Source organism: Arcobacter sp. ISO1 (assembly GCF_058105185.1).
Genome location: NZ_CM176573.1, coordinates 346,029 through 403,571, shown reverse-complemented (window position 1 = coordinate 403,571; position 57,543 = coordinate 346,029). Strand labels below are relative to the sequence as shown.

The following is a 57,543-nucleotide window of genomic DNA, read 5'->3' as shown; positions in this document are numbered from 1 at the left end:
TTTGAAAAAAATGTTGTAAATATTTATGAAAAAAAATTTGATGAATGGAAACAACACGATAGTTCAAATGAAAAGAAAACAAAACCATGTAAAGAGCTTGTTGGATTAATTTATAAAGAAGAGTATAATGTAACTATGGAACTTCTTGATGAAAGTGTTAAATCACAAATTCAAAGAGGAAAGTTTACTTTAAAGGATAAATGATGAGATATCTATTCTTGGTCTTACTCTTAATTAGTTTTAGTTTTTCTAACGATTTTAGAAGAGATGGCACAAGAAAAGTTGTAGTTGACACAACTGCAAAATTAATGTGGATGGATAACTTTTCAAATGTAAAAAATAGACTAAATCACAATGATGCAACTGATTATTGTGAACAACTACAATATGCTGGGTATGACAATTGGAGACTACCTACAATAGAAGAGTTTGAACTTATTGTAGATAAGACAAATGAAAGAAGTTATATAAATAGGGCATTTAAATTTAATATGCCTGTAGGGTATTGGGCAAGTAAAGCCCATTGGCGTACATTTTGGTTCTATGCTGATTATATGTTTTTTGTAAGTGGAACGCCATATTATGACAGTCGTCATAAAAAGAAATTTGTAAGATGTATAAGGGATATTAATTAATGAAAGAAAAAAGAGTTTTAATACTTCATGGTTTAGGTGGGAGTGATTATCCCCATTGGCAAGCAAATCTAGCAAGAGATTTAATTGAACAAAACACACCAGTGTCATTTCCTACTTTGCCAAATAGAGATAATCCAAATTTAGAAGAGTGGAAAGAGTTTTTAAAAAAAGAGATTAAACATTTTAAACCAACTATTGTTGTTTGTCACTCTTTGGCAAACCTTTTATGGTTTCACACTTGTGAAGAATTGGATATAAAATTAGATAAGTTAATGTTAGTTGCCCCAGTTAGAAATGAGTTTTTAGAAGATGCTCCAACATTTTTCCCTTATCCTCTAACTAAAGATTTAAAGTCAGAAGAAATTATTATGGCAACTTCAACAAATGATCCATATATTACAGTTGAAGAGGCTATTAGATTAAGTAGTAAAATAAAAGTTGGAATGAAAATACTTGAAGACGCAGGACATATAAATGCTGATTCTGGATATGGAAAACTTGATTGTGCGTTAGAGTGGATAAATAGAGTTGAAGAGTGCGAGGAAAGTAAGTAGATGATTTTATCTATTGAAAGTTCATGTGATGATAGTTCAATAGCAATCACTGAAATTGAATCAAAAAAATTAATTTACCATAAGAAAATATCTCAAGAATTACAACATAGTGTTTATGGTGGAGTTGTACCTGAACTTGCTGCAAGGCTTCATGTTGAAGCACTTCCAAAAATACTTGAAGAGTGTAAAGAGTATTTCCCTAAACTAAAAGCAATAGCTGTAACAAATGCTCCAGGACTTTCAGTAACACTTATGGAAGGTGTAACTATGGCAAAGGCTTTAAGTCTTAGCTTAGATATTCCATTAATTGCTGTAAATCACCTAAAAGGGCATATCTATTCACTATTTATTGAAAAAGAAGAAGTTTTCCCAACAACTATTCTTTTAGTTTCAGGTGGACATACTCAAATAATTGAAGCAAATGGATTAAATGATATGAAATTAGTAGCTTCAACACTTGATGATAGTTTTGGAGAAAGTTTCGATAAAGTAGCAAAAATGATGAAACTAGGTTATCCTGGTGGTCCAATTGTCCAAGAAAAAGGGCTAAAAGGTGATGAAAATAGATTTGATTTTCCAGTTCCTTTAAGACAAAGTCCAAATATTGAATTTAGTTATAGTGGACTTAAAAATGCAGTTAGGATGCAAATAGAAAAACTTGAAAAAGAAGGGAATCTATCAGAACAAGATATCTGTGATATTTGTGCTTCTTTTGAAAAAACTGCTGTTGCTCATATAATGCAAAAAATCAAAAAGTATTTTAAAACTAAGAGACCAATAAACCTAGCAATTGTTGGTGGGGCTAGTGCAAATATTCGTCTACGAACTGCAATTGAGGAGTTGTGTTCAAAAAACAATACAAAACTTTTTTTAAGTCAGTTGAAATACTGTTCTGATAATGCAGCAATGATTGGACGTGTGGCAATTGAACAATATAAAATTAATGAGTTTATTACTATTGAAGATATTGATGTTCAAACAAGATTGAAAGGATTTTAAAGATGGGTTTAGCAGATCTATTAGCTCAAAATATGGGTGCTTCTTTAGATGGAGATAAACATGAAACAAAAAAAGAGGATAAGAAAAATCCAAAAAAATCTTCAAATGAGCTATTACCTAAAAATCAACACCAATTAGTTTTTACCTTTGAAAAAAGAAAAGGGAAACCAGTTACTTTAGTTGGAAGATTTAATATTCCTGAAAATGAGAAAAAAGAAGTTTTAAAGCTTTTAAAGAAAAAACTAGCTTGTGGAGGTAGTATCAATGGTGAGTGGATTGAACTTCAAGGGAATTTAAAAGAAAAAATAAAACTTACTTTAGAAAAAGAAAATTGGAAGTTTAGGAAGTAATATAATAAATACTTATATCTAATATAATCTATTCTTAATAAATAAGTAAATATAATCTTACTATTAATAATTGATATGCAAAATTAATCATTATTTAAGGAGCAAAATCTGCTCTATTTTAAGGATTAAAAATGAGACTAGTATTCCCTACTAATGAAAACATGGGTTATTTAAGTAAAAGAGGTGCACACTTCGGTAAAGCAAAATTTTATACAGTTATTACATTAGATAATGAAAAAATTAGTGATGTTGAGGTTGTAGAAAATGCAGGTCATGACGGTGCTTGTTCAGGTGCAGTAACAAATATTATGGCATTAAATCCAGATGCTCTTGTAGTAAGTGGAATTGGAGCAAATCCTGCCAGAGGTTTCCATGAAGCTGGACTTGATGTATACTTTGATAAAGAGAGCAAAAAAGTTCAAGACTCAATTCAAATGTTTATTGATGGGAAGTTAATAAAACTTCAAGATCAAGGTACGTGCACAGCACATTAATCTTTTTATGAAAGATAAAAAAAGTATAAAAGAAGCATTTTATAAAGCCATTAAAGGTTTTACTTCAATGCTTCCTATCCTTTTTGCTATTATTTTACTACTTGGTATTTTTGATACCTATATCACTAATGAAATTCTTATTTCACTATTTACATCAAACAAATTTTATGACACTATTATTGGTACAAGTATGGGAGCAGTTTTAACTGGGAATCCAATGATTAGCTATATTTTAGGTGGCGAATTAACTAGTGCAGGGGTGTCTTTATTTGCTGTAACTGCATTTATTTTATCTTGGGTTTCTTTGGGAATTGTTCAACTACCTGCTGAGGTGGAAATTTTTGGTTTAAGATTTACTTTTTTAAGAACCTTACTGACATTTATATTTATTGTTCTTATCTCTTTTGCAACTGTTTTAACTTTGAACTGGATTGTCTAATGAAGATAAAGGGGATAGAGTTTAAAGGGATTAAATTTCTTTTTTTTGTTATAATCATTCATATATTTATATTTTTGTATGATAAAACTAGTAGTAGTTTAGCTCTTACAAAAAGCTATGAAGTATTATTAAAGCTATTACCTATTTTTGTTGTAATTATATTAATGACAACTTTAATAAATTATTTTCTAAAACCAAAATTGATTATGAAACATTTTGGTAAAGATAGTGGAATAAAAGGGTGGATATATGCAACATTAGGGGGAGTTATAAGTCACGGTCCTATGTATGCTTGGTATCCAATGATAAGTGAATTAAGACAAAATGGATTAAAAGATGGGCTTTTAGCAACTTTTATGTTTACAAGAGCCATTAAAATCCCATTTATTCCAATAATAATAGATTATTTTGGTGTTATATTTTGTGTTATTTTTTTGACAAATATTTTAATTGCAGGGATATTACAAGGGCTACTTTTTGAAGCTTTAAACAAAAAAAGAAATTAGGATTTTCTATGCAAAAGATTTTTTATGAGGTAAACTCTTTAGACAAAAGATGTTATGAAAAGTTTGCCCTTACTGAAGATATACTAATGGAACATGCAAGTTCTTCAATGGCTGATTATATTGAAAACAATTTTGATAATAATAAAACAGTTTTAATTGTATGTGGAGTTGGAAATAATGGTGCAGATGGAATTGCATTAGCTAGGTTACTTTATTCAAGGTTCAATGTAAAACTAAATCTCCCTTATGGCGTTAAATCCCAAATGGCACAATTACAACTAAAAAGAGCAAATTTGATTGGTATTGATATTGTTGAAGATATTTGCCAATGTGATATTGTTGTCGATTGTTTATTTGGAAGTGGTCTAAATAAAGATCTAGACAAAAGTTCTCAAGAGTTAATTGAAAATTTAAATCTACTTGATGCTTTTAAAATAGCTTGTGATATCCCAAGTGGAATAAGTTCAATAGGAGAGACTACAACAGTAGCTTTTAATGCAGATTTAACAATCACTATGGGAGCATTAAAGGTTTCATTGTTTTCTGATATGGCAAAAGATTATGTGGGCAAAATTGAGGTTTCAAACCTTGGTGTTCAAAGGGAAGTTTATGAAGATGATTCAAATCTTTTCTTACTTGACAAAGAGGATATGAATCTACCTTTTAGAGATAAAAAAGATGCTCACAAAGGAACATATGGACATCTAAATGTAGTTGCTGGAGCTAAAAAAGGCGCAGGAGTTATTGCAGCAAAAGCTGCTTTTGGCTTTGGAGCAGGTCTTGTTAGTGTTATTTGTCATGAGTGTATAGATTTACCATACCATATTATGCAAACTCATAAATTAAGTGAAAATTGTACAGCTGTTGCAATTGGTATGGGACTTGGTAATTATGAAGAAAAAGAGATTGAAATAATTTTAGAATCAAATATACCAACAATTATAGATGCTGATTTATTTTATGAAGAGGTGATTTTAAAATCTTTAGATAAAAATGTTGTTTTAACTCCCCATCCTAAAGAGTTTTGTTCTTTATTAAAATTGACTGGATTAGCTAACATTGATGTACCAACTTTACAAAAAAATAGATTTAAGTATGTAAGTGAATTTTGTGCTAAATATCCAAAAGTAGTATTACTTTTAAAAGGTGCAAATGTTCTAATAGGACAAAATAAAAACATGTATGTAAATACCTTTGGAAGTGCTGTTTTAAGTAAAGGTGGAAGTGGAGATGTTTTAAGTGGTCTTGTTGCTGGATTATTAACACAAGGTTATAGTTGTTTAGATGCAGCTATAAGTGCAAGCTTAGCCCATACTGTTGCTTCAAACAACTATAAAAAGAACAACTATTCTTTAATCCCATCAGATTTAGTTGAAGAGGTAAAAAAATTATGAAACCAATAATTGTTCAAACAACTTGTACTGACAAAAATGAAGCAAAAAAAATTGCAAAAGTTTTAATTGAAGAATCTCTCGCAGCTTGTATCCAAATGAGCAAAATAGAGTCTTTTTATAAGTGGCAAAGTGAATTTTGTAACGATGATGAGGTGCTTTTAAGCATAAAAACAAAAAAAGAAAACTTCAAAAAAATCAAAAGCAAAATTAAAGAATTACATAGCTATGATGTCCCGGAAATTATCTATATAAAAATAGAAAATTTGAGTAAAGATTACAAGAAATTTATATGTGAAAACTGTTAAAGCAGTTTAAATGGAGGAAAAATAAAAATGAGTGATATCCTAAAAATAGGTGAATACGAATTTAATAGTAGGTTAATTGTTGGTTCTGGGAAGTATAAAGATTTTCAAACAACTAAAGATGCAACTTTAGCTTCAGGAAGTGAGTTAATTACTGTTGCTATTAGAAGAGTAAATATTACAAATCCAAATGAAGAAAACCTATTAGACTATTTTAAAGATACAAATGTAAAACTGCTTCCAAATAGTGCAGGTTGTTTTACTGCCCAAGAAGCAATTACAACTTTTAGACTTATGAGAGAAGCAACTGGAATTGATATCATTAAGCTTGAAGTTATTGGTGATGCGCAAAAAACATTATATCCAGATGTTATTGAGACAATTAAAGCTTGTGAAGTGTTAAAAAAAGATGGCTTTACAATTATGGCATACACTTCAGATGATCCAATTATTGCAAAACAATTAGAAAGTGCAGGGGCTGATGCAATTATGCCTTTAGCAGCACCTATTGGTTCTGGATTAGGTATTCAAAATCCATATAACATTGCATTTATTAGAGATGCTGTTTCTGTTCCAGTTTTAGTTGATGCTGGACTTGGTTGTGCATCTGATGCATCTTATGCAATGGAATTAGGAGCAGATGGTATTTTAGCAAATACTGCGATTGCACAAGCACAAGATCCAATGGCAATGGCTCAAGCTTTTAAACATGCAACTATTGCTGGAAGATTAAGTTATAAGGCAGGAAGAATTCCTAAAAAACCTTATGCTACAGCAAGTTCACCTGTGGATGGATTAATCCAATTTTAGGAGAAAAGTAGGAATTTTAAAAAAAATTCCTACTTTTCATAAAAAACCCTTGACAATGTAAAAAAAACATAGTATAATTCCGTCCACTTTTTGAAGAAAGAGTGACTGTTCGGGGCGTAGCGCAGTCTGGTTAGCGCACCTGGTTTGGGACCAGGGGGCCGGAGGTTCGAATCCTCTCGCCCCGACCATTTTTTTAAGTGGTAGGTATAGCTCAGTTGGTTAGAGCATCGGGTTGTGGTTCCGAGGGCCGTGGGTTCGAATCCCATTACTTACCCCATTAATTGTTCTTTTAGAATGATTATTATAACATTTTATTACATGCGTCTGTAGCTCAGCTGGATAGAGCAATGCCCTTCTAAGGCATCGGTCACACGTTCGAATCGTGTCAGGCGTACCACTTTTATTCAAGATTTAAGTTGATAATCAACTGAATCTTTTTTTTTGTCTTTTTAAAGGCACTTTTTAATGTTGCGGATGTGGTGAAATTGGTAGACACGCCAGACTTAGGATCTGGTGCCTCACGGTGTGGAGGTTCGAGTCCTCTCATCCGCACCACTTTATAAAAACTTGCATTTAATTATCTTGAACTGGGGTATGGCCAAGTGGTAAGGCAACGGTTTTTGGTATCGTCATTCACAGGTTCGAATCCTGTTACCCCAGCCATTTTGGATAAAAGCTTTCAAATCGCGGAATAGAGCAGCTAGGTAGCTCGTCGGGCTCATAACCCGAAGGTCAGTGGTTCAAATCCACTTTCCGCAACCAATCAAAAAAATCAAAATACAAATCAATCAATTCTTTTAATTAATGCATTTATCAATTACCCAATAAAATGTTTTACTTATTAATTTTCAATCATTCTTAAAGTAGTAAACATAATTTTTTCACTATTTTTTTTCTCTATTATAAAAACATACTTATCATCTTTTTGTAAAACTATAAATTTTTTTATATCTTCTAGTAAAATATCAATGAAGCTATTATTATAAAAGTCTATTCCAGACTTCTCTTTTTGAAACTTATCTTTACTTTCAATTCTAAGAAGTTTATTTGAAGAAGATATTACATAAGTAATATTTGAATAAAAAGGATTAAAATAACTATTATTTGATTTAAATATAACTATTGCATTTTTGTCTCTATCTTCACTTAATGAAATAATTCCATATGATTCTGCAATATCCTCTGCAAAGATTTTATATAAATCATTTTTATTTTCACTTTTATATACATACTCTTCAAACTTTTTATTTGATACTTTTGTATCATCAAGTACTTTATACATAAAAATCATAATAATCATAAAAATTGTAATTGAAATTACAACTTCAAGTAGTGTAAATGCCTTTTTCAAAGTTCTAATTTAAACCTATAAATATCTTTTGAGATACCCTTTTCAAAACTATAATTAGTCTTAAATGTAGATACCTTTAAAGCAAAGGCATCTACATTTTTTGTATAAGTATCAAGCAATTCATCTTTTACTTTTATTTTAACTTTTTTAAACTCTCTTCTTAAATCATCATCTTTTATATTAAAATGTTTGTCTAAATAAATATTCACATTTCTTTTTGAGTATTCTTTTGAATCTATAGCTAAGTTTAGATAATCATTTTGTTCCTTTGAATCTTTTGATTTTTCTAGGATAAAAATATTATTAGCTTTTACTTCATATAAAGATAGCATCACAACAGATAAAAGTAATGTCGCAATAATTACTTCTATCAAAGAAAAAGCTTTTTTACCTCTAAATAGGATTCCACTATGTTTTATCATTATTTTATACCTATTCTAATAGCTTCATCTATAGATGTTTCACCATTTATTAGCATTAACTTTAATTGTTCATGCAGAGGTATCATATTATTTTTTAGTGAAAGCTTCATAAGTGTATTATCATCTACTTCAGCCTTTAAATACTCTTTTATCTCTTCATTTATTACAAAAAGTTCTCCAATAGCGACTCTTCCTATATATCCTGTGAAGTTACAAGCTTTGCAACCTTGGGCTTTATAAATTTTATCATTTTTATTTAAAGAAAAAAGTTCATGTGAAGCATCTGACTCATCTTCACACTTACACTCATTACAAAGTTTCCTAACAAGTCTTTGTGCTAAAACTGCAAGAAGTGATGAAGAGATTAAAAATCTTTCAACTCCCATATCAATAAGTCTCGTAATTGCTGCAGGGGCTCTATTTGTATGAAGTGTTGAAAAAAGTAAGTGACCTGTAAGTGCTGCTTGTATAGCAATAGAAGCAGTTTCACTATCTCTAATTTCTCCCAACATTACAATATCTGGATCTTGTCTTAAAATTGATCTAAGACCTGATGCAAAAGTAAGACCTACTTTATTGTTTACTTGAATTTGTGAAAAGTCATTTGACTTATATTCAACTGGATCTTCAACTGTTATAATATTTTTCTCTTCACTTACAACTTGATGTAAAAGTGAATGCAGTGTTGTAGATTTTCCACTTCCTGTAGGACCAGTTACAAGTACCATACCATATGAGTTTTCAACTACTTTTTCAAGTTCATTTGTAATATAACTTGGAAAACCTAACTCATTTAAATTTAGTAAATCTTCACTTTGCATTAGAATTCTCATTACCACTCTTTCTCCATAAAAAGTAGGTAGTATTGAAACCCTTACATCTAATGTCTTTCCAGATATTTTTATTTGTGTTCTTCCATCTTGGGGAATTCTTTTCTCACTTATATCAAGATTTGATATTACTTTAATTCTAGATATTACTAAAGACATAATATTTTTATCAAGTTCTATATGCTTATTTAAAACACCATCAACTCTATATCTGACTTCAGATTTATATTCATGCATCTCGATATGAATATCTGAAGCTTTTTTCTTTATTGCTTGATAAAAAAGAGAGTTTACAAACTTAATAATAGGAGCTGATTCTTCAGAAGTTAAAATATCACTTCCTACTTTTAGAAATTCACTAATTGAAAATTCTTCATTTTCTAATGTGGCTTCTTTGTGCTCCTGTTGAATTGCACTCATTTCTCTATCAGTTTTTATTTCTAAAAATTTATTATAAAGTTTCTCAAAAGAAATCTCATCTAAAAATACTATTTCATAATCATAATTATATTTTGAAAGATAATCAAAGGAAATACTAATATGCTCATTAGATAGAGCTATTATTACTTTTTCATCTAATTTTGTGAACAGCACATAGTTTTTTAAAGCAATATCATATTTTTCTATTTCGTCGAAGGGAACTAGGTTTGTATCATGTATCTCTTTAATATTCATATTATATTCCAAAATATTCTTTTAGTCTTTGTCTATGTTTCTCTTCATTTGTTAATTTTTTACTAGTATTGATTGATGGATCACCTTTTATATTATTTAATTCTTCATTTAATTCTTTTAGTTTTTCATTATATTTAATTGTATCTTTCTCTTTTTGTATCTGTTTTTGTTTAAGTCTAATAATAGAATTTTTCAAAAATTTTTCTTCTAAAACTTTTAATTCTGCCAATTGATCTCTTACAAAAGTCAAGTCTTTTGATCTTGGAACAATATAAGGAGTTACTACTACAACTAAACTCTTTTTACTCGTATCTACTTTATTATGTTTAAATAGTTCTCCTAAAAGTGGCATATCACCTAATATTGGAACTTTACTTATTGTTGATTCTTCTTTATCTTGAATAAGTCCTCCAAGAATTACACTTTCCCCATTGTTTACTATTGCTGTAGTTTCTATCTCTTTTTTAGACGTATCTGCATTCCCACTATTTGTCTCAGTTGTTTTTACATCTTCTAAGATTGTATTGATTTCTAAGGTTACTTTATTATCATTTGAGATTCTAGGTTTTACCTTTAGTGTAAGTCCTACATCTTCCCTTTGATAGTTTTCATTAGTTGTACCGCCATCACTTACGCTTTTAGATGTCTTAACAGAAATTGTCTCACCTACATATATTGAACTCTCTTTGTTATTAATTGCTAATATTGAAGGCTCAGAAATTATATCTAATGCTCCATCCTGTTCAAGAAGTGAGATAGAAGCACCTAAAGCTAAACCTTGATTTATTGTTGGGATACTTAATCCTATACTAGTTATATCAAAGGCTATGGCATCTCCTCCATTTAAAGATGATGCAAAAGTTCCAAGTCCATTATTAGCAACTTTTCCACCATAAACTCCATATTTTATCCCAATTTCATCTACTAAAGTGTCATTTAATTCAATAATTCTCGCTTGAACATACACTTGAGCTTTTTCTTTATCAAGTTGTCCCAATAAAACTTTGATATATTCAATTTCCGAACTAGGACCCATAAGAATTATAGAGTTTGTTTCTTCATCTACAGATGAAAGTGGTTTAAGATCAGGATCAAGGTACTTTTTCTTACCAATTATTCCATCAATTATTTTTATTACATTTTTAGCTTCTACATTTTTTAAAGAATATACTTCGACGACTCTTTTTATCAAAGAATCGTTTGAATCAAGTTTTTGAATATATTTCTTTAGATATCTAGTATTAGTTCTATTTCCTATAAATACAATAGAATTATTCTCTTTATTTGCAATAATATCAACCTTTTCAGTCTCAACTTTTGGATTAAATGCTGATTTTGCAATGGCATCTAAATTCTTCTTTGCATCTGATGCTTGAATATTTTTAAGTTCAACTATTTCCATGCTCTTCTTCGCACCTATAGTCATAATAGATACTACTTCTTTAACGGTTCCTATATTATCCATAAAGTCAGTTAATACAATTGTATTGGCATCTTTATTAGTAACTAATTTTGCATTTTTAGAGATTAAATGTCTTATTTTAGAAGCTATATAGTCTACATTTGCATTGTAAACTTTAAATACTTCTGTAACCATTTGATTATAGTTTTGTTGCTTTTGTGAAGTTACTACAGGTAGATTACTTTTCGCACCCTCATTTAGTTTTACAATTCTTAGCATATCTTCATTATTAACAAGTGTAAATCCTTTAGTTTCAAGGGTGTAGATTAATATTTTAATTAATTCTTCTTCATTAACAGGTTTATTTGATATAAAGTCAACTTGACCTTTTATATTTTGTGTTACTAGAATGTTTTTATCAATAATTTTAGAAGTAATCCTAACTAAATCCATTATCTTCAAATTTTTAAAATTTATATTTATTTTCTCTTCACTTGCAAAACAGAGACTTCCTAAGAAAGCCACTAGTAAAAATATCTTAATCAATCTCATAATTTAACTCCATTAATTCATTGTTTCTTAAAACTTCTATGATTAGAAACTCTAATTTATTTAATTCGTTGTATATTTTAAATGCATCTGCATATGATTGTATTATCTGACCATTTACTGATTTTATAATATCACCTGTTTTAAGTCCTAATTTTGAAAAAACCGAATTTCTTTTTACTCTATTAATTTTAAAACCTTGAATCTTTCCATTTTTTCTTATATCTTTAATTGCAATATCATTCCAAACTTTATCTAAATTGTTTACATAAGAATTAAGATAAGACCTATTAACACTTACACTATCTTCTTTAATTACTATATTCTTTTTAATACTTGAGTTTGTTTGAATTTCATAATTAGCATCTTTTTGTTTTGGAAGTTCTAACTTATACTCTTTTAAATCTCTTTCAAATACCACATAGTTTTTATAAAGTTTTGTTAAAGTGTAAGAAGTAAACTTCTCAGATTGTTCTAAAATAGTGCTTTTTTTAGATTTTTTATCTTCTATTATTGCCCATCCACCATTTGTTGATGTTGAATAAACTGCTTTTAGTGTATATTTTTGAAGTGTTTCTATTTTTGCACTTGTATTTTGTGTTTTCTTTGTTCCCTTTTTTATACTTGAAACTTTTGAGTAAAAACCTTCATATTTTTCATATGTGATCCCATTTTTTAAGTCTTTTTTTAAATCTATTCCTGATTTTGGAAGAGATATAAACATAAATGTGGATATAACATATGCCACTAAAATAGTTGTTATATAAGGCATTAGCTTTTGAAAAGTAGTATTAAAATTTGTATTCATATTTATACTCCCCTTCAACTAATCTAAACTGTCTTAAAATATTTTTATATTTTGATTTCATAATATTTGAAGGCTTTAAGTCTCCAATAATTTTTTTATCAAATATTAAAATTTCCCCAATAAACTTTCCAAAGTCTCCCTTTGCAATAACTTTTACTTTATTGAAATTTAAAAGTGAATGATTAAGTTTTAGATACTCTATTTTTGTAGGTACTATATTTTTAAAGTTATTTGAAACCCTTAAGTCTTTTGCTTCAATATTTGTAAAAAAAAGTAAACTTGTAAAATCAATATTTTTAATAAATGCAATATTAAGTCCATCAAAGTAAATCTCAGCACCTTGAATTCTAAGACCTAAAAATGACTCTTTTACTATTTCATTTGAAATTAGTATGTTCTTTTTTTGAGATTCTTTCTCAGCTAAATAATATAAATTCTTTTTTGGTGAAAAATAAACTAAAGAGATAGAAAATATGATTATAATAAGTAGTGATTTAAATATAAACTTCATTATTTAAATCCTATTTCAAAAGATATTGATCTTTTTTGAATATCAATCTTTTTTAATGCAAATCTTTCATTTAAAACTCTATTTAAAAACCTATTTAAAACTATTGGGTCGTTTGATTGAATTTTGACTTTTATTGTATTTTTATTTTGAGTTTTTAATATTTTCTCATTTTTAAAACTTGAGTTTCTAAGTATTAAATCAAGCTTTTTAGAAACTTTTTGTTGATTAAACCATGTGTTTTTATACACTTTAAAATCTTTTGCTTTAACGCTTAGGGTTTTAGCTTCTTTATCTAAACTATGAAACTGTTCTTTTTTTGAGTTTAACATTGAAATGGAAACTATGAAAAGAGTTATAACTAAAGCTAAAATATATATTGGATTTAATTTATTCATAGTTTAATACTCACTTTCAAAGTAAATGAGTTTACTTTAGATGAAATATTTTTAAATCGTTTTTTTAAAAAGTTTTCTACTTCATTTTTATTTGCAGATAAATACTCTAAACTTATTTCCTCATTTGTAATATTTAAAGACTTTAAATCAAATTTTTTATTTGAAAAGATATAAGCAATTGCTTCTCTTTTTTTATTTTCATTTGAGATTTTTTTATCATATGAGTTTAAAATAGAGTTTGTTTGAATCATACTTGATGGTAATTTATTTACTTGTTTTACTTTTTTAATAGTCTCTTCTAAACTACTTATTTCATTACTATATGAAAAATATTTAAAGAAATTCATTAAAATTAATATTGCAAAAATTGTAAATAATGAATAGTAAAACTTTGTACCTATGACATCATTGTATAATTTTATTTGCAATTTATGAGAACTTAATTTAATAGAATCAATTACTTTTTCTAAATTTAATGTATTTTCCAATAAGTTATTAGGAACTTTTATTAAAATCCCTTCACTTGTATACATAAATTTAGAAGAATCAGCCTCAAAACTCTTAAAACTTTTACACTCATTTTGAGCAAAATATAAAGAGTTTATTTGTGTTATTGGAATATCTAATTTTTTTATTGCTTCATATATTTCTTTGTTCTCGTAGGCAAAACATAAGAATATATTTTCTTCTAACTTAATAACTTGATACGTTAATATTGATATATCATCAATAATATCTTCAAAAAGTGTAGGAAGAACATGTCTAGCTTGGGTTTCAGTTTTTACAGGAATTTCAAACTTTCTAACCCAGTAAAATTCTGGTGAAATTATAATATCAATTTTTTTACTTATTAAATTTGTAATCTTTGCATTTTTTGTTAAAAATATTTTTTTATTTTCTTTAGTTGAAACTAATGTCAAAATATTTAACCTTTCCATCTTTATTTAAAATGTAATATGCTTTGGCATTCGAGGCAAAATAATTAGCATTTATATTTAGTTCATATAGATTTGATTCATTTAAAAATCCTAATTTATCCTTTAATCTTTTTATATCTTCATTTCCTACTTGTTTAATTAAATTACTAAAAATATCTTCTAACTGCTTTGTTGTTTCTACTTTTGAATCTTTTAAAGGTAAGTTTTCATTATAAATATCAATAAATCTATCATAATCAAATACATTGTTTTCAAAAAAAAGATTTTTTACTTCAGTTGAGTCTTTATCTTTTATTTTATTTATGTCAACTTTTGAATAATCACTTATTGAAAATTCTATTTTCAAATCTTCAATCTCAAAGGGAATTGAGTTTTGAAAAATATCATTTTGTAAAGCTTCATCAACACTTTCTTTATTTTCTTTAATTAATCTACCAACTTCTTTTTGTGTATTTTTTATAGCTATTAGTATTTGCGTATTATTTAGTTGATAGTTTTGTTTTTCTAAAAACTGTTCTGTATCATCTAGATTTTTCAAAACCAGAACAGAAATAGCTGTAATAAAAAACAGTGTCATCAATAAAACTATACCTTTTTTCATGTTTTATCCCAGATTCATAGTAAAAATTGGAAGTAGCATTGCAAGTACAATAAAGCCAATGGTAACACCTATAAAAAGCATAAATATTGGTTCAAGTAAAGATAAGAACATATTTGTTTTATCTTTATTTGACTCATTATATAAACTTGCAAGAGAGTTTAATATTTCACTTAATCTGCTAGTATCCTCTCCGATGGCAACCGTATGTATGAAAGCTTCATCTATTTTATAAGTTTTATTTTGAGATAAAAGACTTGATAGTTTTTTACCTTCAACTACACTTTTAGCAGCTTCAATAAATACTCTTTTTATAACAGAATTTTTTAAGATATTTGAGCTTAAATTTATGGCTTGAACAATAGGAACACCTGATTTTATTAAAATTGAATTCATATATGAAAATCTAGCTAATTCACTATGTTCAATTAGTTTTGAAAAGAATGGAAGTTTTAATAAAAACTTATCAAATGCATATTTAAAAGTAGAACTTCTTTTTAAGAAAAAAGTAAAAGCTAAAATAAAAGTAATTAAAAATAAAACTATATATTGATAGTTTACAGAAAAAAAGTCTCCTAAACTAATAACTATTTTTGTACTTTGTGGTAGTTCTTGATCAAACTGAGTGAAAATAGAAGTAATCTTTGGAACAATAAATGATAACATAAATCCAACCATAAAAAAGGATATAAAAAGTATAAAAAGAGGATATGCAAGTGCAGAACTAACTTGTTTTTTTATTCTGTCTTGTTCTTTTAAAAACAGTGATAATTCCAATAAAACTGACTCTAAAAGACCTCCATTTTCACTTACTTTAATAGAGTATTTATAAAATTCAGGAAGACTAATAACCTTTTGTAAATCTAGGGCATCATAAAAAGTTTTACCTTCCTCTAAGTATGTTTTTATTGTATCAAAAAAAGTAAAAAGAAGTTTATTGTCTTTATATCTTTGTTTAAGTAAGTTTATAGAAGTAATTAAAGTCATTCCTGAGTTTAAATATATACTTAGATCACGACTTAGATAAGATAGCGTTGATAAATTGAGTTTTCTAGTTCTTTTAAAAGATATTTTTCCAAAATTTAGGGTATCTTTATTTAAAGAGGTATATAAAATACCTTTTACTTTTAGTTTTTGTTTTGCTTCATCTAAAGATATTGCTTCAAGCTTTGATCTTACTTTTCTTCCAGTAGAATCAATACCGCTATATTTAAAAAGCATCTTTTACCTCTATTTCTAAATCTAAAAATCTATCTATTATCTCATTTGTTGCAATGAACGTTTCTGGATTTTTTTTAATAGAAGAAAATAAATATACCTTTTCATTATTTGTATCAACTACAATATTATTGTGCTTTTTATCACTATTAATTTTGAGTTCAAAAAAAGGTTCATAATCGATATCTTCAATTCTTACTTGTGAAAAACTATAATCACTTAAATCTTTATCATAATTATAAACTTGTGGGATTTCTAAAAAAAGATTTTCTATTTTTATCTCTTTGTTTATATTCTCATCAATAAAAATAAAACATTTTAACGCATCATCTTCAATACAAAAAAGAGTTAATTCTTTTTCATATCTAAAATTTTTTAACATAAACTCTTTTATATTTTCTAAAGATACTTTATATTTTTCTTGTGAGTTAAAATTAAAACTTGACATACTAAGGAAAGATACAGTTGATATTAAAATAATAACTAGCATTAACTCTATTAGAGTAAATGCTTTTTTTACTCTAATAGGTTTTATCATCTATTTATTACACTTTGAGTAGTAAATATCATCTTCTGTTGACTCTTTTTTGTCAGCACCAATTGATATTAAATCAAACGACTTGTCACTTTGGATATAAATAAAATTATTACCCCATGAATCTTTTGGGAGTTTCTCATCTTCAAAGTATTTTTTCACGACTAAAATATCTAATCCCTCTTCTGTTGTAGGATAAGATGAGTTATCAAGTTTATATAACTTTAAAGATTGACCTACACTTTTCATTTGAATACAAGTTATGTCATTTTTTGCTTTTTCGCTTTTTCCTGTTAAGTTTGGTAATACAAATGCTGCTAAAAGTCCTAATATAATAATTACAACCATAAGTTCCATTAATGAAAATGCTTTTTTCAATTTCTTCCTTTTTTAATTTATATCTTTTTGATACTTTTGATTATTATAAAAAAATAGTGTTATAAAATCTGTAATATTTATAAAAAGGTGTTTATCCCCCTTTATTCTTATTTTCTCTTTATAATTTTATTCACTGCAGGTTGCGATATTTCTATAATATTAACAATTATATACTGTGAGTATCCTTCTTTATAAGCTTCAACTATATTTTTATTTCTTTGCTCTTTATTACATACATTATCAAATAGTTTTATATGTATTGTTATTCATGAGTTTTTTAGGTATTTTGGTACATCATTAGTTTTAAAAAAGTAGTATCTTGAACTATAAGGATAATATTCTATTTTATCTATTCGAATCTAATTTTGAGTGTTTTTAATTTGTAATAAAGATATTCCAAGACCTATAAATATTCCACCTGTAATTCTATGAAACCATCTCATAAATTCTATTTTTTTAAATAAACCTTTTGCTGATTTTGCAAGAAATCCGTAAGTTAGAAGACTAAAAAAAGAGAAAAACATAAATATTCCAGTCATAACAAAAAATTGAGTAGTAATATCACCTTTTAGATTTAAAAATTGAGGAAAAAGTGCTATAAAAAATATTATCGGTTTAGGGTTTGTAACAGCTATAAAAAAAGATTCAAAAAAACTTTTCTTTAAACTTCTTTCTAGTTTTATCACCTCTTCTTGATTTACTTTAAAAGAAGACGCTGCTTTAAATTGTTTAATGCCCAAATATATTAAATATCCTGCTCCAACAATTTTTACAATCATAAATAATGTAGCAGAAGTAAGCAAAATAATTCCAAGACCAGAAATAGAAACAGCAGATAAAATAAATAAACCTAGAATATTTGCAAATGAAGATGTTGCTACTACACGCATATCATATACTAAACCATTTGTCAAAGCTAGAAAAACAGCTGGACCTGGACTAATTACATAAAAAAAAGCAACAATAGAATATAAAAAAAGTAAATGATAATCCATGATTAGCTCCTTGATTAGATTTGGCAAATTATAGCTAAAAAAATATTCAAATAAAAATAAAGTTAGTTATATTTTATCTATTTTAGAGTTTTTAATATTTAAATAAAGGGAAGATATATCTTTTTTTGACTTTTTTATTTCATTTATTATTGTTACCCATGCCTGCTTTTTTAAGATTAATTTAAACAAATTTAAGAATTCTTTTAAATTAAGCTTAAAAAAGCTTGCTATTTGTACTTGTTTCAGTTATTATGTCCGAACTTAAAGAAAATTAGTCTTATTTACATTGTTTGCATTCTATTAACATCTGCGTTGACATTTACTCTCAAATATTTAAAACTTGGTTTACACTTTACTAAAACTTCATAAATGAAGTATATACATATAAAAGGATCTCTATGTCAGATAGATATAATGGAACAGTAAAATGGTTCAATAATGAAAAAGGTTTTGGATTTATTCAAAGAGAAGATACAGGTGCAGATATTTTTGTTCACTACAGAGAAGTAAATAACACTGGTTATGGAAGAGTTTCACTAGATGAAAATCAAAAAGTTAGTTTCCTAATTGGAAATAATGCAAAAGGTGATTTTGCTCAAAGTGTAGATTCAATATAACTATCTTCTAATACTTATATAATACTAAGTTTATAAGGCCACAAATAAAAGGGCTTTATAAACTTTTTTACTTATTTAAACTCTAATAAATTTAAAAAAAACATTATTAAAATATTAAATACCACCACTTGTGAACAATAATATTGTTGAACATAATTAAATAAAGGAATAGAATGTACATTCTTACAAAAAAATACAAATATGAAGTTTTTCAAAGACTATTAAAAATTGAAGAAAGTTTTGAAGTTGCTTGTTCAAAGTCAGGAATTACGCAAAGTCAAGGAAAAAGTTTTTTAGCTAAAAGTTAAGTTTTAGCTAAACTAAAATGCAGAAATATCTTTACTTATAAATTTATACCCAACACCCCTAATATTTGCAATCATCCCATTTTTTAATTTTTTTTGTAATTTGTGAATCACACTTCTCATACTAACAGCTTCAACTGCTTTATTATCCCAAACATATTCATGAATCATTTCAGATGTTACTGTTTTATCAAGGTTATCTACGAAAAGAGTTAAAAGTAGTTTTTCTTTATGGGTTAAAACAATTTCATGATCGTGTTTATATAAGTTTTGATCTTTTAAATTAAATTTATATCCAAAACCTAGTTCTATTACATCTTTATCTATGTCATTTTTTAAAATTGTTTTAATATGATATTTTAAATGTAAAAGAAGCTCTTCTAGCTCAAAGGGTTTTTTTAAATAATCATTACATCCAAGTTCATAAGCTTTTGAAATATTATCAATGTCTAATTCAGCACTTACTATTATAACTGGCAAATCTTCATGCTTTTTTCTAATCTCTTCTAAAACTTCGTGACCAGAAAATCCTGGTACATTTATATCTAGGATATACAAATCATAATTATTGTTTAGAATATTTGTCATTGCATCATAACCATTATCTACACTTGTAATAAAAAAACCTTTTTGTTCCAAGGCATTACTGATTAATTTGTTTAATGAAAAGTCATCTTCTAATAAAAATATCTTCATAGGCTCTTCTTTGTAATTGGTTCAATATCAAAAATAAATTTTGTACCACGATTTTTTTCACTTTTTATATCAATAAGTATTCCATACTTATCACAAATCTCTTTAACTATATTAAGCCCTAAACCCAAACCTAGCTTTTTACTTGATTTTTGATAGTACTCCTCAAAGATAAGTTCAGTATCTTCAATACCAATACCAAAATCCTCGATACTTATTATAGTCATATTGTTTTCAATTCCAAAAAATACATTTATTTCAGATGATTCTTTGCTATATTTTATTGCATTACTAATGGTGTTATCAATTAATCTTTCAAATTCATAGATATTTATAAAAACTTCTAGTTCATCAGAAAACTCAAGATTTATATGAATATCTTTTGTATTTGCTAACTCATCAAAAAACTGTATTCTTGAACTAATAAACTTCAAAAGATTTATTTTTGTGATTTTATATTCACGGCTTTCTTTTTTAACTTTATAGGATAAATCTCCATATATGGAACTTAGTGTTTTACTTGAGGCTCTTATAGATTCAATCTCCTTTGACAGACCATATTTTTGTTCAATCAACTCAGTATTTAAAGATATTATTGAAACAGGAGTATTCATCTCATGCATAATTTTTTTTACAAATAAATCTTGTTGCTCTAGTAAAGAAGCAATGGTTATTTTACTTTTGTATATTTCAAGTTGAGTTCGAACCCTAGCTTTAATCTCTTTGGGTTCAAATGGTTTTGTAATATAATCAACACCACCTTGGCTAAAAGCTTTAACTTTACTATCTATATCATCTAATGCAGAAATAAATATAATAGGAATATCTTTTAAGTTTTCCTCTTCTTTTATTATCTTACAAACTTCAAAACCATCTAAATCTGGCATTTTGATATCAAGTAAGATTAAGTGTGGAGGATTGTTTTTTGATGATTCAATGGCAAATTTTGCATCAATAGAAGCTTTTATATCATAGTTTTCACCTTTTAATATCTCGTTTAGATATTTTAAGTTCTCTTTTTTGTCATCAATTATAAGTACTGTGTAGTTTTTAGTCATATATTAATCTTCTTAAACATCCTAGTTTGTTAAGATTATAGAATAATTAATGTAAAAAGCTATTTAGGATTTTTAGTGAATTTAAAAAGACTTTTCATGTTACTGTTTATTTTAAATACAGTTTCATTTATCTGCGTTGCTATTGTGATTAATAAATATCAAAAGGCAACAAACGAATTGGAAAATGCATATAAAATGCAATACAAATCTTTGATTTTAACTCAAGAACTAAGACAAAGTAGTGATGACCTAACAAGAATGGCAAGAACCTATGTAATAACTGGTAACCCAATGTTTGAGGAGCAGTTTAAGACTGTTCTTGATATTAGAAATGGAGAAAAGAAAAGACCTAAAAGATACAATGGAATCTTTTGGGACTTTTTTACATTAGGTGATAAAAAACCAAATTTCAATGGTGAAAAAATTGGTCTAAGAGATTTGATGATAAAAGCAAACTTTGCAGAAGAAGAGTTAAATATGCTTTTTGAATCCCAAAAAGAATCTGACGATTTAACCAACCTTGAACATAAAGCTATGAATGCAGTAAAAGGGATTTTCCAAGATGAAAAGGGTGATTATACTATTTATGGTGAACCTGATTTTAAATTAGCTAGAGAGATTATGCATGGGGATGAGTACCATAAAGCAAAAATTAGGATTATGAAGCCCCTTGATGATTTTTATAGAGCCTTTGAATCAAGAACAAAACAAAAGGTTGATGATGCAAAATTAGTTTTGCAAAAACAAGAGTTTAATGTAAATGTTATTGTTCTTTTTTCAGTACTTTTATTTTTATTATCTTTCTTTATTATTCTTTTTAGAATCATCTACCCTATAGATTTACTTAGAATTGCCATGGTAAAACTATCTTCAAATGATATGAGTGTTGAGGTTGAAAAAAACAAATATGAAGATGAAGTTGGGGATATGATTGGTGCAGTGCAAATTTTCAAAGAAAATACTGAAAAACTAGTTGAAAGTGAACAACAAATTAAAAAAGCGATGCAAGAAGCAACCCATGCAAACAAAGCAAAATCTATATTCTTAGCAAGAATGAGTCATGAACTAAGAACACCTTTAAACGCTATATTAGGATTTACAAATCTACTAAATAAATCAGAAAATATCAATATACAAGAAAAAAAGAATTTAGATACCATAAAAAGAAGTGGGAAACACCTATTAAATATCATAAATGAGATTCTTGAATTATCAAAAATTGAAGCAGGAAAAATAGAACTAAATCCTAAAGCCTTCCAACTGCATGAATTGATTAAAGATATAGATTCTATGTTTGCTTTTAGATGTGAATCAAAAGGTTTAACTTTTAATCTAAATGTTGACTCAAATATTCCTAATATCATAAAAACAGATGAACAAAGACTTAGACAAATTCTAATTAATCTTTTAGGCAATGCTTTAAAATTTACAAAAAAAGGAAAAATCACACTAAATATTTATGAAAAAAACAAAAGATTATTTTTTGAAGTAAAAGATACTGGAATTGGTATTGAAAAAGAGGATCAAAAAAAGATTTTTAAACCCTTTGAGCAGATTAAAAAAGATGATTATAAATCAAATGGAACAGGACTTGGTTTATCCATTACTAAAGAGTTAATCACTTTAATGGGCGGTTCAATCTATGTAAAAAGTTTTGTAAATACTGGTAGTGAATTTTATTTTAGCATTGATTATGAAGATTCAGATGAACTACAATTTGAAGAAAAAGGCTTTTTAAAAGATATTGTAGGGATAGAAAAAGTTGAAAATGCTACTATCTTAGTTGTTGATGATATAAAAGAAAATAGAGATTTAGCAATTCAGATATTAGAACAGTATGGATTTATAACTTGTTCTGCTTCTTCTGGTGAAGAAGCAATTAATATTGTAAAATCAAAAGATATTGATTTGATATTTATGGATACATTAATGCCAGGTATGGATGGACATGAAACTACAAAGGTGATTAAAAATCAATTAAAAAAACAAGATATTCCAATTATCACACTATCAGCGAATGTTTTTGATGATGATAAACAAAAAGCAATTAAAAATGGTGCCGATGACTTTTTAGCAAAACCTATAGATGAAAAACAATTAATCAAAATACTTCAAAAATATCTTCATGTAGAATTAAAATTTGATGAGACAAAAAAAATACAAGAGGAAGAGATTTTTACAAATCTTTCAAAAGAGTTTTTTATTAGTTTAAAAGATTTTGCTTTACAAATGGATAATAGTTCAATATATGAACTACTTGAAAAAAGCTCAATTGACAACAAAAGCAAACTTTATATAAAAAACTTAATAGAAGAGTTTGATTATCAAGCACTTGTAAAAGTATGTGATCAAAGGTTATAACTCTCAATGTATACTAAATATACAAATAAATTTTATAGTTACTTTAAAAAACAACACTAAAACAACACTTCTTTTTTATACTTCATCCCAAGAAAATATCAAACTAAAAAAAAGCGAATTTTTTAGTTTGGTATTAAATCTAATAGGAGATCGTATGAAGAAATTTATAGCTAAATCATTGTCTGTTGCTGCAATCGTTGCAATGGCAACTGTAGCACAAGCTGCTGATACAATTAAAGTTGGTGTTTTACACTCATTATCTGGAACTATGGCAATTAGTGAAACAACATTAAAAGATACAGTTTTAATGTTAATTGAAGAGCAAAATAAAAAAGGTGGGGTTTTAGGTAAAAAACTAGAACCAGTTGTTGTTGATCCAGCTTCAAACTGGCCATTATTTGCAGAGAAAATGAGAGGATTATTAACTAAAGATAAAGTTGATGTAACTTTTGGTTGTTGGACATCAGTTTCTAGAAAATCTGTTTTACCAGTTGTTGAAGAGTTAAACGGACTATTATTTTACCCAGTACAATATGAAGGTGAAGAATCATCTAAAAATGTATTTTATACAGGTGCGTCACCAAACCAACAAGCTATTCCAGCTGTTGATTACTTAATGAATGAAATTGGTGTAAAAAGATGGGTTTTAGCTGGAACTGACTATGTTTATCCAAGAACTACAAACAAAATCTTAGAAAGTTACTTAAAAGCTAAAGGTGTAGCAGCTGAAGATATTATGATTAATTATACTCCATTTGGACACTCTGATTGGCAATCAATTGTATCTGATATCAAAAAATTTGGTAATGCAGGTAAGAAAACAGCTGTTGTTTCTACAATCAATGGTGATGCTAACGTTCCATTCTATAAAGAATTAGGTAACCAAGGTATTGGTGCAGAAGATATTCCAGTTGTTGCTTTTTCAGTTGGTGAAGAAGAACTTTCAGGTCTTGATACTAAGCCTCTAGTTGGTCACTTAGCTGCGTGGAACTACTTCCAGTCTGCTGAGTCTGAAGATAATGATGCATTTATTGCAGCTTGGAAAAAATTTATCAAAGATGATAAAAGAGTTACAAATGACCCAATGGAAGCTACATATATTGGTTTCAATTTATGGGTAAAAGCTGTTGAAAAAGCTGGAACTACTGATGTGGATGCAGTTTCAAAAGCAATCATTGGTCTTGAAGTTCCTAACTTAACTGGTGGGACTGCTAAAATGCTTAAAAACCACCACTTAACAAAACCAGTATTAATTGGTGAGATTCAAGAAGATGGTCAATTTGAAACTGTATGGTCAACTGATGGTGAAGTAGCAGGTGATGCATGGTCAGACTTTTTACCTTCATCAAAAGATGTAATCTCTGATTGGACAGCACCAGTTAACTGTGGTAACTACAACACAGTAACTAAAAAGTGTTCAGGTCAAAACTACTAATAACAAAAATCTAAAGAAGAGAATCTTTTCTCTTCTTTAACCCTACAAGGCATTCTTATGAAAAAATCTAATTTAATCAAAATAATCTTTCTTAATTTATTTTTTTTAACTTCACTTTTTGCTTCTTTTGAGACTGATATTGAAGCATTAAAAACAAAATCTTTTAAAAAGAAACAACAAGTTATTAATGAACTAGTTGAAAAATACTCTGATGATGAAAGAACAGAAACTCTTTTAAAGAAAATGGTTGCTGGCGACCTTTTATATACAAAAAAAGAGGGAATATTCGTAATCTTAGAAAAAAAAGAGGGGAGCACTTACCATACGAAAACTTTTTTAGATGGAAAAGTTTTAGAACCTCAAAGTAGAAGAGAGTTTAGAAAAGTAAAAACAAATAATAGATTAAGAAGTGTTATTAAATCAAACTTAGCCCAAATGAACCTTTTTTCAAAGAAAAAAGATGTAAGGCTAAAATCTGCAAAAAATATTCTTTCAAATGTTGATGAAGATTCGAAAGAGTTAATCAATAAAGCATTAACAAAAGAGAAAGATAGTGATGTAAAAGAGGTTTTACTTGAAGCAAAAACTATAATTCTTGCAAAGTATTCAAGTGGTGAAGAGCAATTACAAGCAGTAAAAGATCTAAGTGATTTTATCTCTTCAGATACCTTAGCAACTTTAAAAACCATTGAGAGCAAAGATGATATTTCAAGTGAATTAAAAAAAGCTGCAACAAGTTCAATCTCTACAGTTGAAACTATTAGATCATATTATGGTGTTTTAGAAAAAGCATTTTTTGGTCTTAGTATGGGTTCAGTTTTACTTTTAGCAGCAATTGGACTTGCTATTACATTTGGTGTTATGAAAGTAATTAATATGGCTCATGGTGAGATGATGATGATTGGAGCATATACAACTTATACTCTTCAACAAGTTATGCCAGGACTTATTGAGTATTCAATTTTAGTTGCAATTCCTGCAGCATTTATTGTAAGTGGTATTGTCGGAATTATCATTGAAAGACTTGTTATTAGACACCTTTATGGAAGACCACTTGAAACACTATTAGCGACATTTGGGATTAGTTTAATATTGCAACAAATTGTAAGAACAATTTATTCTCCATTAAATCAAGAGGTTAAAACCCCTGATTGGATGAGTGGTGCATTGGAAATAAATAGTGCACTATCTTTAACATACAATAGATTATATATTATAATTTTTGCACTACTAGTGTTTGCTGGTGTTTTAATGGTTTTAAATAAAACAAGTTTAGGACTAAAAGTGCGAGCTGTAACTCAAAATAGGCAAATGGCACAAGCAATGGGTATTAAAACTTCATGGATTGATGCAATGACTTTTGGTATTGGTTCTGGAATTGCAGGTATTGCAGGGGTTGCTTTATCTCAACTTACAAATGTTGGTCCAAATCTAGGGCAAGCATATATTGTAGATAGTTTTATGGTTGTTGTATTTGGTGGTGTTGGTAACCTTTGGGGTACACTTATTGCTGCAATTACGCTAGGTGAGATTAACAAATTTATTGAGCCAATTGCTGGTGCAGTTCTTGCAAAAGTAATCATTCTTGTATTTATAATTTTATTTATTCAGAAAAAACCAAGAGGTCTGTTCCCACAAAAGGGAAGAGATGCTCAAGATTAAGGTATAAAAAATGGAAAATATTAAAAGAAAACCAATAATTTTACAAATTTTAAATAATGACCTTGGTGGGAAAATAGTACTTGGCGTTTTAGCTTTAGTAGTAATTTATGTTTCTTTTGCAAATCTAGTATTACCAGAAGGTTCAATATTTCATATCTCAACATATACAGTAACACTTTTAGGTAAATATTTAGCCTTTGCTCTTTTAGCATTAGCACTTGATTTAGTGTGGGGTTATATTGGAATCCTAAGCCTTGGACATGGTGCATTTTTTGCCCTTGGTGGTTATGCTATGGGTATGTACTTAATGAGACAAATTGGTGATAGAGGGGTTTATGGAAATCCTGAATTACCAGATTTTATGGTATTTATGAATCTAAAAGAGTTGCCATGGTTTTGGTATGGGTTTGATAATCCTATCTTTACACTTATAATGATTATGTTTGTACCTGGATTATTAGCTTTTGTTTTTGGATATTTGGCATTTAGAAGTAGGGTTACTGGGGTTTATTTATCAATTATAACTCAAGCTATGACTTATGCACTTATGCTTGCATTTTTTAGAAATGACATGGGATTTGGTGGTAACAATGGACTTACGGACTTTAAAGATATATTAGGATTTGATTTACAAGCTGATTCAACAAGAATTGCTTTACTTATAATTTCATTTTTAGCTTTAACAGGTGGTTATCTTGTGGCTAGATTTATTATGAATTCAAGACTTGGAAGAGTTTGTATAGCAATTCGTGATGGTGAGAGTAGAACAAGGTTTATAGGTTATAGAGTTGAGCAATATAAACTATTTATCTTTATAGTTAGTGCTTGTATGGCTGGTATTGCCGGGGCTTTATATGTACCACAAGTAGGAATTATAAACCCAGGTGTTTTTTCACCATTGTTTTCAATTGAGCTTGTTATTTGGGTTGCAATTGGTGGACGTGGAACTTTATATGGTGCAATTGTTGGAGCCTTTATCGTTAACTATGCAAGTACATATTTTACATCAGCTCTTCCAGAAGTTTGGTTATATGCTTTAGGTGGATTATTTGTAGTGGTTACTTTATTCTTGCCAAAAGGTGTAGTTGGATTAATTTCACAAATGAAAGATAAATTAAATAAAGACAACAAGAATGAAGAGAGTGAGGTTCAAAATGCTACTACTTAAACATGAAAATGAACAAAATATAGGAGATTTAAAAAAAGGTGATAGAATCCTTTATTTGGATGATGTAACAGTTAGTTTTGATGGGTTTAAAGCTTTAAACTCTTTATCTTTATCTATTGAATATGAAGAATTAAGATGCATCATTGGAGCAAATGGAGCTGGAAAATCAACTATGATGGATGTTATTACAGGGAAAACTAGTCCAGATAAAGGGCAAGTTATTTTTGGTAAAGCTGTAAATCTACTTGAAATGGATGAACCAAGTATTGCCGAAATTGGTATTGGAAGGAAGTTCCAAAAGCCGACAGTCTTTGATGGACACTCAGTTTTTGAAAACCTTGAATTAGCTATGAAAGATGACAAAAGATTTTTTAAAACACTTTTTGCAAAATTAAGTGGTGAACAAAAAGATAAAATTGAAGAAACTATGGAGCTAATTGGTTTAAAAGACTTTTATAATACCCAAGCAGCTATTTTATCTCATGGTCAAAAACAATGGCTTGAAATAGGAATGCTATTAATGCAAAGTCCAAAGTTACTTTTAGTTGATGAGCCAGTTGCAGGTATGACTCCAGGTGAGGTTGAAAAAACAGGACAAATTTTAACAGAACTATCAAAATCACACTCAGTTGTTGTGGTTGAACATGATATGGAATTTATAAGAAGTATTGCAAAAAAAGTAACAGTTTTACATGAGGGTTCTGTTTTGGCAGAGGGTTCTATGAGTGATGTGCAGAATAATGAAAAAGTTAGAAAAGTGTATTTAGGAGAGTAGGAATGTTGAAAATAGAGAAATTAAATCAATTTTACGGACAAAGCCATACTTTATGGGATTTAGACCTTGAAATCAAACAAGGAAGATGTACTTGTCTTATGGGAAGAAATGGTGTTGGAAAAACAACACTAATGAAATCAATAATGGGACTTCTTCCAATAAAAGGTGGTGAACTACTTTTTGAAGGAAAAGATATTTCAAAACTTGGAAGTGAAAAAAGAGCAGGTTTAGGAATAGGTTATGTTCCACAAGGAAGAGAGATATTTTCACAACTTACAGTTAAAGAGAATATTGATATTGGACTACTTGGAAATAGAAATGGATTAAAACAAGTACCTGATAAAATATATGAACTTTTCCCAGTTTTAAAAGAGATGTTAAAAAGAAAAGGTGGTGACCTAAGTGGAGGTCAGCAACAACAATTAGCAATTGCTAGAGCACTTTGTTTAGAACCAAAACTTTTAATTCTTGACGAGCCAGCAGAAGGTATTCAGCCAAATATTGTTCAACAAATAGGGCAAGTTATTGATTATCTTACAAAAGAGGAAAAAATCACTGTTATCTTAGTTGAACAAAAACTTCCTTTTGCTAGACGTCATGGAGATGATTTTTATCTTGTCGATAGGGGTAGAGTTGTAGCTAATGGTGAAATTGAAAACCTTAATGATGATATTGTAGAACAATATCTATCTGTATAAAAGTATAAGTTTTATACAAATGTAAAAAAATTAATCTTTTATTTTTTGATATACTAAACAATATATATTTGCAAGGTTAATAATGAGTATATCAATAGGTTTTGAAAAAGATATTTTTTCATTAGAGAAACTAAAACTTCCCACAAGACATTACTACTTTAATGATACAGAAAACTATGTAAAGTTATTAAGTATAGGGGAAGGAATTTTCCCAAAAGATAGAATAAAAACTAATATTAAACTAGTAGACTCCACGGCAATAGTGACTACTGAAAGTGCTACAAAAGTATATCCTTCAAAAAAAGAGTTTGGAATAAATTATATAAATATTGATCTAAAATCTTCAAACCTAGAAGTTTTAAATGATGAGTTGATTTTATATAAAGACTCAAAACTCCTTCAAATACTAAGGCTTAATGCCGATGAAAATTCAACCTTCTTTTATTCTGATATTTTAACACAAGGTAGAAGTTACGAACACTTTGACTTTGATTCTATGTTAGTTAGAAATAAATTCTTTTGTGAAAAGAAACTTGAATATTTTGAGAATTTTGAAGTCTTAGGTGAGGATTTAAAAGAGTATATAAAAAGACATGATAGTGAAAACTATATCTATTTAAAAATATATATTAAGACAAAAGATGATGATAAGTTTTTAAAGGAACTTCATAGTAATAACTTTGAGTCCTTCACTTTTACAAAATCAAAAAAAATGATTTTAGGCTCAATTAGTGCAAATAATATGATAGAGATAAAAAAATTGCAAAAAGAGATTTGGGAACTTTATAGAAAAAATTTAAATAAAAAGGAATTTTGTTTAGGTAAACAATAAAGATTCCTAAATAAAATAAGAGATAACTAATTAAGGTGTTATATGAAAATTGAAATAAAACCAAAACCTCTTACTCGAGAAGCTTTTAAAAATTTTGGTGAAGTTATAAGTAAAGAGGGTAGGCCTTCTATAAGTATTAACAGAGATTCTGCCCAAAAGTTTTATGAAGTATGTAATATGGATACAAATGAAAAAAGTGGGATGACAACCTTACATATTTATATAGGAAATAAAAGAGAGTTCCCTTTACAAATTGATATGTTAGAAAAACATCCATTATTTTCACAAACATTTATTCCAAGAAGTAAAGAACCATTTTATTGTGTTGTTGCTTTAGGTGGTAGAGAACCTGACTTATCAACTTTGGAAATCTTTGAAACTAATGGTGACCAAGGAGTTCATTATAATAGAGGAGTTTGGCATTTCCCTTTAATATGTGTAAAAGATAAAGAAGAGTTCATTGTTTTAGATAGAGCAGGATTAAATAAAGAAGAAAAAATAATAGTTGAACAAGTAGAATATAATATGAAAGATGAAGAGATTTATTTAGTAAGGGAGTAATCAAATAAAAAGATGAAAGTTAAAAAATAACTTTCATCTTTTTTATTACTTGTCTAATAACAATTTATCATCATCTAACTCTTCGCCATCTTTTTTTGCAAGGGCGAATAGATTAAGTAGATCTTTCACTTCATAATCAGATCTTTCTTTACCTTCTAAATCAAAGATAATTTTACCTTCGTGTAACATAATAGTTCGGCTCCCATGATCAAGTGCTTGTCTCATAGAGTGAGTTACCATCATTACAGTTAATGATTTCTCTTCAATAATCTGTGAGGTAATATCCATAATAAGTGCCGCTGTTTTTGGATCTAATGCCGCTGTATGTTCATCTAGTAATAAAATACTACTTGGTTGTAAAGCAGACATCAATAAACTTACTGATTGTCGCTGACCTCCAGATAAAAGTCCCATTTGGGAATTTAATCTATTTTCTAATCCAAGATTAAGTCTACTTAATTGCTCTTTAAATAGTTTTCGTAATTTATTATTTAGTGCAAAAGATAGAGTACCTCTTTTCCCTCTACCATAAGCAAGAGCCATATTCTCTTCAACTGTTAAATCACCGCATGTTCCGGCAAGTGGATCTTGAAATACTCTAGCTATATCTTTTGTACGACCAGTTGCAGGTAAAGCTGTAACATCTCTATCATTAAAAAATATCTGACCATGAGTTGTTTCAATATCACCTGCAATAGTATTTAGCAAAGTTGATTTTCCTGCACCATTTGAGCCAATAACAGTTACAAACTCTCCAGTTGGTATTGTTAAATCAACACCTCTTAACGCTAACTTTTCAGTTGCTAAGCCATGATTAAAAGTAACATGTAAATCTTTACAAGAAATCATACTCTTTTCCTTTTAGCTTTTTTAGTTTTATATTCACTACGCAATTTTGGAAATATTAATGATAAGGTAACAAGTACTGCTGTAAGTAAATTTAAATCAGATGCTTGGAAACCTAAAAAGTCTGCATTAAGTGCCATAGAAACTGCAACTCTATAAAGAATAGAACCTAGAATACAACTTAATACAACAACTAACATAGACTTTGTTCCAAATAAGGACTCCCCTATAATAACAGCAGCAAGTCCTACAACAATAGTTCCAATCCCCATTGTTGAATCTGCAAAACCACTAGTTTGTGCAAATAAAGCTCCTCCTAGTCCTACTAAACCATTTGATAAAGCTAGTCCTACATATACTTTTTCTTTAACAACAATACCATTTGCTTGAGCCATTCTTTTATTAGAACCAACAGCTCTCATTGCTAAACCATATTCAGTATATAAAAACCATGCTAATAATAAACCACCAAGAATTGCACATACAGCTACAAATATAACTTTTAAATACATAGCTGGAATTCCTAAATCTTCAAATGGAGTTAGCATAGTAGGCTCCATAATTAAAGCAAGATTTGGTTTTCCCATCACACGAAGATTTATTGTGTATAAAGCTGTCATTGTAAGAATACTTGCTAGAAGATGAAGAATATTAAAACGTAGATTTAACCAAGCTGTGACAATACCAGCACTTGCAGCTGCTAGTGTACCTAACAAAGTTGCCAAATAAGGATTGACTCCAGATACTATTAGAGCAGCAGTTGCCGCTGCTCCTAGAGTGAAACTTCCATCAACAGTTAAATCTGGAAAATCTAAAATACGAAAAGTAAGATAGACTCCCATAGCAACTAAACCATAAATAAACCCTATTTCAAGTGTTCCTAAAAAAGCATAAAGTGACAAGTTGACAACTTTTAATTATTTAACAATTTTAGTAGCTTTTTCAAGTACTGATTTTGGAACTTCGATACCCATTCTTTTAGCCATTTTTGGATTAACATAAAGATCAGTTCCCTTTGCCATTTTTACATCAATAGCTCCTGGTTTCTCACCTTTTAAAATTCTTATAACTATATCTCCAGTTTGACGACCCAAATCAAAGTAGTTATAACCAACCGCAGCAATTGCTCCTCTTTCTACTGTACTTGTATCACCAGCAAAAACTGGAACTTGTGCATCAATTCCAACTTTTACAACTGATTCAACAGCAGAGATAATAGTATTATCAATTGGACAATAAATCGCATCTACTTTACCAACTAATTGTTTAGCTGCAATCATTACATCTGATGATTTGGGAGCAGCAGATTCAACAATTTTTATCCCCATTTTAGAAGCTTCATCTTTTATTGAAGCTAACATTGAAACAGAATTTGCTTCTCCTGGATTATAAGGAATACCTACAACTTTAAGATTTGGAATAAAATCTTTTATTAATTCAAGGTGCTCTTTAACATTTGCCATATCTGATAGACCTGTAACATTTCCACCTGGTTGTTTTAAATTTGGAACAAGTTTTGCAGCTAGTGGATCTGTTACAGCTGAAAATACAACTGGAATTGTTTTTGTAGATGTAACTGCCGCTTGTGCTGATGGTGTTGCGATTGCAACAATAATATCAGGATTGTCTCCCACCATTTTTCTAGCAATTTGTGAAGCAATATCAGGTTTTCCTTGCGCACTTTCATAGGTGAACTTAAGTTGATCACCACTATAACCATTATCATTTAATGTTTGTTTGATTCCATCTCTTACAGCATCTAGTGCTGGATGTTCTACAATTGCAGTTGTTGCAATATATACAGGTTTAGCTTGTAAAGCAGAAGATACTAAAAGTGTTGACATAAGGGCACTTTTAAAAATTGAACTTAATTTCATAATGAATTCCTTAGAATGATTTATTATTTGTTTAAACTTAAAAAAAATTTTTAAAAAAATTGTGAAATATTGTATATCTTTACAACTAAATGGTTACTTAGATGAAAATATAAAAGTGGTATGAATAATTCATCTATTATGTTTCTAAAATAAGTATTACGTCCTATTTTTATTAAATATCTTGAAATAACTGATTGCTTAGTTTATATAGTTAACATATTTTTGTCTACTAAATAAACATAACAAACCATATTTTCTTATCATTTTTACATATAAAGGCCTTAATGTCGTATTCTAATGAGATATATTTAGTAAATGCTAATCAAAAAATTTTTCCAAATTATTTAATTGTATAAATTGTAAACAATTATTGTAAACAATCATTGTAGACAATGTGCTAACATGATTTTCATGATTTATCAATGATAAATACTAATTAAAATTTAGGAGACGAAATGAAAAGGTTTATGAAACTTAGTTTAGTAGCTGGGCTACTAAGTAGTACACTTTTAGCACAAGATACAATTAAAATTGGTTTTGTTGGGACACTTTCTGGAGCAAATGCTGCATGGGGAACTTCAAACGTAAGATCAATGGAAACATCTGCAGATATTTATAATAATCAAGGTGGAGTTGAAATTGGTGGGAAAAAATATAAGGTTGAAATAATTCCATTTGATGATGCATATGATCCAAAAATTGCAGTTGCAGGTATGGAAAAAATGGCTCAAGAACAAATTAAATATGTAATTGGACCAAATGATGATGCCCAAGCAATTGCAGTTAGACCAATTGCTGAAAAAAATAAAATAGTATATTTCCCATATGCTTTTAATAAAAGTTTATACAAAAAACCAGCTAACTATGCAGTATTTGGGATGATTGCTTCTTATCAATGGGAACCAGCAGTATATAAATGGTTACAAGATAATAAAGATGTTAAAACTATTGCATTTCTTGCAGCAAATGCAGCTGACCCATTAAATCAAAGAGACAATGGTATTCAAATTGCAAAAGATTTAGGTTTAGATGTTGTTGAAGCAAAAGCTACATATAAAGCTGATACTAGAGATTTCTTCTCTGTAATTACTCCAGTTATTAAGAAAAAACCTGATTTATTAGTTCTTTCAGGGGTATCTCCTGCAACTGCACCACTAATCATTAAAACTGCTAGACAATTAGGATTTAAAGGTTTTATGGCAGCTGGAACTGCTCTTGATGCTGGTATCTTAAAAGAGGGAGCAGGGGACGCTGCTAATGGATTTATTTGTCAAGGTGGAGCAGATGCTTCTATTCAATCTGAAGTTATGGAAAAATGGGTAGATACTTATACAAAGAAATTTGGTGAGTACAATGATGAATCAAATACAAAAGTATTTGCTTTAGAATATATTTTAGAAGTTATGAAATCAAATCCAAAAGCTATAAATGATGCAGATGAGTTCTTAAAAACTGTAGATTCTGGATGGGAAGCTCCAAATAAATTCTTTAAAGATAAAGATGCAAAACTTAAATTTGTAGGTACTACAACATTTGGACAAGATAGACAATTGGGTGTTCCATTAACTCCAAAAATCTATAAAAATGGAAAGTTCGAAACATTATTTGTTGGTTCAGCTGACTAATTTAAAAGAGGCATCCTTTGATGCCTCGAACAATTAATTTTTTTAGGAAAAAACTTTATGGAACAAATATTACTTAATGGTTTAATCTCAGGCTCACAATATGCTCTAATTGCCCTTGGATTAACTCTTATTTTTTCACTTATGAGTATTCTTAATTTTGCCCATGGACAGATGTATGTTTTAGGTGCATTTGTTACTTATTATGTATATGGAAAATTAGGATTACCTTTTATTGTAGCTGTTATTGCTTCAGGTTTAACGTTAGCACTAATAGGTGCGATATTCGAAAAATATCTTTTTAACACAGTTTTGAAAAGGTCAGTTAGGGAAGAAAGCTCAATGCTTTTAGCAGCTGGAACTGCTTTTTTCCTAGATGCTTTAATTCTTATTGTTTTTGGTGAAAAACAAAGAAGTGTTCCTGCACTTGTAGATGGTGTGTTTTTTGGTGAGGAGTTTGGATTAGATATTATTATTCCATACAATAGAGTTGTTATTGGTTTAATCGCAATTGTAATGATTGTTTCGTTTATTTTATTTATGCAATATTCAAAACCAGGTCGAGCTATGAGAGCATTAGCACAAGATAAAACAGCAGCTCAACTTATGGGGGTTGATTTAGATAGATATAGTTTAATTGGATTTGCCCTTGGTGCAATGCTTGCAGGTGTAGCTGGAAGTTTATTAGTTACTATTACAGGAGTTAATTCAGGTATTGGTGGAGGTATTTCAATACAAGCTTTTACTATGATTATGATTGGTGGAGCTGGAGTTATCTCAGGAGCTATTTTAGGTGGATTTATCTTAGGACTTGTAGAAGCATTTGGACTTTACTACTTGCCTGGAGATATAACATATCTTACGATTTTTGTTGGTCTTATGATATTTTTAACTTTACGTCCACAAGGACTTATGGGTAAACCTTGGGGGTGATTTATGGAAAATAAAAAATTTATAATACAAGTATCAATAGCATTAGTTTTTCTTCTTATATTAATCCCTTCAGTTTTGATTTTAATGGGAAGAAATGATTATCTTTATGGAATCACATCAGTAGCAATTTTAGCAATGATTAGTTCAGGTGTTTGGTTGACTTTTTACATGGGAAGAATAAATATTGGACAAGGTGCATATGCTTTAATTGGAGCATATACAACAGCTGTTTTAGTTACACAATTAGAACTATCTTTTTGGATATCTATTTTTGTAGCTGGTTTTGTAGCGTCATTTTTTAGTATTCTAATAGGTATTCCTATTTTAAGATTAAAAGGGGTGTATTTCTCAATGATTACACTAACTTTAACTGAGGTTGCAAAGCTATTAGCTATTGCACTAGTTCCAATTACAAATGGTCCTAGAGGAATTACAAATATTCCAGTTCCTGGTGAATTAAGTATTTTTGGACTAACACTTATCCCCGATTTTGCAACAATGGAAAATAGTAAAATTGGCTTTTATTACCTTGCGGTTATTGCTATGATTATAACTTTTGCAATAATGTATAGATTAACAAAATCAAGAATGGGTATCTTGCTTAGGTCTTTACAACAAAATGAAGAACTAGCTTCATCATTTGGAGTAAATATTGCTTATTTAAGAGTTTTATCATATGCAATTGCTTCATTCTTTGGTGGAGTTGGAGGAGCTATATTTATAAACTTAACACAATCAGTTTATCCAACAACTTTCCAAGTTGCTGATTCAATTAACTATATGCTTTATACTTTTTTAGGTGGATTGGCATATGTATTTGGACCTATTTTAGGAGCTTTTGTTTTATACTTTTCTTGGGATTTATTATTTGTTTTCAGAGAGTATCAGTTACTTATTTATTCTGGAATTATGATTTTATTGATGATATTTTTACCAAATGGGATATTAAGTTTAAGGTTTAAAAAATGAGAAAAAGAATTTTAGAAGTAAATAACTTAAGTAAAAAATTTGGTTCTTTATATGCTGTAAATGATGTTACCTTTGAAGTTTATGAAGGTGAAATTTTATCTGTAATTGGACCTAATGGAGCAGGTAAATCAACAACATTTAAATTAATCTCTTCATTTTTAAAACCAAGTTCAGGGGAAGTGATTTTTAATAGAGAAAAAATATCAGGATTAAAACCACATTTAGTGGCTAGAAAAGGTGTTGTAAGAACTTTCCAAGAGACAACAGTTTTTAAAAGTATGAGTGTTAGGGATAATATAATTATTGCTCATCAATTACAAGCAAAATCAAATCTTTTAGGGTTTTTCTTTAATACAAAATTAGCAAAAGCAGACAATAAAAGATTTGGTAAATCTGCCGATGAGATTATTGATTTTTTAGGACTATCTGAAGTGCGAGATGAGTTAGCATCTAATTTACCACATGGATTATTAAGAGCTTTAGGTATTGCAAATGCTTTAGCTTGTAAACCAAAGGTTTTATTATTAGATGAACCTTTTGCAGGGATGAACCATGATGAAACAAGAAGATGTATGGATATGGTAAAACAGATTAAGCGTTCTGGAGTAACTGTATTATTAGTTGAACATGATATGCCAGCAGTTATGGAGATATCAGACAGAATTGTAGTTATTAGTTTTGGAGAAAAAATTGCTGAAGGAAAACCAGCGCAAATCCAAAAAAATCCTAAAGTAATTGAAGCTTACTTAGGTGTAGAAGATGAAGAGTTAGGAATTTAAAATGGCATTATTAGAGTGTAAAGATTTAGAAATAAATTATGACCAAGTTAGAGCTGTAAAAAAAGTAAACTTAAGTCTTGAAGAGGGTGAAACAATAACTTTAATTGGAGCAAATGGTGCTGGAAAATCTTCTATTTTAAAAGCAATTACAGGACTTAAAAAACCAAGTTCTGGAGAGGTTTTATTAAATGGTGAAAAATTAAATGGATTAAGTCCATCTAAAATAGTTGAAAAAGGTATCGCCATGACTCCTGAAGGAAGAAGAGTATTTCCTTATATGAGTGTAAAAGATAACCTTTTAATGGGTGCTTTTACAAGAAAAGATAAAGCAGGGATACAAGAAGATTTAGAGAAAGTACTTGATAAGTTTCCAAGATTAAAAGAGAGATTCAAACAACAAGCAAGTACTATGAGTGGTGGTGAACAACAAATGATGGTTATTGGACGTGCTTTAATGTCAAGACCAAAAATACTTCTTATGGATGAACCTAGTCTTGGTATTGCCCCAAAACTAGTTCAAGATATTGCAAGATCAATTGTACAAATTAATAAAGAAGATAAAGTTTCTGTTATCTTAGTTGAACAAAATTCACGTATGGCACTTAAAATTTCAAATAGAGCATATGCAATGCAATTAGGGGAGGTTTTATTAAGTGGAAACTCAAAGGATTTAATCCATGATGAAAGAATAATTGAATTATATTTAGGGGGAACTCACTAATGAAACTTGCAATAATAAATCCAAACTCAACAGAATCTATGACAAAAAAATGTGAAGAGGTAGCTTTAAAGTTTAAAAATCCTGATACGCAAGTTTGGGCTTCAAATCCAAGTGATAGTCCCAAAAGTATTGAAGGGCATTTTGATGAGGTGAAATCTTTGATGGGCTTAATGAGTGAAATCAAAAAAGCTAAAGAGTGGGGAGCAGATGCATATGTAATTGCTTGTTTTGATGACCCAGGATTAGAAGCTGCAAGGGAGCTTGTAGATGGTCCAGTTATAGGTATTTGTGAAGCTGCTATGCATATGACTTCAATTGTCTCATCAAGTTTTTCAGTTGTAACTACTTTAAATAGAGCTATTCCAATTATTGAAGAGTTAAGTCATAAATATGGTATGGATAAGTTTTGTAGAAAAGTAAGAGCTGCAAATATTCCAGTTTTAGCATTAGAAGATGGAACATGTAATGCAATGGAAAAAATAGAGAGTGAGATTTTAAAAGCAGTTAAAGAGGATAATTGTGAAGCAATTATTTTAGGGTGTGCTGGAATGGCTGATTTAACAATTGAGTTATCAAAAAGATGTAATATCCCAGTAGTTGATGGTGTTTTATGTGCAATTAAGATGGCTGAATCAATGGTTGGAGCAAAGCTTCAAACAAGTAAAATAAATTCATATGCTTATCCTATAGAAAAATAAAGTTTATAAATGGGGTCATTTTCAGAGTTTATTTTATGGTTTGGGGTAATTTTTCCATTAGTTTTTAGTGCAGGCCCAGGAAATGTATTATGTGCAGTTTGTGGTGCAACAAATGGATTTAAAAATTCAATTCCTTTTATACTTGGATTAAATCTTGTTTATACCTCTTATTCTTTACTTGCTGGTTTTGGATTAGCTTCAATTTTAAACTCTTTTCCTAAACTGTTTTTTGTAATTCAACTTTTAGGTGTTGGGTATATTTTTTATCTTGCCTATAGATTTTTATTAAGAAAAAATATTGAAAGAAAAGAGTCAAAAACAAAATTAGGATTTAAAGATGGTGTAATATCCCAAGCACTAAATATAAAAGGGATTTCAATAGTTTTTACTATGTACTCTCAATTTTTAAACAAAGATGAGACTTTAGTTTATGAAGTTTTAACTCTTAGTTTAGCTTTATTGGTTTTAAATCTATTTACCCATATGACTTGGGTTTATGGTGGATCTTGGATGGCGAAAAAGTTTGCATCCAATTATGCTGTTGAGTTACAAAGTAAAGTTTTTGGTGTGTTATTGATATTAATTGCCTTATGGTTATTGTTCCAACTATTTAATTAATAGATTGTTTACAGAAACTAGAATGTAAATTATTATATAATGAACAAGCATAAAATGAAAAAAGTGGGAGAAACTTTTAATGGACAAAAATGATTTATTTACTTTAGAAGATAATATAGTAAATTTTATATTTGATGCAATATTTACAAAAAATCTTCAACCAGGTACTAAATTATCAGAAAGTGTTTTAGCAAAAGAGTTAAACACAAGTAGGGATGTTGTAAGAAAAGCTTTTAGTAAACTACAAACTATGGGAATTTTAAGTTACAAAAAAAATCAAGGTTTTAATGTCGTTTGGATTAGTGAAGAGAATGCAAAAGATATTTTTACAACAAGAAAAATAATTGAGGCAGGAATTGTCGAAATTGTTACAAAAAGACATTCAAGGGAAAATTTAGACCTGTCAGCACTTTTGGAAAATATTGACACAGAAGAGTATCTAAAACTATCTCATAGAAATGGAGAGTATGTTAAATCCTCTTGTGATTTCCATCTAAACTTAGCTGCATTAAGTGAAAATGAGTTTTTAATTAATGCCCTAAAACCTCTAATCCCTTTAAGTATTCTTGCTGCTTTAATTTATGAAGATGAAAATACTGAATTTTCTTCATATGATGAACATAGGGTTTTGATTGAGACAATTCAAAGTAATAATGTTACTAATGCAAAAAATGTTATGTCAGAACATTTAGATCATTGTCTTGATGTTTTAGACTTTGATTTAGATATTATTAATAAAAAGAATAAATTTCTTTTTGCCTAACTAAGTATTTATAAACAAAGTTAAGCTTACTTACTTTTCTCTATTTTTAAAACAATTGTATAAAAAATAAACACAGATTGTAGACAATCATTGTAGACAATCTGCTAAAATTCTCTTATAAATAAATTAAGAAGTCTTTTTGGCTTTTTTTATGAGAGAAAAAAATGATATATGAAAACTATCCAAGAGATTTAATTGGTTATTCAAATGAACCTATAAATCCAAAATGGCCTAACAATGCAAAAATAGCTTTACAGTTTGTTTTAAATTATGAAGAGGGCGGTGAAAACTGTATCTTACATGGTGATGAGGCTAGTGAGATATTTCTATCAGAAATGAATAACCCTCAAGCTTTTTATAATCAAAGACACAAATCTATAGAATCACTATATGAATATGGTTCTAGAGTTGGTGTTTGGAGATTATTAAAACTGTTTAAAGATTTTGATATCCCCGTAACAATTTTTGCAGTTGCTATGGCAATTGCAAGAAATCCAAAACTTGCTGAATATCTTGCACTTAACAACTATGACATCTGTTCTCACGGCTACAGATGGATTAACTATCAAACAATAGAAGAATCAATTGAAAGAGATCACTTATATAAAAGTATTGAAATATTAGAAAAAATGATTGGTACTAGACCACTTGGTTGGTACACAGGTCGTGATAGTGAAAATACTAGAAAACTTGTTGCCCAAGAGGGTGGATTTTTATATGATAGTGATGCTTACAACGATGACTTACCTTACTTTTCCTCTGAAATTACAGATAAAAAACATTTAGTGATTCCATATACGATGGATACAAATGATATGAGATTTGTATTTGGTGGATTTAACCATAGTGATGAATTTTTCAATTATCTAAAAGATAGTTTTGATTGTTTATATGAAGAGGGACAAACTAGTCCAAAAATGATGAATATAGGGATGCATTGTCGAATCTTAGGAAAGCCTGGAAGATTCCAAGCAATAAAAAGATTTTTAGAATATGTAAAACAATTTGATGATGTATGGTTTTGTAAAAGAATAGATATTGCTAATCATTGGCACAAAAATTTCAGTATATAGAGGATTTAATGAAAACAAATAATGAAGTGAATAATTTAACAAATGTATCAAGTATCGACCTTGGAGCAAATGTAATTTATACAACAGATGAATTTTTCGCTAGTGCAAATAGAATGTTAGCAGAAACAGAAGCTGTATTTAAAGATGAGTTTGATGACAATGGTCACTGGATGGATGGTTGGGAAACCAGAAGAAGAAGAGATGGGAAAAATGACCATTGTATTATTAAACTTGGTGGCTTATCAAAAATCGAAACTTTTTTAGTTGATACTTCACATTTTAGAGGTAACTATCCATTAGCAGTTTCAATAAAAGGATGTTGCGTAAAAGATATTGAAGATAAAGATTTTATTAATAAGAAAGATGATTTTGAATGGCTTGAATTATTAGAACAAAGTAATTTACAAGGTGATTCAAAACAATATTTTGATTGTAAATCATATGATGAATTAACTCATTTAAGAGTTGATATTTATCCTGATGGTGGAATTGCTAGGTTTAAAGCTTTTGGAACTTTATGTTTTGATGAGAAACTTTATGAAAAAGAGAATGTAAATGTAACATCTATGAGCAATGGAGCTAGAGCAGTTTATGCAAATAATGAATTTTTTGGACCATTAAAAAATATCTTAAAAGATAATGTTGCGATTAATATGGGTGATGGATGGGAAACTAGAAGAAGAAGAGAACCTGGATTTGATTGGGGAATCATTGAGTTAGCTCAACCTGCAATTATTGATAATATTATGGTTGATACAAACTTCTTTAAAGGAAATTTTGCAGATTCTTTTTCTATATGCGCCGCATATTTAGATGAAACAACTGACAGTGCAGTGGTTACTCAAAGTATGTTTTGGGAAGAGTTAGTTTCAAAACAAAAACTACAAATGCATTCTAAACATGAGTTTGACAATTCATACATCTTACATAATAAACCAATAACACATATAAGAATTAATATTTTCCCTGATGGTGGTATTTCAAGACTTAAGATGTTTGGAAAATTTGTAAAAAAAGTGAAATAAAGAATTATTATGAGTTTAGTTTTAAAACCAGAGTCTTTAACTAGTAAAAGTTTTAGTGAGTATGGAAAAGTTTTGAGTGTTGAAGAGACTCAATCAATAACTATAAATGATGGCTTTGCACAAAAACATTTTAATCTTTGCAATATAGATGCAAATGAGAAAGGTGGTGTTGCAACTGTTCACTTTTATATAGGGAAAAAAAGAGAATTTCCTTTATCTATAAATATGATGGAGAAACATCCTTATTTTTCACAAACTTTTATACCAAGAAGTAACAATCCTTTTTTAGTGGTTGTTGCTTTAGGTGATGATAAACCAGATTTAAAAACACTTAAGGTTTTTAAAACAAATGGAAACCAAGGGTTTCACTATAAAAGAGGAATTTGGCATTTTCCTTTAATCTCAATTGAAGACAATGAACAATTCATTGTAATTGACAGAAATGATTTAGGAAAAAGTGCAAATAAATTGGATGACTGTATTGAAATAAATATTGATACGGAAATTAAAGTTTTAAAAGAGATGTAATGAAAGTAAAAGTTAATAAATCTCCACCATAAAGATGACTTTTAAGCTCTCACAAAAAAGTCATACGGGCAATGTGATTATAAGAAAACTAACGTAAAAAGTTGTTTAAGAGAGCCGGTTATTTGGGAAATGTTTATAAATTTATTTAAATAAAAGGGAAAATAACATGATTGAAAATATCAATAATGATTCTTTGGCTCCAACATCAAAGAGTGAAAAAAAATGGAAATGGTTTGAGGTGTCTAATATTTGGGCAAATGATATACAAAGTTTATTTGGATACACCCTTGTGGCATCACTTTTTATAAGTTATCAAGTTACAGGATGGACTGCTTTTGCAGCACTTATAGTTGCAGGATTACTTGTAACTTTTTTAGTTAATATTTCAGGAAAAGCTGGTGTTGATTATGGAATTCCATATCCAGTATTAGCAAGATCTAGTATGGGAATAAAGGGCGCAAAACTATCAGCTATTATTAGAGCAATTGTTGCAGTGTTTTGGTTTGGTGTTCAAACATATTTTGCTTCAACTGCACTTCATCTTTTAATTACTGCCCTTACAGGTATAAAATTAGAAACAACATATTTAGGAATTGATGCTATTGGATGGTTATCATTTTTTATTGTTTGGGTTCTTCAAATGGTTATTTTCTCAAAGGGTATGAACTGGGTTTCTAAGTTTTTAAATTTTGCTGCTCCTTTTGTTTATATTATTATGATTGGTTTATTAGTTGTTTTATGGAGTAAATCAGGTGGTGAGTTATTTAGTATGGCTAATAATATCTTCTCAAATAAACAATCAAGTTTAAGTAGTGAAGTTAATGGTTTTTTTGCAATTTTAGGGACAATGATTGCTTACTTTGCAGCTGTTATGATTAACTTTAGTGATTTTTCAAGATATGCAAAAGATAATAAATCAATGGTAGTTGGAAATTTAGTTGGACTTCCTTTTAATATGGTATTTTTCTCTGCTTTAGCACTTTTAATTACAGCTGGTTCAGTTGTTGTATTTGGTGAAAAACTTACAAATCCTATGGATATTGTTGAAAGAGCAGATAGTACGATTTTGAGTTTAATTGCTGCAATTACATTCTTTACTGCAACAGTTGGAATTAATTTAGTAGCAAACTTTATCCCTGCAGTTAATGGTATTTCAAATTTAGCACCAAAAAAACTGTCATTTAAAAAATCAGGACTTATTACCTCTTTCTTTGCACTTATTATTGGTGGGTTTTGGGTAAGCTTTATTAGTCAAGTTGGTATTAGTCCAATTGTTAATACTCTAGGTGCTACATTAGCTCCATTGTATGGAATTTTAGTAATTGATTACTTTTTAGTTAAAAAACAAACTTTAGATATAGACTCTTTATATGATGAATCACAAAATAGTGAGTATTTTTATGAAAATGGATGGAATAGTAGTTCACTTATTGCTTTTATAATAGGTGCAACATTTTCTATTTGTACTGTATGGATTGAATCTTTAAGTTCATTAAATGGATATGGATGGATAATTGGAGCAATTTTAGGGGCAATTGTACATTTAGTTTTATCAAAAAAAGCAACACAAAATCAATTAGCATTTAATTAAAAGAGGGAAAATGGGAAATAAAATTTTACAAGGAAGTTTAAAAGTAGATGAGTCTTTATTTAATTTAGTTAATGAAGAGGTTTTACCAACGACAACTATTTCAAAAGAGAGCTTTTGGAATAGTTTTGAAAATATCATTGAAGAATTATCACGAGAAAACAAAAATTTATTAGAAAAAAGAGATACCCTACAATCTTTAATTGATTCGTGGCATCAAAATAATAAATATGATGTAAACAATTTGCTTGAATACAAAAACTTTTTAAAACAGATTGGATATTTAATTGAATCAGATGAGAGTTTTAAAGTTGAAACTTCAAATGTAGATGAAGAAATAGCTATTCAAGCAGGTCCTCAACTTGTGGTTCCTGTTAAAAATGCTAGATTTGCATTAAATGCAGCAAATGCTAGATGGGGAAGTTTATATGATGCCTTATATGGAACTGATGTTATCTCAAAAGAGAGTGATTTAGCACCAACAAAAGAGTATAACATCAAAAGAGGTGAGGCAGTTGTTTCCTATGCAAAAAAGTTTTTAGATGAATCAATACCATTAGAAAATGGTTCCTTTGAGGATGTAAAAGGGTTTAAAATTGATGAAGATACTCTTCAATTTATTTTAACTGATAATTCATCTACAAGTTTAAAAAATAAAGAAAAGTTTCTTGGATATATAGCAGATAAAACAAATCCTAAAGCATTGATTTTTAAAAACAATAATTTACATATTCAGATTTTATTAGATAAAGAAAGTTTCATAGGAAAGCTTGATATTGCTGGAATAAAAGATATAGTTTTAGAATCAGCAGTTTCAACGATAATGGATTGTGAAGACTCAATTGCAGCAGTGGATGCTTTAGATAAAGTTGAAGTTTATAGAAACTGGTTTGGTCTTATGAAAGGTGATTTAGAAGAAAGTTTTACTAAGGCTGATAAAACAATCACAAGAAAACTAAATGATGATATTGTTTACAAATCTTTAGATGGGGAAGAAAAAGTCTTGCATGGAAGAAGTTTATTATTTGTAAGAAATGTAGGACATCTTATGACAAACCCTGCAATTTTAGATAAAAATGATGAAGAGGTTTTTGAAGGAATTATGGACTGTATGATGACAGTTTTATGTTCACTTGTTGATATTGAACAAAAAAATTCTAAATCAAATTCTAGAGAAAAAAGTGTTTATATTGTAAAACCAAAAATGCATGGACCAGCAGAAGTTGCCTTTGCTGTTAAACTTTTTGAAAAGGTAGAAAAAGCTTTAAATATTCCAGAAAATACAATAAAAATTGGAATTATGGATGAAGAAAGAAGAACAACTATAAATTTAAAAGAGTGTATAAAACAAGCAAAACAAAGAGTGGTTTTTATCAATACTGGATTTTTAGATAGAACAGGTGATGAGATTCACACTTCTATGTTAGCAGGGGCATTTGTTGCTAAAACAAAAATGAAAGAACAAACTTGGATAAAAGCATATGAAAGTTGGAATGTTGATATTGGTTTAGAGTGTGGTTTACAAGGTAAAGCTCAAATTGGTAAAGGGATGTGGGCAATGCCAGATGAGATGGCAAAAATGATGACTGAAAAAATATCTCATCCAAAATCAGGTGCAAATACAGCTTGGGTTCCATCTCCTACAGCAGCAGTTTTACATGCTATGCATTATCATAAAATAGATGTTTTTGAGATTCAAAATGAACTAAAAAATAAAAAAAGAGCATCAATTGATGAGCTTTTAACACTTGCACTTATGGATGAAAATGAGATTATGAGTAAAGATGAAATAAAAAAAGAGCTTGATAACAATGCCCAAAGTATTTTAGGATATGTTGTAAGATGGGTTGATGCAGGAATAGGTTGTTCAAAAGTTCCTGATATCAATAATATTGCACTTATGGAAGATAGGGCAACCCTTAGAATCTCATCTCAACATTTAGCAAATTGGATTGAACATTGTATTTGTTCTAAAGAAGATGTTATGGATTCTTTAAAAAATATGGCAATTGTAGTTGATAAACAAAATGAAAATGATCCTACATATATAAAAATGGCACCATTATATGATGGCTTTGCCTTTAAAGCTGCTTGTGATTTAGTATTTAAAGGGAAGGCTCAACCATCAGGTTATACAGAACCATTATTACATAAATATAGACAGGAATTTAAGCTAAATAACTTATAAAACTGCTTATAAAATAAACAATTGTAAATATAGTAAACTATATTTTTTGGATAAAATATTGCACAAAACAAAGGAGGTGTTGGATGTTTTTAACAAATCGTGAACAAGAGAAATTGATGATTTATACAGCTTCAAAGCTTGCACTTGAAAGAAAAGAAAAGGGATTACAACTAAATTTCCCAGAAGCAAATGCGATTATAAGTTCTTTTATACTTGAAGGTGCTAGAGAGGGGAAAAGTGTTGCCCAACTTATGGTAGATGCTACAAAAGTTCTAAAGGCAGATGATGTAATGCCTGGTGTAGCTTCTATGATGCACATGGTTCAAACAGAAGCTACTTTTGATGATGGTACAAAACTTGTTACAGTTCACAATCCAATACCTGTAACTCAAACTGAGATAACTCCTGGTGAATATTTTATTGATGAGGGAAAAATTGAATTAAACGAAGGTAGTGAAGTTACTACAATAGAAGTTGAAAATGTAGGAGATAGACCTATTCAAGTGGGTTCTCATTATCACTTCTTTGAAACAAATGCCTTTTTAGATTTTAATAGAGAATTAGCCTATGGTCAAAGATTAAATATCCCAAGTGGTACCTCTGTTAGATTTGAACCAGGTAGTAAAAAACAGATTGAAGTAGTTCCATTTAAAGGAAAAAGATATATAGCTGGATTTAATGGTTTAGTAAATGGTTATCTAGATGAAGAAGAGACAAAAGAAAAAGCTATGAAAAACCTTGAAGAGTTTATAAAAAATAAGTAAAACTCGTTTTACACTTTAGAGTTTGCTACTTTAGGATTGATTTATTCAATCCATTAAAAGTAGTCATTAAATAAAAAGGTCCCTTCAAATTTGGGACAAATTTTAAGGAATAATATGAAGATAAGTAAATCAAAATATGCCTCAATGTATGGACCAACAACAAATGATAGATTTAGACTTGCTGATACCTCTTTAATTGCAAAGATTGAAAAAGATTACACAACTTATGGTGAAGAGTCAAAATTTGGTGGTGGTAAAACAATTAGAGATGGGATGAGCCAATCTCCATTAGCTGTTGAAACAGCTGATTTGATTATTACAAATGCTGTTATTATAGATTATACAGGTATTTACAAAGCTGACATTGGAATTAAAAATGGAAAGATTTCAGCCATTGGAAAATCAGGAAATCCATATAATACTGATGGTATAACTGAAGGCTTAGAAATAGGTGCAAACACTGAAATACTTTCAGCTGAAGGAAAAATCATAACTGCCGGTGGAATAGATTCACATATTCACTTTATAAGTCCATGTCAAATTGATGAAGCACTAGCAAGTGGAGTTACGACTATGATTGGTGGTGGAACAGGACCAAATACAGGAACAAATGCTACAACTTGTACTCCAGGTGAATTTAATATTCAAAAAATGATTGAATCTGTTGATGATTTACCATTAAACTTTGGATTTATGGGAAAAGGAAATAGCTCAAATTATGATGCTCTAAAACATCAAATTGAAGCTGGTGCCATGGGATTAAAACTTCATGAAGATTGGGGAACAACTCCAAATGCCATAGATACTTGTTTAAAAGTTGCAGATGATTTTGATGTTCAAGTAGCTATTCATACAGATACTTTAAATGAATCAGGATTTGTAGATAATACAGTAAATGCCTTTGGTGGAAGAACAATTCACACCTTCCATAGTGAAGGAGCAGGAGGTGGTCACGCACCTGATATTATGAAAGTTGCAGGTTTAGAAAACATACTTCCTTCAAGTACAAACCCAACTTTACCTTATACAAAAAATACAATTGAAGAGCATCTTGATATGCTTATGGTTTGCCACCATTTAAGTCCAAAAATCCCTGAAGATGTAAGTTTTGCAGAAAGTAGAATTAGAGGTAATACAATTGCAGCAGAAGATGTTTTACATGATATTGGAGCTATTTCAATTACAAGTTCAGATTCACAAGCAATGGGAAGAGTTGGTGAAGTGGTTATAAGAACTTGGCAAGTAGCAGATTCTATGAAAAAACAAAGGGGAGCTTTAGAAGGTGATGATTCTCTAAGTGATAATGAAAGAATCAAAAGATATGTTGCAAAATATACTATAAACCCTGCTATTGCTTGTGGTATTGATGAACATGTTGGAAGTGTAGAAATTGGAAAAATGGCAGATTTAGTTCTTTGGACACCTGCATTTTTTGGAGTTAAGCCAGAAATTATCATAAAAGGTGGATTTATAGCTCTTGCTATGATGGGGGATTCAAATGCATCTATTCCAACACCAGAACCAAATGTTTACAGACCTATGTTTGGAAGTTTAGGGAAAGCAGCAGCTAATACAAGTGCAATGTTTGTATCCCACTTAGCAATTGATAACGGCTTAGAAGAAAAACTTGATACAAAAAAAGTAATGCTTCCTGTTAAAAATACAAGAAATATTGGTAAAAAAGATATGAAGTTAAATGATTTTATCGGGGATATTCAAGTTGACCCTGAAACATATGATGTAACAGTAAATGGTGAAACTATAACTTCAAGTTACCAAGAAGAATTGCCAATGGCAAAAAAATACTTTTTATTCTAAAAGAACAACTCGTTGTTCTCTTTAGGGTTTGCTTCTTTAAGAGGAATTTATTTTCTCTGTTAAAAGAAGTTAATATAATAAATGGTCCCTTAGAAAGTGGGACACTTTTTAAGGATTTATAATGATACAAAAAGTTGTAGAGATTACAAGGGACATTGAATCAGATGATGAAGTACTTCTAGATTGGTTTGATATGCAAAAACCAAATCTATGTGCAATAAGTAAAAATGGCTTAGAATTTATAGTTAAAGCAAAATATACTCATCTTCATGAAAATGATATTTTAGTTTGTGAAGATGGGCATAAAATAAAAATCTCTAAATCAGAAGATGAGATTTATACCTTAACATTTACTGACCATATCACTTTTGCTAGAATTGCATATGAGATAGGAAATAGGCATCAGCCAGTTTGTATAGAGGATTATAAAATCACAATTTTAGAAGATATCTCAACACAAGATATTATTAAAGCGTGTGAATCTATTGATAAAGTAGAAGTAAAAAAACATAGGGGTATTTTTAAACCAAATGGTAATGCACACCACAGCCACTAATAGTAAAAATCAAGCAAGAGCTTTAAGTAGATTTTTGCAGCTTCTAGATGGTGTTTTCCCATCTGGAGCATTTGTTCATTCCTTTGGATTAGAACCTCATATAGTTTTAGATTTTGTAAATGATAAAGAATCTTTAAAACAATATCTAGAAAACATAGTAATAGACCAATATCAAAATCTAGAGTTTGTAGCTGTAAAAAAAGCATATAGACTATTAGAAGAAAATAGATTAAATCATTTAGTAAAAGAGGATGAAAAATTTTCTTCAATGCTTAGTTTTGAATATGCTAAAGCTTCAAAAGATTTAGGTGAAAACTATTTAAAGCATATAAACTTTGATATAAAAGAAAAGATTGTTCAAGAGTATTTTGAACTTGTTAAAAATAAAAAAAGTTTTGGAAATGAACTTTTTATTTTAAGTGCTTACGCTTATGAATTGGGACTTGAATGTGATACATTTTTACTTTTTTGGACAAAAAAGTCTTTAATAAATATAGCAAGTGCAAGCTTAAAGATATCAAGAATAAAACCAACTGAAATACAACAGATTTTGTTTTGGTTTGATGAGATTTTAGAAGAGAAAATTAGTTCAAGTTCAAAGAACATAAGTAACTTCAATCCTTTATTTGAAGAAGTTATCTTTAGTCACTTAAATCTTGAACCAAAAATGTTTGCAACATAGGATAATTGTCTTTTTACACAATTTCTTCGTTAAAAGTTCATTCATTTACAGTAGTAAACTTCATAAACTTTTGCCTTGAACTTGCACAAAAAATTCAATTATCAAGTTTTTTGAAGAGAAGTATTTGGTATTTTTTTAGATAGAAAGAAAATTTATATTAACTACATAAGAAAACCTCTGCAATGGTAGGGTAAAAATCTTTGATTTTTGGGCACCCACCATGAAGCCCTTTTCATTGTGGTTGATATAAGTTTTTACAGGATAGGAAATTTTATGAGTATTAAAATAGGAATAGCAGGACCAGTAGGAAGTGGAAAAACTTCTATTATTGAAAAATTAACAAATATGTTAAAAGATGAACACTCTTTAGGTATTGTTACAAATGATATATATACAACAGAAGATGCAAATTATCTAAAAAATAAACTTGATTTAAATAGTGACCAAATCATTGGAGTTGAAACAGGTGGTTGCCCACATACAGCAATTAGAGATGATATCTCAATGAATCAAAAAGCAATTGAAGAGCTTGAAGAAAAGTTCAACCCAGATATTATCTTTGTAGAAAGTGGAGGGGATAATCTTAGTGCTACTTTTTCATATGAATTAATTGATTATTATCTATATGTAATTGATGTGGCTCAAGGAGCTGATATACCAAGAAAAAAAGGTGCAGGATTACTATTTTCAGACCTTTTAGTTGCAAATAAAACTGACCTTTGTCCCTATGTAAATGTGGATTTAGAAAGTTACAAAAAAGATGTTCAAGAAAGTAGAAAAAATAAACCAAGTATCTTTTTATCAAACCAAGATGAACAAAGTTTTGATAAACTAAAAGAGTGGATAAAAGCCTTAATGTAAGTGTTTTTTTAGACGGGATTTAAATAGTATAATTATTATTCAGAAGTCAAAAATATTTTTAGTATTATTTGCGTATAATCTTGTAACTTTAGAAACAAAAGGTTAAGCCTATATGAATACAAAAAATAATGATTCTTTATTAGATGAGTATTTTAATTCAATTGAAAAAATAATTCTTTCAAGACAAGACCCAATAACAGGTTTATTACCTGCAAGTACTGCAATAACTGCCCATGGGGATTATACTGATGCATGGGTTCGTGACAATGTATATAGTATACTTTGTGTTTGGGGTCTTAGCCTTTCTTATAAAAAATTTGATCCAGACCATTTTAGAACATATTATTTAGGACAAAGTGTTGTTAAGCTTATGAGAGGTTTACTCATATCTCAAATGAGACAATCTGACAAAGTAGAAAGATTTAAACATACACTAAACCCAACAGATGCACTACATGCTAAGTATGGTACTAAAACAGGACTTCCAGTTGTAGGTGATGACGAATGGGGTCATTTACAGCTTGATGCAACTTCAATTTTTATTTTAATGTTAACTCAAATGACTGCTTCAGGACTTAGGATAGTATATAGTATTGATGAGGTTAATTTTGTTCAAAACTTAGTTCATTATATTAGTAGAACATATTGTACTCCTGATTTTGGTATTTGGGAAAGAGGACATAAAATAAATACTGGAAATGCAGAGATTAATTGCAGTTCAGTTGGTATGGCAAAAGCAGCACTTGAAGCAATAGATGGTTTTAATCTTTTTGGAAATGTTTCTTCTAAAGAATCAATAATTCATGTTATTCCAAGTGATGTTGCAAGGTCTAGGTTTACTTTATATAATTTATTACCACGGGAATCAAGTTCAAAAGAGACAGATGCAGCACTTTTAAGTATCATAGGATTTCCTGCTTATGCAATTGAAGATAAACAAATTGTCAAAAAGACAAAAGATAAAATCCTTAAAAAACTTCTTGGAAACTATGGTTGTAAAAGGTTTTTACTTGATGGTCACCAAAGTTTCTTGGAAGATCATACAAGATTACACTATGAAGTTGATGAGTTAAGAGAATTTGATAATATTGAATCTGAATGGCCACTATTTTTTACATATTTACTTTTGGATTCATTAATGCAAGGAGATAAAGAGGAAGCAAAACACTGGAGAGAAAAGCTTGAAACTTTATTTGTGGAAGTTGATGGGATTAAATTATTACCAGAACTATATATAGTTCCAAAAGATTTAATCGATGCAGAAAAACAAAAGCCAGGTAGTCAAAAAAGAATTCCAAATGAAAATATACCTTTAGTTTGGGCTCAAAGTTTATTTTTACTTTCAGATATGATTCAAAACGATTTATTAAGTCCAAGTGATATTGACCCTTTAAATAGAAGAAAAAGAATTGGACATAAAAGAAAAACTTATCCAATGGTTACTTTTTTAAGTGAAAATGAGATTGTTAAACAAGAGTTATTAAATTTAGGTTTTGAAAGTGAAACTTTTGAAGATTTAAAACCTTTAAAAATAATGCATGCTTCTCAACTAAGTGAGGTACAAAACCTTATTGGAAAAAATGATAAATTAGGATTAAGTGGTAGACCATCATGGGTACCACGATCTATAACTACTGCAAGATTGTATATTTTAGCTGGTGAAAAAATAGTATTTGTACCATACTATTTTAATCCAAAAGGTTTTTATTTTAGTCATGATAACAAATTTTTAGTAGAGCAATTCAAATCTTCATTAATATTCTTAGCAAATCATTGGGACCAAGCAGGTCAACCTATTTTACCTTTTTTAATCAGAGAAGATATGTTAAATGATATTAATAGGGATAAGGTTCTAAAGCTTTTAAATGAACTTCAAAATGGAAGGCTTGAAGGTCTTGAGATAAAAACTGCTCCATTGGGACAACTTTTAAATACAGCAGCTGTCGAAAGAGTTGAAAATATTCATGGTCTTGAGTTAAAAAGTTTTGAGACAAATTCTGATAATAAAACATTTTATAGTGCCTCTTTATTGGGCTATGATACAAAAAATATTGAAGATAATCTAAGTTCATATAATTTTAAAGATGACAATGAATTACAAAATTTACTTAATGAAAATATTTCATTAAATGCAAAGGCACATATTATTGAGATTTTATATTCAAGATTCGGCTTTGATTATAAAATTCAAAGTGAAGGTAAATATATAGATTTAAAATCATTGGCTCAATACTATTATGAAAATGCATCTAATTGTCATAATTGGGCTGTTGTTAGAAAGATGGCAGATATTTTAGAAATATTTGATGATAGACTAGAAGATTCACTTTTAGAAGTTGTTATTAGACAAAAGAGATTAGCTGTTGGAAGGGCATATAGTGAAAGTGCAATATTTTCAAAACCACTTGAGAGCTTTAATATTTTAAAAACCATAAAAGAATCATGTGGGGAAAATTCTGCTGAAAATGTTTTAACACAAGAGATAATTTTGCATGTAGGGCATTTAATTAGAATTGAACCTAATCTTTTTGAAAATATGCTTACAATTAGAACATGGTATTTAGTTCAACTTCTTGTATCAAATATTAGTAGAGAAAATTTTGTTGCCATTGGAGATGCTTATGAATATCTTCTTTCTTTGGCTCCCCATGCCGTTTATGATAGTCTTCGGGATATTTTAGAATCATTTTCAAATGAAGTTGGAATGATGAAACAAAATGAAAATATCCAGGCTTCTGGAGTAGATAATATTCAAAATATTTTAACTCCTAATGAAGAAGTTGAAATTAAGATGGATAAAGACTGGGCTATTTGGAGAAAAAATATAGGGATGATTGGAAGTACGAATTCACAATTTTACAAAGGTGTTTGGTACTTACTTCAACAATGTAATGGTTTGGTTATTGGAGATAAGTATAATCAATACAATAGAATGGGTTCAGATTTAACCCTTGATACAACAGCAGGGGAGAGAAACTTTGAATTAAGAGTTGATTCTTTGCTTCAAAGTATAAAGGCTTCAGAATACAGACAATTAAACGTTGAAGCCTTACAATCTTTATCTAGAGTCTTTAAAGAAAATCCTGAAATCAAAATTGATTCAGATATTCTTATTGATGTATTAATTGGACATGCAGTAAGATTAGCTTGGCAAAAAGAGCATGAACATGAAAATTATGATGAGCAAAAAGGTCAAGCATGGAGTGCTTTTTATGAACTTTCACCAAAGAAAACTGATGAGTTTTTTATTGAAAGTTTTATGCATTTACTAACATTAAAGGATTAGAGGTGATTTTAGCTGGAGATATTGGTGGAACTAAAACAAATCTTGCTTTATTTGAGTTAGTTGATGGAAAGTTAGAAACTATTGTTCAAGAACAATTTGCAAGTAAAGATTATGAAAAATTTATGGATTTAATAATATCTTTTAAAGAGAAAAACTCCATAGAACAAATTGAAGCTTTATGTTTAGGAATTGCAGGGCCTATTATTGATGAAAGGTGTAGGACTACAAACCTTCCTTGGGATATAAAGGCAAGTGAATTAAAAGAAGAGTTTGGAATAACAAGCGTTAAACTTTTAAATGACCTTGAATCAACTGCTTATGGGATGCTTTATTTAGATGAAGAAGAGTTTATAAATCTAAATCCAACGGGAAGAAAGAAAAAGGGAAATATAGCAGTAATTGCAGCAGGAACTGGATTAGGTGAAGCAATTTTATATTTTGATGGTAAAGGTTATAATCCTATTGGTACAGAAGGGGGACATACTGATTTTGCTCCAATTACATCACAGCAAGATGAACTATTAACTTGGTTAAGACGTAGATATCCTGGACATGTAAGTTATGAAAGAATTGTTTCTGGAATTGGAATTTATACTTTATATGAGTTTTTAGCAGAAACAAATTTTGCCCCACAGCCACAAGCTATGTTAAACTTAGAGGATGGTGTAGATAAAAGTGCTATGGTAAGTCAGTGTGCTTTAGAGCAAAATGATCCCTTATGTTTAGAAGCATTGAGGCTTTTTGCTGAAATCTATGCCGCTGAAGCTGGTAATTTAGCTTTAAAATCTATGTCCTTAGGCGGAGTGTATATTGGTGGCGGTATTGCTCCTAAGATTTTACCAATCATAAAAAGTGAGTATTTTTTAAATGCTTTTTTTAGTAAAGGTAGATTTGAAGATTTACTTAGGGTTATGGAATTAAAAGTATCGCTTAATCAAGAGACAGCTTTAATTGGAAGTGCTAGATATGCCTTTGATAAATTAGTTTAAAGATAAATATATTTGAAATTAATTACAAACAATCAAAACTCAAACTTTTATAATCATATCTCTTCTTTGTTGACTGAATGTGATAGTTTTATTTTCAATGTAGCTTTTATAAACTTTTCTGGGGTTCAACTACTTTTAGATATTTTTAAACGTCTTGATGAAAGGGGAATAAAGGGGAAAATCCTATGTTCTACATATCTGAATTTTACAGAAATAAAGGCCTTAGAAAAGTTAAAAGAGTTTAAAAATATTGAACTTAAAATCTTTGATAGTAATGAGATTGGTTTCCATGCAAAAGCTTATATCTTTGAATTTAAAGATGAATATAAAATTGTTCTAGGTTCTTCAAATATAACCTCAAGTGCTTTCAAAAAGAACATTGAGTGGAATTTAAAAACAATACTAAAAAAAGATGAAGAGTTTTCAAATGAGATTTTAAATGAGTTTAATCAACTTTGGAGATTATCAACAATCGTTGATGAATCTTTTTTAAATTCATATAGAAGTTATAAAAAACAAATTCAAAATAGTTTCAAAAGTTTTAGCTCTAAAAAACAGATTCTTGCAAACTTTATGCAAGAAAAGGCCTTAGAAAAATTAGATTTTTTAAGACAGAAAGGTGAAAAAAAAGCTTTAGCAATTGCTGCAACAGGTTCAGGAAAAACATATCTTTCCGCCCTTGATGTAAAAGCTTTTAAACCTAAAAAAATCTTATTTATAGTTCATAGAGAAAATATATTATTAAAAGCGAAACAAAGTTTTGAATCACTTATAAGTGATTTTTCATGTGGTTTATTTACTGGAAATAAAAAAGAAAATAGTGATTATCTTTTTGCAACTATACAAACTCTTAGTTTAAATTATCGAGATTTTAAAAAAGATGAATTTGAATATATAATTGTTGATGAAGCCCATCATATTGCTAGTCCAAGTTATGAAAAAGTTGTCAATTATTTTACTCCCAAATTTTTATTGGGGTTAACGGCAACTCCAAATAGGATGGATAAAAATTCAATCTATGAAATCTTTGATGAGAATATTGCCTGCGATATTAGATTAAATGATGCCCTAGAATTTAATTTAATTAGTTCTTTTCATTATTTTGGAATAAGTGATATTGATACTATTGATTATTCAGATACCAACTTAAAAGATATTCAAAGTGTAGCAAAGCTTTTAATGGTAAATTCAAGAGTTGATTTTATTATAGAAAAGATGAACTTTTATGGATACTCAGGAGAGAAAAGGAAAGTTCTTGGGTTTTGTGTCTCAAAAGAACATGCTAAATTTATGAGTGAACAGTTTAATAAAAAAGGGATAAGTTCAACACATCTTACAAGTACTGATAATATTTTACATAGAGAAAAAATCATTGAAAGACTGGAAGATGATGAAGACTTTTTAGAAGTGGTTTTTTCCGTTGATATTTTTAATGAAGGCCTTGATATCCCTTCTATTAATACAGTTTTAATGCTTAGACCAACAAATTCTCCTATTGTTTTTACCCAACAATTAGGAAGGGGTTTGCGAAAAGCAAAAGGGAAAGATTTTCTAACACTTTTAGATTTTATTGGGAATCATAATAGAGCATATTTAATAGCAATTGCTTTAAATGGTAATAGAATAATTGATAAAGAGAGTTTGAAATTTTCTATTTTAAATGATTTCTCAAATATGAAAAATGCCCATATTTTAATGGATGAAATCTCTAAAAAAAGGATTTTGGAACAAATTACTAAAGAAAATTTTAATGCCTCTAAATATTTAAAAGAGCAGTATTATGAGTTTAAATCAAATTTAGGAAATAAAACTCCTATGTTAGTTGATTATATAAATTATGATGAATTTATTTCTCCACTAAATTTCATAAGTGATTCAAAATCATATATTGAATTTTTAAAAAAAGTAGAAAAAGATGAAAGTTTTAAACTTCTTTGTGAAGATGAAAATTTTTTAAAAGCAAGTAGGTTTTTACAAGGATTACTCCCAATAAAAAGGATTTATGAGTTTGCTATTTTAAAATATCTTATTTCAAATGAATCATGTGATATTGAAAGAATAAGTGGTTTTATAAATAAATATTTAGAAAAAGTTTCAAAAAGAACA

60 protein-coding genes and 6 tRNA genes (2 of these 66 running past the window's edge) are annotated in these 57,543 nt (G+C 28.9%); 48 read left to right on the top strand and 18 right to left on the bottom strand.

Features of this window, described 5'->3' with window-relative positions; genetic code table 11:
• The 17 genes from AC2TY9_RS01985 to AC2TY9_RS01905 all read left to right on the top strand — a co-directional run.
• A protein-coding gene (locus AC2TY9_RS01985) for a hypothetical protein (protein WP_489779150.1) crosses the window boundary here: on the top strand, positions 1–204 show its 3' portion. It extends 75 nt beyond the left edge of the window; 204 of the gene's 279 nt are visible here — the last part of the coding sequence; the start codon falls outside the window, past its left edge; it ends in the stop codon at positions 202–204.
• Positions 204–635, top strand: coding sequence for an Lcl C-terminal domain-containing protein (locus AC2TY9_RS01980; protein ID WP_489779149.1), 432 nt, complete (start codon positions 204–206; stop codon positions 633–635). The genes AC2TY9_RS01985 and AC2TY9_RS01980 overlap by 1 nt, the downstream gene beginning before the upstream one ends.
• Positions 635–1,189 (top strand): RBBP9/YdeN family alpha/beta hydrolase, encoded by a 555-nt coding sequence (locus AC2TY9_RS01975; RefSeq protein ID WP_489779148.1) that lies wholly within the window; start codon positions 635–637, stop codon positions 1,187–1,189. Before AC2TY9_RS01980 ends, AC2TY9_RS01975 begins: the two co-directional genes overlap by 1 nt.
• Positions 1,190–2,188: a tRNA (adenosine(37)-N6)-threonylcarbamoyltransferase complex transferase subunit TsaD gene (tsaD, locus tag AC2TY9_RS01970; RefSeq protein ID WP_489779147.1), complete on the top strand. Its 999-nt coding sequence runs from the start codon at positions 1,190–1,192 to the stop codon at positions 2,186–2,188.
• A gap of 2 nt (positions 2,189–2,190) precedes the next feature.
• Entirely contained in the window at positions 2,191–2,538 is a 348-nt protein-coding gene (locus AC2TY9_RS01965; protein ID WP_489779146.1) for a translation initiation factor SUI1, read from the top strand.
• Positions 2,539–2,669: 131 nt separating this feature from the next.
• On the top strand, positions 2,670–3,032 hold the full coding sequence (locus AC2TY9_RS01960) for a NifB/NifX family molybdenum-iron cluster-binding protein (protein ID WP_489779144.1): 363 nt from the start codon (positions 2,670–2,672) through the stop codon (positions 3,030–3,032).
• 7 nt (positions 3,033–3,039) lie between these two features.
• Complete coding sequence (locus AC2TY9_RS01955; RefSeq protein WP_489779142.1) at positions 3,040–3,471, top strand: permease; 432 nt, start codon at positions 3,040–3,042, stop codon at positions 3,469–3,471.
• Entirely contained in the window at positions 3,471–3,977 is a 507-nt protein-coding gene (locus AC2TY9_RS01950) for a hypothetical protein (RefSeq protein WP_489779141.1), read from the top strand. Before AC2TY9_RS01955 ends, AC2TY9_RS01950 begins: the two co-directional genes overlap by 1 nt.
• 8 nt (positions 3,978–3,985) lie before the next feature.
• Complete coding sequence (locus AC2TY9_RS01945) at positions 3,986–5,371, top strand: NAD(P)H-hydrate dehydratase (protein WP_489779140.1); 1,386 nt, start codon at positions 3,986–3,988, stop codon at positions 5,369–5,371.
• The gene (gene cutA, locus AC2TY9_RS01940; protein WP_489779138.1) at positions 5,368–5,676 is read left to right on the top strand and encodes a divalent-cation tolerance protein CutA; all 309 of its coding nucleotides are present in this window, start codon (positions 5,368–5,370) and stop codon (positions 5,674–5,676) included. Before AC2TY9_RS01945 ends, cutA begins: the two co-directional genes overlap by 4 nt.
• Before the next feature lie 27 nt (positions 5,677–5,703).
• Positions 5,704–6,483 (top strand): thiazole synthase, encoded by a 780-nt coding sequence (locus tag AC2TY9_RS01935; protein WP_489779136.1) that lies wholly within the window; start codon positions 5,704–5,706, stop codon positions 6,481–6,483.
• 110 nt (positions 6,484–6,593) lie between these two features.
• A tRNA-Pro gene (locus AC2TY9_RS01930) sits at positions 6,594–6,671 on the top strand.
• A gap of 12 nt (positions 6,672–6,683) precedes the next feature.
• A tRNA-His gene (locus tag AC2TY9_RS01925) sits at positions 6,684–6,760 on the top strand.
• Between the two features lie 43 nt (positions 6,761–6,803).
• A tRNA-Arg gene (locus tag AC2TY9_RS01920) sits at positions 6,804–6,880 on the top strand.
• Between the two features lie 73 nt (positions 6,881–6,953).
• Positions 6,954–7,038, top strand: a tRNA-Leu gene (locus AC2TY9_RS01915).
• Positions 7,039–7,071: 33 nt separating this feature from the next.
• Positions 7,072–7,146, top strand: a tRNA-Gln gene (locus tag AC2TY9_RS01910).
• A 22-nt stretch (positions 7,147–7,168) separates the two neighbouring features.
• Positions 7,169–7,245 (top strand) — tRNA-Met (locus AC2TY9_RS01905).
• A gap of 79 nt (positions 7,246–7,324) precedes the next feature.
• Here the strand turns inward: AC2TY9_RS01905 and AC2TY9_RS01900 are convergent.
• From AC2TY9_RS01900 to AC2TY9_RS01840, 13 genes are all read right to left on the bottom strand, one after another.
• Positions 7,325–7,834 carry a prepilin-type N-terminal cleavage/methylation domain-containing protein gene (locus tag AC2TY9_RS01900; RefSeq protein ID WP_489779135.1) on the bottom strand — a complete coding sequence of 170 codons (510 nt, stop codon included), beginning with the start codon at positions 7,832–7,834 and terminating at the stop codon, positions 7,325–7,327.
• Positions 7,831–8,256, bottom strand: coding sequence for a prepilin-type N-terminal cleavage/methylation domain-containing protein (locus AC2TY9_RS01895; RefSeq protein WP_489779133.1), 426 nt, complete (start codon positions 8,254–8,256; stop codon positions 7,831–7,833). The genes AC2TY9_RS01900 and AC2TY9_RS01895 overlap by 4 nt, the downstream gene beginning before the upstream one ends.
• Complete coding sequence (locus AC2TY9_RS01890) at positions 8,256–9,773, bottom strand: GspE/PulE family protein (protein ID WP_489779132.1); 1,518 nt, start codon at positions 9,771–9,773, stop codon at positions 8,256–8,258. The genes AC2TY9_RS01895 and AC2TY9_RS01890 overlap by 1 nt, the downstream gene beginning before the upstream one ends.
• The gene (gspD, locus tag AC2TY9_RS01885; protein WP_489779131.1) at positions 9,763–11,715 is read right to left on the bottom strand and encodes a type II secretion system secretin GspD; all 1,953 of its coding nucleotides are present in this window, start codon (positions 11,713–11,715) and stop codon (positions 9,763–9,765) included. The genes AC2TY9_RS01890 and gspD overlap by 11 nt, the downstream gene beginning before the upstream one ends.
• Positions 11,702–12,520, bottom strand: a complete 819-nt coding sequence (locus AC2TY9_RS01880; protein WP_489779129.1) for a hypothetical protein — start codon at positions 12,518–12,520, stop codon at positions 11,702–11,704. The genes gspD and AC2TY9_RS01880 overlap by 14 nt, the downstream gene beginning before the upstream one ends.
• The gene (locus tag AC2TY9_RS01875) at positions 12,504–13,031 is read right to left on the bottom strand and encodes a hypothetical protein (protein ID WP_489779127.1); all 528 of its coding nucleotides are present in this window, start codon (positions 13,029–13,031) and stop codon (positions 12,504–12,506) included. The genes AC2TY9_RS01880 and AC2TY9_RS01875 overlap by 17 nt, the downstream gene beginning before the upstream one ends.
• A complete protein-coding gene (locus AC2TY9_RS01870; RefSeq protein WP_489779126.1) occupies positions 13,031–13,426 on the bottom strand; it encodes a hypothetical protein in 396 nt (131 codons plus the stop codon). Before AC2TY9_RS01870 ends, AC2TY9_RS01875 begins: the two co-directional genes overlap by 1 nt.
• A complete protein-coding gene (locus AC2TY9_RS01865; RefSeq protein ID WP_489779125.1) occupies positions 13,423–14,346 on the bottom strand; it encodes a hypothetical protein in 924 nt (307 codons plus the stop codon). The genes AC2TY9_RS01870 and AC2TY9_RS01865 overlap by 4 nt, the downstream gene beginning before the upstream one ends.
• Positions 14,327–14,965 (bottom strand): hypothetical protein, encoded by a 639-nt coding sequence (locus AC2TY9_RS01860; RefSeq protein WP_489779123.1) that lies wholly within the window; start codon positions 14,963–14,965, stop codon positions 14,327–14,329. The genes AC2TY9_RS01865 and AC2TY9_RS01860 overlap by 20 nt, the downstream gene beginning before the upstream one ends.
• A 3-nt stretch (positions 14,966–14,968) precedes the next feature.
• Entirely contained in the window at positions 14,969–16,183 is a 1,215-nt protein-coding gene (locus AC2TY9_RS01855) for a type II secretion system F family protein (protein WP_489779122.1), read from the bottom strand.
• Positions 16,173–16,718 carry a pilus assembly FimT family protein gene (locus tag AC2TY9_RS01850; protein ID WP_489779121.1) on the bottom strand — a complete coding sequence of 182 codons (546 nt, stop codon included), beginning with the start codon at positions 16,716–16,718 and terminating at the stop codon, positions 16,173–16,175. The genes AC2TY9_RS01855 and AC2TY9_RS01850 overlap by 11 nt, the downstream gene beginning before the upstream one ends.
• Positions 16,719–17,093: a type II secretion system major pseudopilin GspG gene (gene gspG, locus AC2TY9_RS01845; RefSeq protein ID WP_489779119.1), complete on the bottom strand. Its 375-nt coding sequence runs from the start codon at positions 17,091–17,093 to the stop codon at positions 16,719–16,721.
• 359 nt (positions 17,094–17,452) lie between these two features.
• Entirely contained in the window at positions 17,453–18,088 is a 636-nt protein-coding gene (locus AC2TY9_RS01840; protein WP_489779117.1) for a LysE family translocator, read from the bottom strand.
• Positions 18,089–18,486: 398 nt separating this feature from the next.
• Between AC2TY9_RS01840 and AC2TY9_RS01835 the strand changes: the two genes are divergently transcribed.
• On the top strand, positions 18,487–18,705 hold the full coding sequence (locus tag AC2TY9_RS01835) for a cold shock domain-containing protein (RefSeq protein WP_489779116.1): 219 nt from the start codon (positions 18,487–18,489) through the stop codon (positions 18,703–18,705).
• Between the two features lie 173 nt (positions 18,706–18,878).
• Positions 18,879–19,013 (top strand): hypothetical protein, encoded by a 135-nt coding sequence (locus AC2TY9_RS01830; RefSeq protein ID WP_489779115.1) that lies wholly within the window; start codon positions 18,879–18,881, stop codon positions 19,011–19,013.
• A 12-nt stretch (positions 19,014–19,025) separates the two neighbouring features.
• Here the strand turns inward: AC2TY9_RS01830 and AC2TY9_RS01825 are convergent, their stop codons facing one another.
• Together AC2TY9_RS01825 and AC2TY9_RS01820 are read right to left on the bottom strand one after the other, a co-directional pair.
• Positions 19,026–19,706, bottom strand: a complete 681-nt coding sequence (locus AC2TY9_RS01825) for a response regulator transcription factor (RefSeq protein ID WP_489779114.1) — start codon at positions 19,704–19,706, stop codon at positions 19,026–19,028.
• Complete coding sequence (locus AC2TY9_RS01820; RefSeq protein WP_489779113.1) at positions 19,703–20,761, bottom strand: hybrid sensor histidine kinase/response regulator; 1,059 nt, start codon at positions 20,759–20,761, stop codon at positions 19,703–19,705. The genes AC2TY9_RS01825 and AC2TY9_RS01820 overlap by 4 nt, the downstream gene beginning before the upstream one ends.
• 75 nt (positions 20,762–20,836) lie before the next feature.
• Between AC2TY9_RS01820 and AC2TY9_RS01815 the strand changes: the two genes are divergently transcribed.
• The 8 genes from AC2TY9_RS01815 (at position 20,837) to AC2TY9_RS01780 (ending at position 30,253) form a co-directional block, all read left to right on the top strand.
• Positions 20,837–23,122 (top strand): response regulator, encoded by a 2,286-nt coding sequence (locus AC2TY9_RS01815; RefSeq protein ID WP_489779112.1) that lies wholly within the window; start codon positions 20,837–20,839, stop codon positions 23,120–23,122.
• Positions 23,123–23,276: 154 nt separating this feature from the next.
• Positions 23,277–24,557, top strand: coding sequence for an urea ABC transporter substrate-binding protein (urtA, locus tag AC2TY9_RS01810; protein WP_489779110.1), 1,281 nt, complete (start codon positions 23,277–23,279; stop codon positions 24,555–24,557).
• 57 nt (positions 24,558–24,614) lie between these two features.
• Positions 24,615–26,219 carry an urea ABC transporter permease subunit UrtB gene (gene urtB, locus AC2TY9_RS01805; RefSeq protein ID WP_489779108.1) on the top strand — a complete coding sequence of 535 codons (1,605 nt, stop codon included), beginning with the start codon at positions 24,615–24,617 and terminating at the stop codon, positions 26,217–26,219.
• A 10-nt stretch (positions 26,220–26,229) separates the two neighbouring features.
• A complete protein-coding gene (gene urtC, locus AC2TY9_RS01800) occupies positions 26,230–27,387 on the top strand; it encodes an urea ABC transporter permease subunit UrtC (RefSeq protein WP_489779106.1) in 1,158 nt (385 codons plus the stop codon).
• Positions 27,374–28,162, top strand: coding sequence for an urea ABC transporter ATP-binding protein UrtD (gene urtD / locus AC2TY9_RS01795; protein WP_489779105.1), 789 nt, complete (start codon positions 27,374–27,376; stop codon positions 28,160–28,162). Before urtC ends, urtD begins: the two co-directional genes overlap by 14 nt.
• Before the next feature lie 2 nt (positions 28,163–28,164).
• Positions 28,165–28,860: an urea ABC transporter ATP-binding subunit UrtE gene (gene urtE, locus AC2TY9_RS01790; protein ID WP_489779103.1), complete on the top strand. Its 696-nt coding sequence runs from the start codon at positions 28,165–28,167 to the stop codon at positions 28,858–28,860.
• A gap of 82 nt (positions 28,861–28,942) precedes the next feature.
• Complete coding sequence (locus AC2TY9_RS01785) at positions 28,943–29,692, top strand: urease accessory protein UreD (RefSeq protein WP_489779101.1); 750 nt, start codon at positions 28,943–28,945, stop codon at positions 29,690–29,692.
• 42 nt (positions 29,693–29,734) lie between these two features.
• Positions 29,735–30,253 carry an ureidoglycolate lyase gene (locus AC2TY9_RS01780; RefSeq protein WP_489779100.1) on the top strand — a complete coding sequence of 173 codons (519 nt, stop codon included), beginning with the start codon at positions 29,735–29,737 and terminating at the stop codon, positions 30,251–30,253.
• Between the two features lie 45 nt (positions 30,254–30,298).
• Here the strand turns inward: AC2TY9_RS01780 and AC2TY9_RS01775 are convergent, their stop codons facing one another.
• Genes AC2TY9_RS01775 through AC2TY9_RS01765 form a run of 3 tightly spaced genes read right to left on the bottom strand, consistent with a single transcriptional unit; the run spans position 30,299 to position 32,976 of the window.
• A complete protein-coding gene (locus AC2TY9_RS01775) occupies positions 30,299–31,102 on the bottom strand; it encodes an ABC transporter ATP-binding protein (RefSeq protein WP_489779098.1) in 804 nt (267 codons plus the stop codon).
• Positions 31,099–32,001 carry an ABC transporter permease gene (locus tag AC2TY9_RS01770; RefSeq protein WP_489779096.1) on the bottom strand — a complete coding sequence of 301 codons (903 nt, stop codon included), beginning with the start codon at positions 31,999–32,001 and terminating at the stop codon, positions 31,099–31,101. The genes AC2TY9_RS01775 and AC2TY9_RS01770 overlap by 4 nt, the downstream gene beginning before the upstream one ends.
• A 15-nt stretch (positions 32,002–32,016) precedes the next feature.
• Positions 32,017–32,976 carry an ABC transporter substrate-binding protein gene (locus AC2TY9_RS01765; protein WP_489779095.1) on the bottom strand — a complete coding sequence of 320 codons (960 nt, stop codon included), beginning with the start codon at positions 32,974–32,976 and terminating at the stop codon, positions 32,017–32,019.
• A gap of 455 nt (positions 32,977–33,431) precedes the next feature.
• On the opposite strand from AC2TY9_RS01765, the gene AC2TY9_RS01760 reads away from it, so the two are divergent.
• The 21 genes from AC2TY9_RS01760 to AC2TY9_RS01660 all read left to right on the top strand — a co-directional run.
• Entirely contained in the window at positions 33,432–34,601 is a 1,170-nt protein-coding gene (locus AC2TY9_RS01760) for an ABC transporter substrate-binding protein (protein WP_489779093.1), read from the top strand.
• 57 nt (positions 34,602–34,658) lie between these two features.
• Positions 34,659–35,531, top strand: a complete 873-nt coding sequence (locus tag AC2TY9_RS01755; RefSeq protein WP_489779091.1) for a branched-chain amino acid ABC transporter permease — start codon at positions 34,659–34,661, stop codon at positions 35,529–35,531.
• Positions 35,532–35,534: 3 nt separating this feature from the next.
• Positions 35,535–36,500 (top strand): branched-chain amino acid ABC transporter permease, encoded by a 966-nt coding sequence (locus AC2TY9_RS01750; protein ID WP_489779089.1) that lies wholly within the window; start codon positions 35,535–35,537, stop codon positions 36,498–36,500.
• On the top strand, positions 36,497–37,279 hold the full coding sequence (locus AC2TY9_RS01745; RefSeq protein WP_489779088.1) for an ABC transporter ATP-binding protein: 783 nt from the start codon (positions 36,497–36,499) through the stop codon (positions 37,277–37,279). Before AC2TY9_RS01750 ends, AC2TY9_RS01745 begins: the two co-directional genes overlap by 4 nt.
• A gap of 1 nt (position 37,280) precedes the next feature.
• The gene (locus AC2TY9_RS01740) at positions 37,281–38,000 is read left to right on the top strand and encodes an ABC transporter ATP-binding protein (RefSeq protein ID WP_489779087.1); all 720 of its coding nucleotides are present in this window, start codon (positions 37,281–37,283) and stop codon (positions 37,998–38,000) included.
• Entirely contained in the window at positions 38,000–38,698 is a 699-nt protein-coding gene (locus AC2TY9_RS01735; RefSeq protein WP_489779086.1) for an aspartate/glutamate racemase family protein, read from the top strand. Before AC2TY9_RS01740 ends, AC2TY9_RS01735 begins: the two co-directional genes overlap by 1 nt.
• 9 nt (positions 38,699–38,707) lie before the next feature.
• A complete protein-coding gene (locus AC2TY9_RS01730) occupies positions 38,708–39,316 on the top strand; it encodes a LysE family translocator (RefSeq protein WP_489779085.1) in 609 nt (202 codons plus the stop codon).
• A 79-nt stretch (positions 39,317–39,395) separates the two neighbouring features.
• The gene (locus AC2TY9_RS01725) at positions 39,396–40,079 is read left to right on the top strand and encodes a GntR family transcriptional regulator (RefSeq protein WP_489779084.1); all 684 of its coding nucleotides are present in this window, start codon (positions 39,396–39,398) and stop codon (positions 40,077–40,079) included.
• Between the two features lie 164 nt (positions 40,080–40,243).
• A complete protein-coding gene (gene puuE, locus AC2TY9_RS01720; protein ID WP_489779082.1) occupies positions 40,244–41,152 on the top strand; it encodes an allantoinase PuuE in 909 nt (302 codons plus the stop codon).
• A gap of 8 nt (positions 41,153–41,160) precedes the next feature.
• Positions 41,161–42,177 carry an allantoicase gene (gene alc / locus AC2TY9_RS01715; RefSeq protein ID WP_489779081.1) on the top strand — a complete coding sequence of 339 codons (1,017 nt, stop codon included), beginning with the start codon at positions 41,161–41,163 and terminating at the stop codon, positions 42,175–42,177.
• 9 nt (positions 42,178–42,186) lie between these two features.
• Positions 42,187–42,705: an ureidoglycolate lyase gene (locus AC2TY9_RS01710; RefSeq protein WP_489779080.1), complete on the top strand. Its 519-nt coding sequence runs from the start codon at positions 42,187–42,189 to the stop codon at positions 42,703–42,705.
• A 166-nt stretch (positions 42,706–42,871) separates the two neighbouring features.
• Entirely contained in the window at positions 42,872–44,296 is a 1,425-nt protein-coding gene (locus AC2TY9_RS01705; RefSeq protein ID WP_489779079.1) for an NCS1 family nucleobase:cation symporter-1, read from the top strand.
• A gap of 10 nt (positions 44,297–44,306) precedes the next feature.
• Positions 44,307–46,481 carry a malate synthase G gene (locus AC2TY9_RS01700; RefSeq protein WP_489779078.1) on the top strand — a complete coding sequence of 725 codons (2,175 nt, stop codon included), beginning with the start codon at positions 44,307–44,309 and terminating at the stop codon, positions 46,479–46,481.
• Between the two features lie 83 nt (positions 46,482–46,564).
• The gene (locus AC2TY9_RS01695; RefSeq protein WP_489779077.1) at positions 46,565–47,245 is read left to right on the top strand and encodes an urease subunit beta; all 681 of its coding nucleotides are present in this window, start codon (positions 46,565–46,567) and stop codon (positions 47,243–47,245) included.
• Positions 47,246–47,359: 114 nt separating this feature from the next.
• Positions 47,360–49,063, top strand: coding sequence for an urease subunit alpha (gene ureC, locus AC2TY9_RS01690; RefSeq protein ID WP_489779075.1), 1,704 nt, complete (start codon positions 47,360–47,362; stop codon positions 49,061–49,063).
• A gap of 121 nt (positions 49,064–49,184) precedes the next feature.
• Positions 49,185–49,619, top strand: a complete 435-nt coding sequence (locus tag AC2TY9_RS01685; protein WP_489779074.1) for an urease accessory protein UreE — start codon at positions 49,185–49,187, stop codon at positions 49,617–49,619.
• Entirely contained in the window at positions 49,594–50,301 is a 708-nt protein-coding gene (locus AC2TY9_RS01680; RefSeq protein ID WP_489779073.1) for an urease accessory protein UreF, read from the top strand. The genes AC2TY9_RS01685 and AC2TY9_RS01680 overlap by 26 nt, the downstream gene beginning before the upstream one ends.
• 273 nt (positions 50,302–50,574) lie before the next feature.
• Positions 50,575–51,162, top strand: coding sequence for an urease accessory protein UreG (gene ureG, locus AC2TY9_RS01675; RefSeq protein WP_489779072.1), 588 nt, complete (start codon positions 50,575–50,577; stop codon positions 51,160–51,162).
• Positions 51,163–51,274: 112 nt separating this feature from the next.
• Positions 51,275–54,448, top strand: a complete 3,174-nt coding sequence (locus AC2TY9_RS01670) for a phosphorylase b kinase regulatory subunit alpha/beta (protein ID WP_489779071.1) — start codon at positions 51,275–51,277, stop codon at positions 54,446–54,448.
• Between the two features lie 2 nt (positions 54,449–54,450).
• Positions 54,451–55,437, top strand: a complete 987-nt coding sequence (gene glk, locus AC2TY9_RS01665) for a glucokinase (RefSeq protein WP_489779069.1) — start codon at positions 54,451–54,453, stop codon at positions 55,435–55,437.
• A 12-nt stretch (positions 55,438–55,449) separates the two neighbouring features.
• Positions 55,450–57,543 carry the 5' portion of a DUF3427 domain-containing protein gene (locus AC2TY9_RS01660; RefSeq protein ID WP_489779068.1) on the top strand. The gene runs 672 nt beyond the window's last position, so only the first 2,094 of its 2,766 coding nucleotides appear in the window; it begins with the start codon at positions 55,450–55,452; its stop codon lies off the right edge, out of view.

What these genes read in the sequence shown, in the direction of transcription:
- AC2TY9_RS01855 (WP_489779122.1), bottom strand. Translation starts at nt 16,183, where the DNA reads ATGCTTTTTAAATATAGCGGTATTGATTCTACTGGAAGAAAAGTAAGA.
- AC2TY9_RS01680 (WP_489779073.1), top strand. Translation starts at nt 49,594, where the DNA reads ATGGTAATGCACACCACAGCCACTAATAGTAAAAATCAAGCAAGAGCT.
- AC2TY9_RS01965 (WP_489779146.1), top strand. Translation starts at nt 2,191, where the DNA reads ATGGGTTTAGCAGATCTATTAGCTCAAAATATGGGTGCTTCTTTAGAT.
- AC2TY9_RS01835 (WP_489779116.1), top strand. Translation starts at nt 18,487, where the DNA reads ATGTCAGATAGATATAATGGAACAGTAAAATGGTTCAATAATGAAAAA.
- AC2TY9_RS01955 (WP_489779142.1), top strand. Translation starts at nt 3,040, where the DNA reads ATGAAAGATAAAAAAAGTATAAAAGAAGCATTTTATAAAGCCATTAAA.
- AC2TY9_RS01850 (WP_489779121.1), bottom strand. Translation starts at nt 16,718, where the DNA reads ATGATAAAACCTATTAGAGTAAAAAAAGCATTTACTCTAATAGAGTTA.
- AC2TY9_RS01780 (WP_489779100.1), top strand. Translation starts at nt 29,735, where the DNA reads ATGAAAATTGAAATAAAACCAAAACCTCTTACTCGAGAAGCTTTTAAA.
- AC2TY9_RS01870 (WP_489779126.1), bottom strand. Translation starts at nt 13,426, where the DNA reads ATGAATAAATTAAATCCAATATATATTTTAGCTTTAGTTATAACTCTT.
- urtA (WP_489779110.1), top strand. Translation starts at nt 23,277, where the DNA reads ATGAAGAAATTTATAGCTAAATCATTGTCTGTTGCTGCAATCGTTGCA.
- AC2TY9_RS01895 (WP_489779133.1), bottom strand. Translation starts at nt 8,256, where the DNA reads ATGATAAAACATAGTGGAATCCTATTTAGAGGTAAAAAAGCTTTTTCT.
- urtD (WP_489779105.1), top strand. Translation starts at nt 27,374, where the DNA reads ATGCTACTACTTAAACATGAAAATGAACAAAATATAGGAGATTTAAAA.
- AC2TY9_RS01875 (WP_489779127.1), bottom strand. Translation starts at nt 13,031, where the DNA reads ATGAAGTTTATATTTAAATCACTACTTATTATAATCATATTTTCTATC.
- AC2TY9_RS01820 (WP_489779113.1), bottom strand. Translation starts at nt 20,761, where the DNA reads ATGACTAAAAACTACACAGTACTTATAATTGATGACAAAAAAGAGAAC.
- AC2TY9_RS01975 (WP_489779148.1), top strand. Translation starts at nt 635, where the DNA reads ATGAAAGAAAAAAGAGTTTTAATACTTCATGGTTTAGGTGGGAGTGAT.
- AC2TY9_RS01670 (WP_489779071.1), top strand. Translation starts at nt 51,275, where the DNA reads ATGAATACAAAAAATAATGATTCTTTATTAGATGAGTATTTTAATTCA.
- AC2TY9_RS01765 (WP_489779095.1), bottom strand. Translation starts at nt 32,976, where the DNA reads ATGAAATTAAGTTCAATTTTTAAAAGTGCCCTTATGTCAACACTTTTA.
- AC2TY9_RS01755 (WP_489779091.1), top strand. Translation starts at nt 34,659, where the DNA reads ATGGAACAAATATTACTTAATGGTTTAATCTCAGGCTCACAATATGCT.
- tsaD (WP_489779147.1), top strand. Translation starts at nt 1,190, where the DNA reads ATGATTTTATCTATTGAAAGTTCATGTGATGATAGTTCAATAGCAATC.
- gspD (WP_489779131.1), bottom strand. Translation starts at nt 11,715, where the DNA reads ATGAGATTGATTAAGATATTTTTACTAGTGGCTTTCTTAGGAAGTCTC.
- AC2TY9_RS01710 (WP_489779080.1), top strand. Translation starts at nt 42,187, where the DNA reads ATGAGTTTAGTTTTAAAACCAGAGTCTTTAACTAGTAAAAGTTTTAGT.
- AC2TY9_RS01705 (WP_489779079.1), top strand. Translation starts at nt 42,872, where the DNA reads ATGATTGAAAATATCAATAATGATTCTTTGGCTCCAACATCAAAGAGT.
- urtB (WP_489779108.1), top strand. Translation starts at nt 24,615, where the DNA reads ATGAAAAAATCTAATTTAATCAAAATAATCTTTCTTAATTTATTTTTT.
- ureC (WP_489779075.1), top strand. Translation starts at nt 47,360, where the DNA reads ATGAAGATAAGTAAATCAAAATATGCCTCAATGTATGGACCAACAACA.
- AC2TY9_RS01700 (WP_489779078.1), top strand. Translation starts at nt 44,307, where the DNA reads ATGGGAAATAAAATTTTACAAGGAAGTTTAAAAGTAGATGAGTCTTTA.
- urtC (WP_489779106.1), top strand. Translation starts at nt 26,230, where the DNA reads ATGGAAAATATTAAAAGAAAACCAATAATTTTACAAATTTTAAATAAT.
- cutA (WP_489779138.1), top strand. Translation starts at nt 5,368, where the DNA reads ATGAAACCAATAATTGTTCAAACAACTTGTACTGACAAAAATGAAGCA.
- AC2TY9_RS01980 (WP_489779149.1), top strand. Translation starts at nt 204, where the DNA reads ATGAGATATCTATTCTTGGTCTTACTCTTAATTAGTTTTAGTTTTTCT.
- AC2TY9_RS01830 (WP_489779115.1), top strand. Translation starts at nt 18,879, where the DNA reads ATGTACATTCTTACAAAAAAATACAAATATGAAGTTTTTCAAAGACTA.
- AC2TY9_RS01935 (WP_489779136.1), top strand. Translation starts at nt 5,704, where the DNA reads ATGAGTGATATCCTAAAAATAGGTGAATACGAATTTAATAGTAGGTTA.
- AC2TY9_RS01695 (WP_489779077.1), top strand. Translation starts at nt 46,565, where the DNA reads ATGTTTTTAACAAATCGTGAACAAGAGAAATTGATGATTTATACAGCT.
- AC2TY9_RS01760 (WP_489779093.1), top strand. Translation starts at nt 33,432, where the DNA reads ATGAAAAGGTTTATGAAACTTAGTTTAGTAGCTGGGCTACTAAGTAGT.
- AC2TY9_RS01880 (WP_489779129.1), bottom strand. Translation starts at nt 12,520, where the DNA reads ATGAATACAAATTTTAATACTACTTTTCAAAAGCTAATGCCTTATATA.
- AC2TY9_RS01960 (WP_489779144.1), top strand. Translation starts at nt 2,670, where the DNA reads ATGAGACTAGTATTCCCTACTAATGAAAACATGGGTTATTTAAGTAAA.
- AC2TY9_RS01685 (WP_489779074.1), top strand. Translation starts at nt 49,185, where the DNA reads ATGATACAAAAAGTTGTAGAGATTACAAGGGACATTGAATCAGATGAT.
- AC2TY9_RS01785 (WP_489779101.1), top strand. Translation starts at nt 28,943, where the DNA reads ATGAGTATATCAATAGGTTTTGAAAAAGATATTTTTTCATTAGAGAAA.
- AC2TY9_RS01750 (WP_489779089.1), top strand. Translation starts at nt 35,535, where the DNA reads ATGGAAAATAAAAAATTTATAATACAAGTATCAATAGCATTAGTTTTT.
- AC2TY9_RS01745 (WP_489779088.1), top strand. Translation starts at nt 36,497, where the DNA reads ATGAGAAAAAGAATTTTAGAAGTAAATAACTTAAGTAAAAAATTTGGT.
- AC2TY9_RS01825 (WP_489779114.1), bottom strand. Translation starts at nt 19,706, where the DNA reads ATGAAGATATTTTTATTAGAAGATGACTTTTCATTAAACAAATTAATC.
- AC2TY9_RS01775 (WP_489779098.1), bottom strand. Translation starts at nt 31,102, where the DNA reads ATGATTTCTTGTAAAGATTTACATGTTACTTTTAATCATGGCTTAGCA.
- AC2TY9_RS01860 (WP_489779123.1), bottom strand. Translation starts at nt 14,965, where the DNA reads ATGAAAAAAGGTATAGTTTTATTGATGACACTGTTTTTTATTACAGCT.
- AC2TY9_RS01730 (WP_489779085.1), top strand. Translation starts at nt 38,708, where the DNA reads ATGGGGTCATTTTCAGAGTTTATTTTATGGTTTGGGGTAATTTTTCCA.
- AC2TY9_RS01840 (WP_489779117.1), bottom strand. Translation starts at nt 18,088, where the DNA reads ATGGATTATCATTTACTTTTTTTATATTCTATTGTTGCTTTTTTTTAT.
- AC2TY9_RS01740 (WP_489779087.1), top strand. Translation starts at nt 37,281, where the DNA reads ATGGCATTATTAGAGTGTAAAGATTTAGAAATAAATTATGACCAAGTT.
- AC2TY9_RS01735 (WP_489779086.1), top strand. Translation starts at nt 38,000, where the DNA reads ATGAAACTTGCAATAATAAATCCAAACTCAACAGAATCTATGACAAAA.
- AC2TY9_RS01950 (WP_489779141.1), top strand. Translation starts at nt 3,471, where the DNA reads ATGAAGATAAAGGGGATAGAGTTTAAAGGGATTAAATTTCTTTTTTTT.
- puuE (WP_489779082.1), top strand. Translation starts at nt 40,244, where the DNA reads ATGATATATGAAAACTATCCAAGAGATTTAATTGGTTATTCAAATGAA.
- urtE (WP_489779103.1), top strand. Translation starts at nt 28,165, where the DNA reads ATGTTGAAAATAGAGAAATTAAATCAATTTTACGGACAAAGCCATACT.
- AC2TY9_RS01725 (WP_489779084.1), top strand. Translation starts at nt 39,396, where the DNA reads ATGGACAAAAATGATTTATTTACTTTAGAAGATAATATAGTAAATTTT.
- alc (WP_489779081.1), top strand. Translation starts at nt 41,161, where the DNA reads ATGAAAACAAATAATGAAGTGAATAATTTAACAAATGTATCAAGTATC.
- ureG (WP_489779072.1), top strand. Translation starts at nt 50,575, where the DNA reads ATGAGTATTAAAATAGGAATAGCAGGACCAGTAGGAAGTGGAAAAACT.
- AC2TY9_RS01945 (WP_489779140.1), top strand. Translation starts at nt 3,986, where the DNA reads ATGCAAAAGATTTTTTATGAGGTAAACTCTTTAGACAAAAGATGTTAT.